The organism is Arcicella rosea, from assembly GCF_014204325.1.
Classification (GTDB): Bacteria; Bacteroidota; Bacteroidia; order Cytophagales; family Spirosomataceae; genus Arcicella; species Arcicella rosea_A.
The window spans coordinates 1-57,671 of the sequence record NZ_JACHKT010000010.1 but is presented as its reverse complement, the minus strand read 5'-3'; the positions used below and the strand labels follow the sequence as shown (position 1 = coordinate 57,671).

48 protein-coding genes (1 of these 48 running past the window's edge) are annotated in these 57,671 nt (G+C 34.1%); 19 read left to right on the top strand and 29 right to left on the bottom strand.

The genetic code is table 11. The features are described from left to right. Together HNP25_RS08685 and HNP25_RS08680 are read left to right on the top strand one after the other, a co-directional pair. Positions 1 to 724, top strand: partial view of an alpha/beta fold hydrolase gene (locus HNP25_RS08685; protein WP_184133354.1) — the 3' portion only. Its footprint begins 56 nt before the window's first position; the window shows 724 of its 780 coding nt (coding positions 57-780); the start codon falls outside the window, past its left edge; the stop codon is at positions 722 to 724. Positions 725 to 828: 104 nt separating this feature from the next. Then, a complete protein-coding gene (locus HNP25_RS08680; RefSeq protein WP_184133353.1) occupies positions 829 to 1,695 on the top strand; it encodes a bestrophin family protein in 867 nt (288 codons plus the stop codon). A 113-nt stretch (positions 1,696 to 1,808) separates the two neighbouring features. Here the strand turns inward: HNP25_RS08680 and HNP25_RS08675 are convergent, their stop codons facing one another. Continuing rightward, the gene (locus HNP25_RS08675; protein ID WP_184133352.1) at positions 1,809 to 2,684 is read right to left on the bottom strand and encodes a 1-aminocyclopropane-1-carboxylate deaminase/D-cysteine desulfhydrase; all 876 of its coding nucleotides are present in this window, start codon (positions 2,682 to 2,684) and stop codon (positions 1,809 to 1,811) included. A gap of 39 nt (positions 2,685 to 2,723) precedes the next feature. On the opposite strand from HNP25_RS08675, the gene HNP25_RS08670 reads away from it, so the two are divergent. The 3 genes from HNP25_RS08670 to HNP25_RS08660 all read left to right on the top strand — a co-directional run bounded on the left by HNP25_RS08670 (position 2,724) and on the right by HNP25_RS08660 (position 8,284). Then, positions 2,724 to 3,743 carry an RluA family pseudouridine synthase gene (locus HNP25_RS08670; protein WP_184133351.1) on the top strand — a complete coding sequence of 340 codons (1,020 nt, stop codon included), beginning with the start codon at positions 2,724 to 2,726 and terminating at the stop codon, positions 3,741 to 3,743. 24 nt (positions 3,744 to 3,767) lie between these two features. Next, on the top strand, positions 3,768 to 4,217 hold the full coding sequence (locus HNP25_RS08665; protein WP_184133350.1) for a GNAT family N-acetyltransferase: 450 nt from the start codon (positions 3,768 to 3,770) through the stop codon (positions 4,215 to 4,217). A gap of 293 nt (positions 4,218 to 4,510) precedes the next feature. Further along, positions 4,511 to 8,284: a hydantoinase B/oxoprolinase family protein gene (locus HNP25_RS08660; RefSeq protein ID WP_184133349.1), complete on the top strand. Its 3,774-nt coding sequence runs from the start codon at positions 4,511 to 4,513 to the stop codon at positions 8,282 to 8,284. Between the two features lie 164 nt (positions 8,285 to 8,448). On the opposite strand, the gene HNP25_RS08655 is transcribed toward HNP25_RS08660, so the two are convergent. Continuing rightward, positions 8,449 to 9,465 (bottom strand): GntR family transcriptional regulator, encoded by a 1,017-nt coding sequence (locus tag HNP25_RS08655; RefSeq protein WP_184133348.1) that lies wholly within the window; start codon positions 9,463 to 9,465, stop codon positions 8,449 to 8,451. Between the two features lie 570 nt (positions 9,466 to 10,035). Here HNP25_RS08655 and HNP25_RS08650 point away from each other — a divergent pair. The 8 genes from HNP25_RS08650 to can all read left to right on the top strand — a co-directional run bounded on the left by HNP25_RS08650 (position 10,036) and on the right by can (position 21,038). Further along, positions 10,036 to 10,386, top strand: coding sequence for a hypothetical protein (locus HNP25_RS08650; protein ID WP_184133347.1), 351 nt, complete (start codon positions 10,036 to 10,038; stop codon positions 10,384 to 10,386). Positions 10,387 to 10,673: 287 nt separating this feature from the next. Continuing rightward, positions 10,674 to 13,175 (top strand): YbcC family protein, encoded by a 2,502-nt coding sequence (locus HNP25_RS08645; protein WP_184133346.1) that lies wholly within the window; start codon positions 10,674 to 10,676, stop codon positions 13,173 to 13,175. 9 nt (positions 13,176 to 13,184) lie between these two features. After that, positions 13,185 to 15,053, top strand: a complete 1,869-nt coding sequence (locus tag HNP25_RS08640; protein ID WP_184133345.1) for a proton-conducting transporter transmembrane domain-containing protein — start codon at positions 13,185 to 13,187, stop codon at positions 15,051 to 15,053. A 77-nt stretch (positions 15,054 to 15,130) separates the two neighbouring features. Beyond that, on the top strand, positions 15,131 to 16,717 hold the full coding sequence (locus HNP25_RS08635; protein ID WP_184133344.1) for a SulP family inorganic anion transporter: 1,587 nt from the start codon (positions 15,131 to 15,133) through the stop codon (positions 16,715 to 16,717). Between the two features lie 82 nt (positions 16,718 to 16,799). Next, positions 16,800 to 18,119: a hypothetical protein gene (locus tag HNP25_RS08630; RefSeq protein ID WP_184133343.1), complete on the top strand. Its 1,320-nt coding sequence runs from the start codon at positions 16,800 to 16,802 to the stop codon at positions 18,117 to 18,119. Positions 18,120 to 18,273: 154 nt separating this feature from the next. Beyond that, positions 18,274 to 18,645 (top strand): hypothetical protein, encoded by a 372-nt coding sequence (locus tag HNP25_RS08625; RefSeq protein WP_184133342.1) that lies wholly within the window; start codon positions 18,274 to 18,276, stop codon positions 18,643 to 18,645. A gap of 123 nt (positions 18,646 to 18,768) precedes the next feature. Beyond that, positions 18,769 to 20,358, top strand: coding sequence for a SulP family inorganic anion transporter (locus tag HNP25_RS08620; protein ID WP_184133341.1), 1,590 nt, complete (start codon positions 18,769 to 18,771; stop codon positions 20,356 to 20,358). A 14-nt stretch (positions 20,359 to 20,372) separates the two neighbouring features. Then, positions 20,373 to 21,038, top strand: a complete 666-nt coding sequence (can, locus tag HNP25_RS08615; RefSeq protein ID WP_184133340.1) for a carbonate dehydratase — start codon at positions 20,373 to 20,375, stop codon at positions 21,036 to 21,038. 133 nt (positions 21,039 to 21,171) lie between these two features. On the opposite strand, the gene HNP25_RS08610 is transcribed toward can, so the two are convergent. From HNP25_RS08610 to HNP25_RS08595, 4 genes are all read right to left on the bottom strand, one after another. Continuing rightward, complete coding sequence (locus tag HNP25_RS08610) at positions 21,172 to 21,831, bottom strand: phosphoribosylanthranilate isomerase (protein WP_184133338.1); 660 nt, start codon at positions 21,829 to 21,831, stop codon at positions 21,172 to 21,174. Then, a complete protein-coding gene (locus tag HNP25_RS08605; RefSeq protein WP_184133336.1) occupies positions 21,828 to 22,310 on the bottom strand; it encodes an NUDIX domain-containing protein in 483 nt (160 codons plus the stop codon). Before HNP25_RS08605 ends, HNP25_RS08610 begins: the two co-directional genes overlap by 4 nt. Continuing rightward, the gene (locus tag HNP25_RS08600; RefSeq protein ID WP_184133334.1) at positions 22,311 to 23,465 is read right to left on the bottom strand and encodes an MFS transporter; all 1,155 of its coding nucleotides are present in this window, start codon (positions 23,463 to 23,465) and stop codon (positions 22,311 to 22,313) included. 62 nt (positions 23,466 to 23,527) lie between these two features. After that, positions 23,528 to 24,049: a 5' nucleotidase, NT5C type gene (locus HNP25_RS08595; protein WP_184133332.1), complete on the bottom strand. Its 522-nt coding sequence runs from the start codon at positions 24,047 to 24,049 to the stop codon at positions 23,528 to 23,530. A 119-nt stretch (positions 24,050 to 24,168) separates the two neighbouring features. Here HNP25_RS08595 and HNP25_RS08590 point away from each other — a divergent pair, with 119 nt between their 5' ends. Continuing rightward, positions 24,169 to 24,918: a DeoR/GlpR family DNA-binding transcription regulator gene (locus tag HNP25_RS08590; RefSeq protein ID WP_184133330.1), complete on the top strand. Its 750-nt coding sequence runs from the start codon at positions 24,169 to 24,171 to the stop codon at positions 24,916 to 24,918. Positions 24,919 to 24,980: 62 nt separating this feature from the next. On the opposite strand, the gene HNP25_RS08585 is transcribed toward HNP25_RS08590, so the two are convergent. From HNP25_RS08585 to HNP25_RS08535, 11 genes are all read right to left on the bottom strand, one after another. After that, entirely contained in the window at positions 24,981 to 25,457 is a 477-nt protein-coding gene (locus tag HNP25_RS08585) for a hypothetical protein (protein WP_184133328.1), read from the bottom strand. Positions 25,458 to 25,537: 80 nt separating this feature from the next. Beyond that, positions 25,538 to 25,996 carry a hypothetical protein gene (locus tag HNP25_RS08580; RefSeq protein ID WP_184133326.1) on the bottom strand — a complete coding sequence of 153 codons (459 nt, stop codon included), beginning with the start codon at positions 25,994 to 25,996 and terminating at the stop codon, positions 25,538 to 25,540. A gap of 86 nt (positions 25,997 to 26,082) precedes the next feature. Then, positions 26,083 to 26,628 carry an RNA polymerase sigma factor gene (locus HNP25_RS08575; RefSeq protein ID WP_184133325.1) on the bottom strand — a complete coding sequence of 182 codons (546 nt, stop codon included), beginning with the start codon at positions 26,626 to 26,628 and terminating at the stop codon, positions 26,083 to 26,085. A gap of 156 nt (positions 26,629 to 26,784) precedes the next feature. Next, positions 26,785 to 27,744 (bottom strand): transketolase family protein, encoded by a 960-nt coding sequence (locus HNP25_RS08570; RefSeq protein WP_184133322.1) that lies wholly within the window; start codon positions 27,742 to 27,744, stop codon positions 26,785 to 26,787. Between the two features lie 10 nt (positions 27,745 to 27,754). Continuing rightward, positions 27,755 to 28,339 carry a hypothetical protein gene (locus tag HNP25_RS08565; RefSeq protein ID WP_184133320.1) on the bottom strand — a complete coding sequence of 195 codons (585 nt, stop codon included), beginning with the start codon at positions 28,337 to 28,339 and terminating at the stop codon, positions 27,755 to 27,757. After that, a complete protein-coding gene (locus HNP25_RS08560; protein ID WP_184133319.1) occupies positions 28,333 to 29,337 on the bottom strand; it encodes an AAA family ATPase in 1,005 nt (334 codons plus the stop codon). The genes HNP25_RS08565 and HNP25_RS08560 overlap by 7 nt, the downstream gene beginning before the upstream one ends. Continuing rightward, positions 29,334 to 29,918, bottom strand: a complete 585-nt coding sequence (locus tag HNP25_RS08555) for a Uma2 family endonuclease (RefSeq protein ID WP_184133317.1) — start codon at positions 29,916 to 29,918, stop codon at positions 29,334 to 29,336. The genes HNP25_RS08560 and HNP25_RS08555 overlap by 4 nt, the downstream gene beginning before the upstream one ends. A 317-nt stretch (positions 29,919 to 30,235) precedes the next feature. After that, positions 30,236 to 31,093, bottom strand: coding sequence for a transketolase (locus HNP25_RS08550; protein WP_184133315.1), 858 nt, complete (start codon positions 31,091 to 31,093; stop codon positions 30,236 to 30,238). Positions 31,094 to 31,145: 52 nt separating this feature from the next. Then, on the bottom strand, positions 31,146 to 31,592 hold the full coding sequence (gene bcp, locus HNP25_RS08545) for a thioredoxin-dependent thiol peroxidase (RefSeq protein ID WP_184133313.1): 447 nt from the start codon (positions 31,590 to 31,592) through the stop codon (positions 31,146 to 31,148). A 48-nt stretch (positions 31,593 to 31,640) separates the two neighbouring features. Beyond that, entirely contained in the window at positions 31,641 to 33,671 is a 2,031-nt protein-coding gene (locus tag HNP25_RS08540) for a M23 family metallopeptidase (protein ID WP_184133311.1), read from the bottom strand. 33 nt (positions 33,672 to 33,704) lie between these two features. Continuing rightward, a complete protein-coding gene (locus HNP25_RS08535; protein WP_184133309.1) occupies positions 33,705 to 34,316 on the bottom strand; it encodes a fumarylacetoacetate hydrolase family protein in 612 nt (203 codons plus the stop codon). Between the two features lie 178 nt (positions 34,317 to 34,494). Here HNP25_RS08535 and HNP25_RS08530 point away from each other — a divergent pair, with 178 nt between their 5' ends. Then, positions 34,495 to 35,346: a M48 family metallopeptidase gene (locus HNP25_RS08530; protein ID WP_184133308.1), complete on the top strand. Its 852-nt coding sequence runs from the start codon at positions 34,495 to 34,497 to the stop codon at positions 35,344 to 35,346. 186 nt (positions 35,347 to 35,532) lie between these two features. On the opposite strand, the gene sucC is transcribed toward HNP25_RS08530, so the two are convergent. Beyond that, positions 35,533 to 36,729 (bottom strand): ADP-forming succinate--CoA ligase subunit beta, encoded by a 1,197-nt coding sequence (sucC, locus tag HNP25_RS08525; RefSeq protein WP_184133306.1) that lies wholly within the window; start codon positions 36,727 to 36,729, stop codon positions 35,533 to 35,535. Positions 36,730 to 36,930: 201 nt separating this feature from the next. Between sucC and HNP25_RS08520 the strand changes: the two genes are divergently transcribed. Further along, positions 36,931 to 37,581, top strand: coding sequence for an ABC transporter ATP-binding protein (locus HNP25_RS08520; protein WP_184133304.1), 651 nt, complete (start codon positions 36,931 to 36,933; stop codon positions 37,579 to 37,581). 140 nt (positions 37,582 to 37,721) lie between these two features. Here the strand turns inward: HNP25_RS08520 and HNP25_RS08515 are convergent, their stop codons facing one another. Beyond that, on the bottom strand, positions 37,722 to 38,555 hold the full coding sequence (locus HNP25_RS08515; protein ID WP_184133302.1) for a phytanoyl-CoA dioxygenase family protein: 834 nt from the start codon (positions 38,553 to 38,555) through the stop codon (positions 37,722 to 37,724). A 148-nt stretch (positions 38,556 to 38,703) separates the two neighbouring features. Here HNP25_RS08515 and HNP25_RS08510 point away from each other — a divergent pair, with 148 nt between their 5' ends. Beyond that, a complete protein-coding gene (locus tag HNP25_RS08510) occupies positions 38,704 to 39,567 on the top strand; it encodes an AraC family transcriptional regulator (RefSeq protein WP_184133300.1) in 864 nt (287 codons plus the stop codon). Between the two features lie 49 nt (positions 39,568 to 39,616). On the opposite strand, the gene HNP25_RS08505 is transcribed toward HNP25_RS08510, so the two are convergent. After that, positions 39,617 to 41,107, bottom strand: a complete 1,491-nt coding sequence (locus HNP25_RS08505; RefSeq protein WP_184133297.1) for a glutamate synthase subunit beta — start codon at positions 41,105 to 41,107, stop codon at positions 39,617 to 39,619. A gap of 126 nt (positions 41,108 to 41,233) precedes the next feature. Then, positions 41,234 to 45,805 carry a glutamate synthase large subunit gene (gltB, locus tag HNP25_RS08500; protein WP_184133294.1) on the bottom strand — a complete coding sequence of 1,524 codons (4,572 nt, stop codon included), beginning with the start codon at positions 45,803 to 45,805 and terminating at the stop codon, positions 41,234 to 41,236. Between the two features lie 879 nt (positions 45,806 to 46,684). On the opposite strand from gltB, the gene HNP25_RS08495 reads away from it, so the two are divergent. Beyond that, complete coding sequence (locus tag HNP25_RS08495; protein ID WP_184133291.1) at positions 46,685 to 48,907, top strand: T9SS type B sorting domain-containing protein; 2,223 nt, start codon at positions 46,685 to 46,687, stop codon at positions 48,905 to 48,907. 1 nt (position 48,908) lies between these two features. On the opposite strand, the gene HNP25_RS08490 is transcribed toward HNP25_RS08495, so the two are convergent. From HNP25_RS08490 to HNP25_RS08455, 8 genes are all read right to left on the bottom strand, one after another. Then, complete coding sequence (locus tag HNP25_RS08490; RefSeq protein ID WP_184133288.1) at positions 48,909 to 49,835, bottom strand: ribonuclease Z; 927 nt, start codon at positions 49,833 to 49,835, stop codon at positions 48,909 to 48,911. A gap of 104 nt (positions 49,836 to 49,939) precedes the next feature. Next, positions 49,940 to 50,365: an anti-anti-sigma factor gene (locus HNP25_RS08485; RefSeq protein ID WP_184133285.1), complete on the bottom strand. Its 426-nt coding sequence runs from the start codon at positions 50,363 to 50,365 to the stop codon at positions 49,940 to 49,942. 27 nt (positions 50,366 to 50,392) lie between these two features. After that, the gene (locus HNP25_RS08480; protein ID WP_184133282.1) at positions 50,393 to 51,334 is read right to left on the bottom strand and encodes a phosphoribosylaminoimidazolesuccinocarboxamide synthase; all 942 of its coding nucleotides are present in this window, start codon (positions 51,332 to 51,334) and stop codon (positions 50,393 to 50,395) included. An 82-nt stretch (positions 51,335 to 51,416) separates the two neighbouring features. Continuing rightward, entirely contained in the window at positions 51,417 to 52,598 is a 1,182-nt protein-coding gene (locus HNP25_RS08475; RefSeq protein ID WP_184133280.1) for an acetyl-CoA C-acyltransferase, read from the bottom strand. An 11-nt stretch (positions 52,599 to 52,609) separates the two neighbouring features. Beyond that, a complete protein-coding gene (locus HNP25_RS08470; RefSeq protein ID WP_184133277.1) occupies positions 52,610 to 53,299 on the bottom strand; it encodes a tetratricopeptide repeat protein in 690 nt (229 codons plus the stop codon). 101 nt (positions 53,300 to 53,400) lie between these two features. Further along, complete coding sequence (locus HNP25_RS08465) at positions 53,401 to 54,360, bottom strand: vWA domain-containing protein (RefSeq protein WP_184133274.1); 960 nt, start codon at positions 54,358 to 54,360, stop codon at positions 53,401 to 53,403. 26 nt (positions 54,361 to 54,386) lie between these two features. Beyond that, entirely contained in the window at positions 54,387 to 55,154 is a 768-nt protein-coding gene (locus HNP25_RS08460) for a CDP-alcohol phosphatidyltransferase family protein (protein WP_184133271.1), read from the bottom strand. 170 nt (positions 55,155 to 55,324) lie between these two features. Continuing rightward, the gene (locus HNP25_RS08455) at positions 55,325 to 55,984 is read right to left on the bottom strand and encodes a hypothetical protein (RefSeq protein WP_184133269.1); all 660 of its coding nucleotides are present in this window, start codon (positions 55,982 to 55,984) and stop codon (positions 55,325 to 55,327) included. Positions 55,985 to 56,164: 180 nt separating this feature from the next. On the opposite strand from HNP25_RS08455, the gene HNP25_RS08450 reads away from it, so the two are divergent. Next, positions 56,165 to 57,082 carry an RluA family pseudouridine synthase gene (locus tag HNP25_RS08450; protein WP_184133266.1) on the top strand — a complete coding sequence of 306 codons (918 nt, stop codon included), beginning with the start codon at positions 56,165 to 56,167 and terminating at the stop codon, positions 57,080 to 57,082. The last annotated feature ends 589 nt before the right edge of the window (positions 57,083 to 57,671 follow it).

The window sequence follows — 57,671 nt, the reverse complement described above, 5'->3', positions numbered from 1 at the left end:
AAAACCTTCTATTGCTCAATCCTCTCCATTAGTTTTTACGAGCTTTAAAGTTCTTGAAGATAGCCTTATGCTTTTTGATAAAACTAGGAATAGACAAATTCCTGTAGCTTTGTATTTTCCGCAAAGTACTAAAAAACTAAAGAATCAGCCATTGATAATTGTTAGTCATGGGTATTGGCAAAACAAGGGTGGCTCAAATAAAGCATATACTTCTATTGCAAAATACTTGGTTACTCATGGATATTTCGTAGCCAGTATTCAACACGAATTACCCAACGATGATTTAATACCAACAACTGGAATTCCACAAATAGTGAGGCGTCCATTTTGGGAAAGAGGGAGTGATAATATTCTCTTTGTGTTGAATGAATTAAAAAAGACTCAATCTCAGTTAGATTTCAAACATGTAATACTTATTGGGCATTCAAATGGGGGAGATATGTCAGTTTTGTTTGCTCATAAACATCCTGATTTGGTATATAAAGTAATTTCATTGGATAGTAGAAGAATGCCTTTTCCTAGAACTGCCCAACCAAAATTATACTCTTTGCGTTCGAGCGACCAAGTTGCAGATGAGGGTGTTTTACCAAGCCTTGAAGAACAAAAGAAATACGGAATTACCATCATTAAATTAAATAATACTATTCATAATGATATGGACGATAATGCCAATGAGGCTCAGCGAAAAGAAATCAATGAGTATATCATGCGTTTTTTAAAATGATTAGATTGAGCTTATTTCTACAAGGCTTCTACTTGAAAATAGAAGCCTTGTAGTATATTTGCTAAGGTCATCATTCCTAAATCTATTAAACCCATCAAACTAAAATGATTAATTATAACCCTAAAGAATGGTTTACCTTTATTTTCAGAGTTCATAAAAGTGATACTGTTCGTCAGTTGATGCCAATGATAATCAGTTTGTCGATTTATGTGGCTTTGGTTGCATTTTTAGAAATACAAGTGTTTAATTTAGGCGAAAATAGTCATCTCAAAAACATTACTATTCTGCATGGAATGTTGGGTTTTGTGATTTCGTTACTCTTGGTTTTTAGAACCAATACTGCTTATGAACGTTGGTGGGAAGGAAGAAAGCTATGGGGAAGTTTAACCAATACTTCCAGAAACTTAGCGATGAAAATCAATGCCGTGTTGCCTAAAGACGATGAGCTTAACAGAACATTTTTTAAAGAACATATTGTAGAATATGCTTTCGCCTTGAAAAGACATCTCAGGGGACATCAACGAGAAAGCGAAGTATTTCAGTCTAACGTTATTATCGACCATGAACTACATAAGCCCAATCATATTGCAGCTTTGATGTACACTCGTTTGAATGATTTGTACAATCAAAAAATCATTAGTGGGACACAATTACTTTTCTTGAATGAAGAGTTTCGTGCATTTACTGATATTTGTGGTGCTTGCGAACGCATCAAGAATACGCCGATTCCGTTCTCTTATTCTGTTTTTATCAAGAAGTTTATTTTCTTTTATGTGATGTCTTTGCCTTTTGGCTATGTATTTAGTTTGGGTTATATCGCTGTGCCAATTGTAGTTTTTGTGTTTTATGTATTGGCAAGTTTAGAAATTATTGCAGAAGAAATTGAAAATCCTTTTGGTGTAGATGATAACGATTTACCATTGACAATGATGTCGAAGAATATCCAGAAACATGTTGGTGAGATTTTGTAGGAGAGGATGGGTTTTATTTTTTAGCTTACGGATTTCGGCAATCAGATTTTAGCTTTATTTTTTATTAACAAAGAAACTTGATTGCTGAAATCCAAAAGCTGAAAGCTCACACCTTATTTCAACTCCTCGCTTCGTCCTTGCAAACCACCAGTATGAACAGCTACGATATTTGAGTTTTCTGGAAAATATCCTTGCTTGATTAAATCATAAATCCCAAACATCATTTTGCCTGTATAAACTTGTTCGAGTTGAATGCCATTATTTCTTTCTTCAAAGCCTTTGATAAATTCAATCAGTTCTGGAGTAGTTTTAGCATAGCCATCGAAATGATATTGTTCGTTGAGTTCAAACTCTTTTTCAAAAGGTAAAAGCTTTTCAATTTGTCCTTTCAATAAACCTTTCCCTTTTAATGAAGCAAAGCCAATGGCTTTTGTTGTACCTCTAACGCCACTCACTATACCTGCTAAAGTTCCACCAGTACCAACGGCAGAACAAATAAAGTCGGGGTCGATTACCTCATAAATTTCATCAACCATTTCATTTACTCCTTTTATTGCCAAATCGTTTGTGCCACCTTCTGGCAATACATAAAACTTTTCTCCGTATTGTCGGGTTAATCTATTCCTAAAATTATAATCAAGGCGAGTAACAAAAATTAATTCCATACCACAATCATGGGCATATCGTAAAGTATCATTTGAATCTGGCGTTAGTTCATCTCCACGAATAATTCCTACAGTTTTAAACCCAAATTCTTTGCCAGCGGCAGCCGTTGCATAAATGTGATTAGAATAAGCACCACCGAAAGTTAATAGTTGGTCAAATCCTTTTTCTTTCGCTTCTATTAGATTGAATTTTAGTTTTCTCCATTTATTTCCCGTTACAGTTGGGTGAATTAAATCATCTCTTTTAATGTATAATTTTATGTTGTAGGATGCTAACACAGCATCCTTTATTAACGTTAAAGGAGAATGAGGTAATTGAAACATGGCGGTATTTGATTAATTTTGATTTTTAATGCCAAATATATGCAAGAAATAGAAGACGAAGAAGAAGAATTGTATCAACACCACCGATTTGAGGTTGACAAAGGACAAAGTATCTTAAGGGTAGATAAGTATCTCATGTCAAGAATGCAAAATGCTTCTAGGAATAAAATTCAAGATGCTATTGAAACGGGTGCAGTCAGAGTAAATGAGGCAATCGTTAAAGCAAACTATAAAGTAAAACCATTAGATGTTATTACGATTTTGTTAGCAGAACCGCCTCGTAATACAGAGATTATCCCACAAAATATACCTTTAGATATTGTTTATGAAGACGATGAATTGCTAGTTGTAAACAAACCTGCGGGTATGGTTGTACATCCAGCACATGGCAATTGGGAAGGTACTTTAGTGAATGCTTTGGTGTATCACTTCCAAAATTTACCGACACATCGCAATGGAGAAATTCGTCCGGGTTTAGTACATCGAATAGATAAAGATACTTCTGGTTTATTAGTAATTGCCAAAACAGAAACAGCGATGACACATTTGGCAAAGCAATTCTTTGATCATAGTATTGAACGTACTTATAATGCTTTAGTTTGGGGAGAACCTAAAGCTGATGAAGGAACAATTACGGGTCATGTTGGAAGAAGTTTAAAAGACCGTAAGATTATGACTGTCTTCCCAGATGGTTCAATGGGAAAAGATGCTACAACACATTATAAAGTATTGAAGAAATTACGCTATGTTTCTGTAGTTCAATGTAATTTAGAAACTGGAAGAACGCATCAAATTAGAGTACATTTCAAACATATTGGTCATCCATTGTTCAACGATACTACTTATGGTGGCGATAGAATTTTGAGAGGAACGGTATTTTCTAAATACGAACAATTTGTAGGTAATTGTTTTAAGATGTGTCCGAGACAAGCATTACATGCAAAGTCATTAGGATTTATTCATCCAAAAACAGGAGAGTTTTTACAATTTGATACAGAACTCCCAGAAGAAATGCAACAAGTAATCCAGAAATGGGATACTTATGTGAATAACGAATAAAACCATTAACCTAAAAATATTCCAATGTCAGTTATTATCAGAAAAGGTATTCGTGAAGATGTACCTGTGATGTTTGAGTTAATCAAAGAATTAGCACTTTACGAAAAAGCTCCAGAACAAGTAACCAATACAGTGGAACAAATGTATGTGGATGGTTTTGGCGATAATCCAATCTTTGGAAGCATTGTTGCAGAAGTAGCAGGTGAAGTACTAGGATTAGCCTTGTATTATTACCGATATTCTACTTGGAAAGGAAAGCGTTTGTATTTGGAAGATTTAATCGTTTCTGAAAAAATGCGAGGAAAAGGGTTAGGTGAAAAATTATTAGAAGCAACGATTCAGCAAGCCAAAGATGATGCTTGTACTGGAGTGATGTGGCAAGTATTAGATTGGAACGAACCAGCCATTAATTTCTACAAAAAATTCGGAACAAGAATGGATGGAGAATGGATTAATGTGCATTTGGATTTTTAGTTTTTGGAGACTGTAGGATTTTAGGACTAGAGGATTTTAAGACTTTAAGACTTTTGGATTTTGGGACTGCAAGAATAAGGAGATTGTAGATTTTCCAATTAGCGGGTGAATTAATTCACCCGCTAATTGGAAAATAGGGAATGTTTAAACAGCTTTCATCAATATTACAATTTAAAATTCTATCCTTTAATTAATTGATTCTTTTAATCTATAGCGTTATCCTAAATCATCTTGTCTCAAAATCCTCAAATCCTTTAGTCCTCCAGTCTTCAAGTCTTCAAATCTAAAAAAAAATGCAAAAAACCTACTACATTTCAATAGATACTGGTGGCACATTCACCGATTGTGTTGCCTCTGATAGTGATGGGAAACAATATCGCTACAAAATACTCTCTAACAGTTCACTTCGTGGCGAAATTGTATCGCAAATTAATCCACAACTTTTCACAGTAAAAGCTTCTTGGTTTTTGAAAAGAGATATTCTTGAAGGATATACTTTTACTTTATTGAATCATGATTTTGAAGCAAAAGTTGTAAGTTTTGATGTAGCCAATAATACTCTAACATTAGACCAAGCTTTACCTATATCATTGCAAAATAGAGTAATGAGTTTTGCATTAACAGCTTTTGAAGAAGCTCCTGTTCTAGGAGCGAGACTAATTACCCAAACAGGATTAAAAGAAGAATTTCCAGCGATTCAAATTAGAATTGGTTCTACCAAAGGAACAAATGCACTTTTAGAAATGAAAGGAGCGAAGACAGCTTTTTTCGTAACAGCAGGATTTAAAGATTTGTTAGTGATTGGTAATCAGTCACGTACAGATATTTTTGCCTTGAATATTGTTCGTCCAGAACCACTTTATAGTGAAGTAATTGAAGTAAAAGAGCAAATTGATAAAGATGGCAATATCATTGATGAAATAGATATTTCAGCGATAGAAATAGTAGCCAAAAGATTAAAAGAAGCAGGAATTTCAGCAATAGCCATCTGTTTGAAAAATGCTTATCGCAACAATATTCACGAAAAAACATTGAAAGAAATATTACTAAAACACTTTCAATACGTGAATATTTCTACAGAATTAAGTAAGCAAATCAAGTTTTTGAATCGAGCAGAAACAACTGTTGTGAATGCCTATCTTGCTCCAATTATTCATACTTATATCAATAATATCAGTTCACAAATTCCAGATAAGCATTTTAAAGTAATGACAAGTGCAGGAAGTTTAGTGAATGCTCATCATTTTCATCCCAAAGATAGTTTACTTTCAGGCCCAGCAGGAGGCGTAGTTGGTGCGGCATATATTGCCAAAGCTTCTGGTTTTCAGAAAATTGTAACTTTCGATATGGGTGGAACAAGTACCGATGTAGCACGTTATGATGGAAATTTTGATTATCAATTCTCACAGAAAATTGGCAGCGGACAAATCTTTAGTCCTTCATTAGCCATAGAAACTGTAGCAGCAGGCGGAGGTTCAATCTGTTCATTTGATGGTTTTAAACTAAGTGTTGGCCCCGAAAGTGCAGGTTCAATGCCAGGCCCTGCTTGTTATGGTGCAGGTGGAGATTTAACCATTACGGATGTCAACTTATTATTAGGTCGCTTAGATATTCAACAATTTAGCATTCCTGTTTTTCCAGAAAAAGCAGCAGCTAAACTGCAAGAATTATTACAAAATATTGCCCAAAAGACAGGTAAAGAACCTGTAAAAGAAGAGATTTTAGAAGGATTTAGAGCTATTGCCAATGAAAAAATGGCAGATACAGTTCGCAAAATATCTATTTCAAAAGGGTATTCAATCCATGATTACGCATTGGTCGCTTTTGGTGGTGCAGGCGGTTTACACGCTTGTGGAATTGCTAATTTATTAAATATCAATACGATTCTTTTACCAAAAGATGCTGGATTACTTTCAGCTTTTGGCATTGATAAAGCACAAGTAGAACGCTTTTCAGAACGCTCAGTATTATCAATTTTTGATGAGAAATTAGAGATACAACTAAAAGAATTGTTCACACAAGCAGAAGATGAAGTTATCAAGACTTTAGAAAACGATGGAGTAGCCAATGAAAATATTCGTTTCAAAAGTCATACTTTATATCTTCGTTTCAAAGGACAAGATTCAACGATAGAAGTAACATGGCAAAGTTTCGATGAAATGTTAGCTACATTCAAAGAAAAATACAATGCTATTTTTGGTCATTGGATAGAAAACAGAGCGATTGAATTAGAAAGTATCAGAGTAAATGCTTTTGAGTTTTCGGAAAAAGAAGTGACTCCAGAAGCTGAAATTGCAAACGAAAACTTCCCCAAAGCAAATCATACTGTAAAGGCTTTTTTCAATAAAAAATGGCAAAATATTCCAGTATATTTCAGAAATCAGTTGGAAAATGGTGCTGTCATCAATGGATTTGCTTTGTTATTAGACCCTTTTAGTACAACCGTTATAGAACAAGGTTGGACTTTGAAAATTGATAGTCAAGGAACAGCCATTATACAAAAAGTATCGGAGGAAATTCTTGATAATGAAGTACATAATCAAGAAACTCAATTAGAACTTTTCACCAATCGTTTTATGACGATTGCCGAGAATATGGGTTTACTACTTCAAAGAACAGCATTGTCAGTGAACGTAAAGGAGCGACTAGATTTTTCTTGTGCTTTACTGGATGCAGAAGGAGAATTAATCGCCAATGCGCCACATATTCCAGTTCATTTAGGTAGTTTGGGCGTTTGTGTAAGAAGTGTGTTGAAGCATATTTCAATTGGAAAAGGCGATGTGGTTGTAACAAATCATCCAAAATTTGGTGGTTCGCATTTACCAGATATTACTTTGATTTCTTCGGTATATTCCTTTGAAGATGAATTGATTGGTTACGTAGTAAATCGTTGTCACCATTCTGAAATTGGTGGAGTTCGTCCTGCTTCAATGCCACCGTATTCAAAGAATTTAGCAGAAGAAGGTGTTGTGATTCCTCCGATGTATTTGGTGAAAAATGGTGAAATACGTTGGGATGAAATTAAACATTTACTGCTATCAGCAGCGTATCCAACAAGAGCGATTGATGAGAATTTAGCAGACTTAAATGCAGCTTTAGCGGCAAATCGAAATGGCGAAGAAGCTTTACAAACCTTGGTTCAGGAACATGGATTAGCGAAAGTTCATTTTTACATGAAGCGTTTGAAGACTTATTCTGAAAGTAGAATGAGAGAAAAACTTCAAGCATTTGGACAAGGAATTTATCAAGCAGAAGAGTTTTTAGATAATGGTGAGCCTTTAAAAGTAGCAATAACAATTACAGAAAATCATTGCACCATTGATTTTACTGGAAGTACAAAAACTGATTCAGGAAACTTGAATGCCAATATTGCGATTGTCAATTCTGTCGTGATTTATGTGTTAAGATTATTATTGAACGAAAAAATACCATTGAACGATGGCATTTTAAAAGCGGTTGAATTAATCATTCCAGAAAAGTCAATTTTGAATCCTGATTATCCTGAAAACCCAGCAGATTGTCCTGCTGTTGTAGGTGGTAATGTTGAATTAAGTCAAAGACTAACAGATACTTTACTGAAAGCTTTTGGCATTGTGGCTTCATCGCAAGGAACGATGAATAACTTTTTATTTGGTAACAAAAACTTTGGTTATTACGAAACAATTTGCGGAGGAAGTGGAGCAGGAAATGGTTTCGACGGTACCTCTGGCATACATACGCACATGACGAATACTAGAATCACAGATGCTGAGATTATGGAGTTACGTTATCCTGTTTATCTAAATCGTTTTGAAATTCGTCATGATTCTGCGGGTGCTGGAAAATATAAAGGAGGAGAAGGAATTGTGCGTGAAGTAACCTTTTTAGAAGAAGTAGAAGTTTCATTACTTCGTCAACATATTAGCACACAACCTTATGGTTTGACGGGAGGAAAAGCTGGAAAATCAGGAAAACATTTATTAACCAGAACAAATGGAACATCTACGACAAACAATGAGATAACGGCTCATAAAGGAGATAAATTAACCATTTGGACACCAGGGGGCGGAGGTTTTGGGGATGAATAAGTTCAAAGCTAGGACAAAATAAATTGAGGATGAAAACCTATAAGGATTTTAGTTTAAGTATTTTATTACTAGGTTTTATCTAAATCCTTATAGGTTTAATGGAATTGTATCTTGTACTTTTAAAAGTAAAATATATTCACAAATCACCAATTCTAAATTAAACTTTACAAAGATTTTCGCTTGATAAAGTAACTTTTATTGACAAATCTTCCTTTTTGACGAGTTAAAATCATTTCAGCAGCTCTTTTCCCCATCAACGCAAAGTCGTTTGAAATTACTGAAACACCTTCAGCCAAGATTTCTTTAATTGGCGTATCGTCATAAGACATTAAGCCGATGTCTGTACCTAATTTCCAACCTTTTTTATTCGACCAGTTGATAAATCTAACCAAATCATTTTCACGGAAAACCAAATAAGCATGGTCTTTTTGGAGGTGTTCCTCTTCTTCTAAATCAGAAATAATTTCAAAAGAAACATTATTTTCAAGACAAAAACGTTCAAAACCCTGAATGATTCCAACAGGAGTATATTGAAAACTTTTACTGCTTAAAACCAAGGAAAAAGTCTGATATTTTTTAATTAAATCCTTGGCTTCAATCAGACCGGTATAAGTATTTTTCTGAAAATCTTGGTATAAAATAGCATAGTCTGTTCCAAAAGTGGGTACATCAATGTCTAGTATCAAGAGTTTCTCTTTTGGTATTTTTTGAAGTACATCCCTTACATCTTGATTGAAATGAGGCATTACAATATAAAAATTATAAGAGCCAAGATGGTTGATAATAGTATTTTCAAATACTTTAAGATTGTGATGATGAAAGAAAATATTTAAAGTAACATTTTCGCCTAACTCAGCTACCAGACTATCATATAAAATTTCTTTGTAAGGTGTGAGGGCATCAAAAAGCACAAAAATATTTAACTGACTTCTTGTATCAGTATTAGAAACATAAAAACCTTTTCCGTGATGAGAAGTAATGATTCCTTTTTCTCGAAGTTCATCATAGGCTTTGGCTACAGTCATTCTTGCCATTCCAAAGTTCTGTGAAACCTCATTAATAGAAGGCAATTGCTGACCTCTCGTTAATTCGCCTTCTTCAATGGCGTTAAGGATATATTCTATTAGTTGTTGGAATTTAGGCTTACTTGAGCTCGCATCAATTTGAATGCTATTTTTCATTGGAAGTATTTCTAATTTGAGGTAATTAAGGCAAATTAATATTTTTTTTGCTCCTGTATTAATAAAATATTGTCTTTTTCCAATTTTAACTCAAATTGTGTTTGAAAAATTTTGAATCGCTAATTTTTTTTTTAAATTTGTACTGAAATTTACTAGCATAGTATAGCATTGTTTTGATTTTCACTTAACTCAAAATAAGCTTTAACATATAATGTTCCATCTCTCTTTTTGAGATGCTACTTTTACAAGTTTTGTTTATAAAAATGGTTAATGGTGTACAGTGTCTGTCGGAGGCATGATTTTGTCTCCGCAGGCAATTGTCTTCTAAACAAGCTTGATGATTTTGCCTCCTATCTCTGAATATTTAATTATAGAACTACTTGTTTACAAGTAGTTTTTTCTTTTTTCAGGAATTTAATATTGATTTTTAGTTAAAAAATTAAACTTTATAATGATTTTTAAGTTGAACGTAAAATAATTATGTGTTATTGATGTTAATTTGAAGTGAAAGGCATAAATTGCCACCATCATCTGTAATGCACTTTCTTGTCAACAAAGAATTCCGGCAATATGAAATTTTTGAAAATACTTTTATTGTTGTTGCTCGTAAGCTTCAAATTCATTGCTTCGCCAATGAATCTTGATAGTGATGTGCATCATCAACACATTAAAAGACATTTTCTCAAATCTTCAGATGATACCTCCAGAACACAATTCTGTGACACTGAAATTAATGAAACTGAAGAAAATTCTGAAAATGGTAAAGATTTTGATTTAGCAAAAATCAACTTTACAATTAGTCAGTATTTCACCTTCAAAGCTTTTGTACTAAAGCAAACTTACCTTTCTTCTTCGATTTTTAAAGCGAAAGACTATACTTGTCATCATCTTTTCGTGCTGTTCCTCAATTTTCGTATTTGATATTTTTCTAAAGTATCATCCTTGATGCTTGCATTGTTTACCGTTTCAAGGTAAATCAACCCTTTATTTCAACGTATTTTTTATTAAAGTTGCTTCAAATTATTAGTCTAACGCTGATAATGTTGGCTAAAACTTGTATTGAACTTGATTGTATTGTTTGGTTTTTCAATTGGTAAAAATCAAATTTTATAGGCTAGTTTGTTGTACTTCATTTTTACTTTCCAGTAAAATATAAGTATCACTGCACAATCAACTGTACAAGTCTTGGTTAAATCTTAACTACTCGTATGAAAGCACACAATTTATCCTTTGATGAACATGAAATTCTTCATGAACTCAAGCATTATTTGCCTGCCCAAGCTCCTTTGAAGGACTTTGTTCATCACAATACGCTTCATGCTTTTCAACATCTTAAGTTTTATAAAGCTATCAGAAATGCTTCAAAAATATTTGGGTATAAAGTATTTTTGAGTTTGGATGAATTCAGAACACTTTATTATTCAAAAAGAATTAGTCCAGCTATTCTTGATAAAGTGATTGTTGAAAGAATGGGAGAGGAGCATCTGGAAGATTGGAAAGAAAAAGTGCTCCATAAAGAGTATGACACGTTAATTTCTCCGAGAGTTGGTAATTTAAGAGCAAACTGGAAATTAGTTCACCATATTGATATGGATTTGCTAGTTCATCCAATTTTGTTCAGAATTCTTTGTAGTTTCCTTGATCAAGGCATTTCAATTTGGAGCTTTCCTAATATTCACAAAGGATTTTTGGCTTCGATTAGAGAAATGGAACGCAATACTTTTACCAGTTTTTTCAAAACAGAAAGAGCGAGGAAGTTATTATTGGAAGGAAATTGTAAAATCGAAGATTTGTTAAAAATCCTTGTGGGCGATGCTTCATTTTATAAGCAATACCTTTACGATCAGCAGTTTGCCCATCAAGGTTGGTCGGGAATGGTTTCAGTCGTTGAAGATTTACCACAAACATTATTGGATCATAAGAAAATCTCTACGCATGATTTAATCGTTTTTGAATTGCTATTGGAAATTGATGCACTTGACTTCAAATTTGGAGAAAATTGGGTAACACTTGGAAGTACTGTTAAAGAAAACGCAAAAGATGTTTTTGCAGAAGTGCCTGAAACTGAATTGAATCAAGTACTTATAATTTGGCAAGATGCTTTTGAATGGACTTATTATGACCAAGTATTGGCAGGTATTCAACTTGAAAAAGGTACAAAAAGAGAAATTCAAGAAAAGAGTTTTCAAGCAATGTTTTGTATTGACGACCGTGAATGTTCGATTCGTAGATACCTTGAAAAATTTGATAATGCTTGCGAAACATTTGGTACACCAGGATTTTTTGGTGTTGAGTTTTATTATCAGCCCGAACATGCCAATTCATACACAAAGCAATGTCCATCACCAGTTAATCCTAAATTCTTGATAAAAGAGCTGGGCTCAAAAAAGAAAGAGGGGAAAGATGCTCATTTTACTAAACAAACCCATTCTTTATTGAGTGGCTGGTTGTTTTCTCAGACTTTGGGCTTTTGGTCTATATTTCGTTTGTTCTTGAATATTTTCAGACCATCAATGAGTGCCGCTTCGGTTTCTTCATTCAAACACATGGATAAAGAATCGACCCTAACGATTGAACATGGTCATCATCACAGTCATCCAAGAAAAGATGAACTCCAGATTGGTTTTACTGTTGATGAAATGGCTCAACGTATGGAAGGATTGCTAAAGAGTATTGGTTTAGTGAAAGATTTTGCTCCTATCGTATATATAGTAGGGCATGGAGCGAGTAGCGTAAATAATACTCATTATGCAGGTTATGATTGCGGTGCTTGTTGTGGAAGACCAGGTTCGGTGAATGCGAGAGTAGCGAGTTATATGTTGAATCATATTGAAGTAAGAAAAATATTGGCTTCAAAAGGAATTGACATTCCAGAAACGACTCAATTTGTAGGTGCTTTGCATGATACAACTCGTGATGAAATTTTGTTTTTTGATGAAAATATACTTTCTGAAAAAAATAAAGTTGGTCATGAAAAGAATGAACCACTTTTTGTGAAAGCTCTTGATTTTAATGCGAAAGAACGGTCAAGAAGATTTGAATCAATTGATACTAAACTGACAGTTGAGGATATTCATGAAAAAATACGAATTAGGTCGGTTTCGCTCTTTGAGCCTAGACCAGAGCTTAACCACGCAACCAATGCGATTTGTATTGTTGGAAGAAGAGAGCTATCGAAAGATTTATTTTTAGATAGACGTGCTTTTATGAATTCTTACAATTACAAAGTTGATTTAGATGGCAAGTATCTTTTTAATATTTTGAAAGCAGCCGCACCAGTTTGCGGTGGGATTAATCTGGAATATTATTTTTCAAGGGTTGATAATCAGAAATTAGGTGCTGGTTCAAAATTACCACATAATGTAATGGGGCTTTTTGGAGTTGCCAACGGTATTGATGGAGATTTAAGACCCGGTCTGCCTAGTCAGATGATTGAAGTTCATGACCCAATTCGGATGCTTTTTATTGTTGAACATTTTCCTGATGTGGTGTTGAATACAATCAAAACAGCACCAGAAACTTACGAATGGTTCAATAATGAATGGGTGCATTTGGTTGTGGTGAATCCTGAAAGTAGAAAAGTATTTAGATTTGAGAATGGTCATTTTGTGCCTTATCAGGCTGTTCATGAACAGTTAGATTCAGTTGCTGATATTGAAACCTTGCTTGAATCAAATCAAGAAAATTTTCCAGTTTATTTAATTAAATAAGAATACAAAATGACTTCAATACTTCAAATTTTTATTCTTATACCTATCATTGGGTTTATAGTAAGTTTATTAATTCCTCGAAAAATGGAAGGTGTTCTGTCATGGACTGCTTTTTCAACGGTAGGAGTACACTTAATTAGCTTTATTGTTTTTTTAGTTTATTGGCTTTTACATGGTCATGAAACGCTTAATTTAAAGGAAATTGTACTTTTTAAATCCAAAGAGTATGAGTTTCTGATTGATTTTTGTTTTGATAAAATCACGGTTGTATATCTGTTGGTTGGTGCATTTTTAACGTTTCTCGTAACGATTTACAGTCGTTATTATCTTCATAGAGAACAAGGATATAAACGTTTTTTTAATACGATTTTATTTTTCTATGTAGGTTACAATGTAGCTATACTTTCTGGAAACTTTGAAACGCTTTTTATAGGTTGGGAAATTCTTGGAATTTCATCATTTCTATTAATTGCCTTTTATCGTGATAGATATTTACCCGTAAAAAATGCCATTAAAGTATTTTCAGTTTATAGAATTGGCGACATTGGTTTAATCCTAGCTATGTGGGCGAGCCATCATTTATGGCATGAAAATATTACTTTTTTGAAGTTGAGTAACTATGAATTAGTACATGAGCATCTGCAAAGTCATAGTTTTACGGGCGTATTTATTTCGATTATGATATTAGTTGCAGCAGCGGTTAAGTCTGCACAATTACCATTTTCGTCTTGGTTACCAAGAGCAATGGAAGGGCCAACGCCTTCAAGTGCTATTTTTTATGGTTCGCTTTCGGTGCATTTAGGCGTTTTTCTTTTGGTAAGAACTTTCCCTTTTTGGGAACATCAAATTTCTGTAAGAATCCTCATTGCTTTACTTGGGTTTTCAACAAGTCTCATTGCTTCTTTAATTGCAAGAGTACAATCGTCGGTGAAAAGCCAAATTGCTTATGCTTCGATAGCACAAATTGGTTTAATTTTCATAGAAGTAGCAGCAGGTTTTGAGAATTTGGCATTATTTCACTTTGCAGGAAATGCTTTCTTGAGAACGTATCAATTACTTGTTTCGCCATCTATTGTAAGTTATATGATTCGTGAACAGTTTTACAATTTCGTCCCACGTCACCATACTATTGAAGATTCTTTCCCTAAAAAAGTAGAGTACTCTATTTATATGATGAGTTTGAAAGAATGGAATTTAGATTTATTCATGGATTATATTGTTTGGAAACCCTTGAAAAATGTAGGGAGAAAATTAGACTTTTTAACAGTAAAAAAGCTGTTGTTTCTTTTCGTTCCTACGTATTTTATTGGATTGCTATTACTGTATAATGAGGAAAATCTAGCGGTAGAATTACATGAGTATTTACCAGGTTTGTTTTCATTAATTGGGTTTATTATGGTGTTGAAATCTTATTCAGAAAGGAAAAATCCAAGAATGAGCTGGCTATTAATCATCATGAATCATTTCTGGATTGCCTTAGCGATTTCATTCAACGAGCATTTCAAAGTTGAAGAAGCAGTTTTTTACCTGAGTGGTATCGTAATCATGGGAACGTTGGGATACTTCACTTTGAGCAAACTTACTGCTATCGAAAAAGTACTTGATTTGAATCGTTTCAATGGACATGTCTATGAACATCCAAGATTTGCGATGATGTTTTTAGTTTCCTGTTTAGGCTTAACAGGCTTCCCGATTACTTCAACTTTTATTGGTGAAGATTTAATTTTTAGCCACATTCACGAAGACCAAGTATTCTTAGCATTTTTGATTTCTTCAAGTTTCATTATCGGTGGAATTTCTGTAGTTAGACTTTACGCAAGAATTTTTCTTGGACCACACATCAAAACATATCATGAAGTAGCTTATAAGTCTTCGTAAAAAATATATTATCTGAGTTCAAACTCAAATTAAGCATAGAGTAACGTCCCTAACATATTTAAAAATATAATTTCAAAATGGAAGTAAAAACAAAATTGACTGCTCCGCTTGATGGCCTCGCAGGATTAAAAGAAAACTTTTCTACAGATGCTATATCTGGATTTATAGTTTTTTTACTTGCACTTCCACTTAGTTTAGGAATTGCAAAAGCTTCAGAATTTCCACCGATTATGGGTTTAGTTTCCGCTATTATTGGTGGAATAGTTGTTAGTTTTATCATGGGCTCAAGGCTTACTATCAAAGGTCCAGCGGCTGGTTTGATTGTAATCGTGGCAGGAGCGGTGAATGAATTTGGTGGAGGCGAAACAGGCTGGCATTTAGCACTTGGTGCTATGGTAATTGCGGGTCTTGTTCAAATACTTTTTGGCGTATTCAAGCTAGGTAAATTAGCAGATTTTTTCCCCTTGTCAGCTATTCATGGAATGCTTGCTGCCATTGGTTTGATTATTATTGCAAAACAAATTCCTGTTTTGTTAGATGTAGCACCAGCACTTACTAAAGGAAAAGGCCCAATTGCATTGATAGGAGCAATTCCTACATTTATTGCTCATCTTGACCCAAAAGCAAGTTTGATAGGCGTGGTTTGTTTGGCTATTATGTTAGGCTGGCCTTTTATAAAGCATCCTATTTTCAAGAAGATTCCTGCTCCTTTGGTTGTACTAATTGTAGCAATTCCAGCTGAATTAGCAATGGATTTCCAAACTACTGAACCAGCTTATGCTTTAGTTCATATTGGAAACTTAATGGAAAATATAAAAGTAAATGTAGATTTTTCTGGTTTTGCTCAGACAGGAATGTTTATCAAATATGTAGTAATGTTTGCTTTGGTAGGAACTTTAGAGTCACTGCTGACGGTAAAAGCAATTGATATGTTGGATCCGTATCGTCGTAAATCAGATGCTAATAAAGATTTAATTGCCGTAGGAATAGGAAATACTTTAGCCGCAATTTTAGGTGGTTTACCAATGATTTCAGAGGTAGCACGTAGTTCTTCCAATGTTAATAATGGTGCAAAAACTCGTTGGGCAAATTTCTTTCATGGCTTTTTTATCCTAGGTTTTGTTTTACTGGCTTCACATTTAATCGAACTGATTCCTAACACAGCTTTAGCAGCGATGTTAATTACTGTTGGTATTAAATTGGCTCATCCTAAAGAGTTTATTCATACTTTCAAAATTGGCAAAGAACAATTGTCTATTTTCTTGATTACTATTTTCTTTACCTTATACGAAGATTTACTGGTAGGTATTGCTGCTGGTATTGGCTTAAAAATCATCATTCACTTGGTGAATGGTTTGCCAATTACTTCTCTTTTCAAAGCACCTACATTGGTTTCTTTTGAAGGAGATGATTATTTGGTAGAAATTGATAAATCGGCTGTATTTACTAACTATTTGGGGATTAAATCTAAATTAGATGCGATTCCTGCTGGCTTCAATGTAACGATTGATTTGAAAAACACGAAAATTGTTGACCACTCCGTAATGGAGAATTTACACCATTTTGAACATGATTATGTTGAAAATGGCGGTACAGTTAAAATTATCGGACTCGACGAACATAAGCCTGTTTCAGCTCATAAATTGGCAGCAAGAAAAATTTAAGCTTGATTCTTTTTTTGTAATAATTATACAGAGTAGCTAATTGGTTACTCTGTATCTCCAAAATTTTCAGCATTTAATTTCCATGAAAAAAATACTTTTTCTAGTGGCTGGTCTAATGTTATCATCTATCAGCTTTTCTCAAACCTATAAAGAAGGAAAATTATATTTGAATCAAGATGGTTCTCAATTTCTAAAAATGACTTTGTTGAACCAAACTTGGTTACGATATAATGATAATAACCCGGGTTCAACCACTAACGGTTTTGATAAATCTTCTACGACAGATATTGGTATTCGACGTTTGAGATTACAACTATTTGGACAAATTACCGACCGTACTTATATCTATTTACAAGTAGGAGAGAATAATTTTAATGCTTTATCGGATCGTAAACAAGGTTTTTTTATCCACGATGCACTTGGCGAATACGCTGTTGTGAAAAATAAATTGTCACTTGGTGGAGGCTTAACAGGCTGGAGTGGATTATCTCGTTTTGCAGCGGCGGCGGTTGGAGGACAATTGGGAGTAGATGCTCCACTGTACCAACAAGCAACGAATGATGTAACTGACCAATTCCTAAGAAAACTAAGCGTATATGCTAAAGGGAAATTGGGAGGTTTTGATTATCGTTTGGCACTTTCAGACCCAATGGCAATTCAAAAATCAGCAGGTTTTAATGCTGCTACCGCTTTGACGAAGAATTCAAATTTTTCAACGATGCCACCTAAATTCCAGACCCAAGGATATTTTCAATATCAATTTTGGGATAAGGAATCAAACATGAATCCTTATATGGTAGGTACTTATTTGGGAACAAAAAAAGTATTTAACATTGGTGCAGGTTTTATTTATCAGCCTGATGCCATGTGGCATTTAGCTGATAATGGAAAAGATACTTTGAAAACAGCCATGACTTTATTGGCAGTAGATGTATTTTATGATGCACCCATCAATAAAGAAAAAGGAACAGCTTTGAGTGCTTATGCTGCTTTTTCTGATTATAATTTCGGGAAAAATTATATCCGAGAAAGTGGACCATTGAACCCTGCAACGGGTAATGCAAATAGTACAGTATTAAATGGTGCTGGAAACAATGCCCCATTGTATGGTACAGGACAAACTTTGTATGGACAAGTAGGCTATAAAATGGCGAATAATATGTTGGGTAAAGCAGGTACTTTGATGCCTTACGTAAGTGTTCAATATTCTGACTATGAAAAATTAGCTGACCCAATGGTATTTTATGATGCAGGGATTAATTGGCTTTTCTCAGGTCATACTTCTAAGCTGACATTGGCTTATCAAAGTCGTCCAGTTTATACAAGTAATACTTCGGGAGAATATAATGCAACAGATAGAAAAGGCGGTATCATTATGCAATATCAAGTCTTTTTCAATTAAAGATTACAATATTTTAGTTTGTATGTGGTTTAATGTTAGATTGGGTTATCGGCTTCGATAACCCAATTTTGTTTTATTTTTAATCTTTTATAGCTTTTAGTATAAAATTTAGAACAAAAATGTTATAATTTTGCTAACATAATTAAACCTAACCATGAGAGCAAAAAGTAAATTTTATATTACTTTTCAGATTTTTTGCTTGGTTTCAACCTTGCATTTTGTCGCATTGAGCGTAGGTGGAATTCATTATTTAAGTTTTTTTTTACCGAAAGAAAAAATTGTAAGTGTTCAAAACAAAACTGAAACAGAAAAGAAAACATCTTCAAATGCTACCGATGATGTTCCAGAATCTGAAGATATTGATGCTTACAAAGTAGTTTGTATTTTACATAATTACTCAGTTTTTGATAAAGACATTACCTTAAGCGAAAGCTTTTATCATTCAGCCCTCACATTGTTTTCTTCTTATTCTTCCCGAATCCTTCGTGGTCATTTTGATGTAATTATTCAACCACCTCGTGTTTAAATCATTTTAAAGAACGTGTATTTGTGCCTTTCAAATTTTATTTGAAAGATTCAATCTTGCACTAAATTTTAGGGAATACTCCCTTTTAAAATTTGATTTAAAGCTACTACGTTATTAAATATTATGTCAAAAATTAAATATTATCAAAAGTCACTACTAGAAACTGACTGGAAATCTGGACTTTCTGTTTTTTTAGTAGCACTTCCGCTCTGTTTAGGCATTGCACTTGCCTCAGGAGCACCCCTCTTTGCTGGTTTGCTTTCTGGAATTGTAGCCGGAATTGTGGTATCAATTTTATCAGGTTCTGAAATTTCGGTAAGTGGTCCTGCCGCTGGATTAACTGTAATTGTAGCTACGGCTATTAAAGATTTAGGCTCTTATCCAGGTTTTCTTGTTGCAGTTATTTTAGCAGGTTTAATTCAAATTGTTTTAGGTTATCTAAAAGCAGGGAAATTTAGTGCATATTTCCCCGAAAGTGTTATCAAAGGAATGTTGGTTGCCATTGGTATCGTAATTATTCTTAAACAAATACCTCATGCTTTAGGAGATGACCAAGACTATGAAGGCGAATTTGAATTTGAACAAGTAGCCGACCATCAAAATACAATTACTGAATTAATTCGTTCTTTTGTCGATTTCAATTATGGTGCTGTCATTATTTCGTTTTCCTGTTTAGCACTTTTGATTTTCTGGGATTATGCGGCAAAGAGAAATATTAGCTTTTTCAAAGTATTTCCCTCTGCTTTGGCTGCTGTGCTTTTGGGTGTTTCAATCAATGAAATATATGCCATTGCTAAACCAGAGTACTTTTTAGGGAATTCGCCAATTCACATGGTGGCAATGCCTATTTTTAATAATTTTCAAGATTTTAAAAACGTTTTAATCTTTCCAGATTTCTCATTTTTAAGTAATCCACATGTTTATACTGTTGCGATAACGTTGGCAATTGTGGGAAGTTTAGAATCGCTTTTAAGTTTGGAGGCAGGCGATAGTATCGACCCTCTAAAACGTATATCTTCATCAGATAAAGAACTTGTAGCTCAAGGAATAGGAAACACCATTGCTGGTTTTTTGGGTGGTCTTCCTGTTACTTCTGTGGTTGTTAGAACTTCAGCAAACGTTTATGCAGGTGGAAAAACTAGAATGTCCTCAATCGTTCATGGAGTATTATTATTGGCTTCGGTAGTTTTTATTCCGATGTTGATGAATAGGATTCCTTTATCTGCTTTGGCTGCAATTTTATTAATGATAGGTTATAAATTAGCTAATCCAGCTGTATTTAAAAGAGTTTATAAAGAAGGGTACGATCAGTATATTCCTTTTGCAAGTACTATCGCCATTATTATTTTCAAAGATTTACTTTTTGGCATTTTTATCGGCACCTTTATCGGGCTTTTATTTGTTGTTTTTACCAATTTTCGTTCTGTGATTTCTGTAATTCGTGAAGGCAACAATGTATTGGTTAAATTTAATAAAGATGTATCTTTCTTGAATAAACCAAGAATCAAAAATATTTTAATGAGTTTGAAGGAAGGTGACGAAGTATTATTCGATGGGACAAGAGCCAATTTTATCGACCATGATATTTTTACACTACTTTATACTTTTAAGAACAGTTCTAAAAGTAAAGGAATTGACGTGATTTTCAAGAAAGTGAATCGTAAAATACAAGGTGATATCAATCACTATCAAGCAAAAATAGAATCACATTAATAAAAATTAAAGAGATGAAAGATTATAAGCAATTACTGTTAGCCAATAAAGCATGGGCAAAAGAACGTCTGGAATTAGATGAAGATTATTTTGAGACACTTTCTAAAGACCAACAGCCAAAATTTTTGTGGATAGGTTGTGCCGATAGTAGAGTCCCCGCTGAAGAAATTACTCATGCACAGCCGGGAGAGGTGTTTGTTCATAGAAATGTAGCAAATTTAGTTGTTCATACGGATATTAATTTGCTTTCGGTGCTTCAATATGCGGTAGAAGTACTTCATGTAAAACACATAATTGTTTGTGGACATTACGGTTGTGGTGGTGTAAAGGCAGCGATGGGTTCAAGTGATTTAGGTCTTATCAATAAGTGGTTGAGAAATATTAAGGAAGTTTATGATAAACATAATTATGAACTGAAAAACATTTCAGATGAAGATGCAAGGTTTAGACGTTTGGTCGAATTGAATGTTGAAGAGCAAGTAAAGAACCTCTCAAAGACAACAATCATCCAACGTTCTTGGAAGTACTTCCAAATGCCTCATATCCATGGTTGGGTTTTTGATATGAAAACAGGTTTGATTAATGAAGTGATGGAAATAGTAGCTTGTTCTGAGATTGATCCTATTTTTAAATATGATTTTCATACGGATGAAGTAATTACTAACAGCTCAATTTATTAAGAATACTTTCTTGAGTAGTGATATTTCTTTTTTAAGTAAGTATATCCTCCAACATCAAAAAGGCATTAATTTATTGAATAATATAGGCATTAAAAAAGCGGTTAACATTACCTTTTGACCGCTTTTTTAATGATTACTTATCCTTCATTTTATCTTGAATGGCATTGATTAAACGAGATAATTTTTCGGAATCTAATTTTCCATTGCTTCTCACACCACTACAAATATCTAAACCATAAGGATTTACGGCTTCAATAGCTTCACAAACATTGTCAGGATTGAGTCCGCCTGCCAAGAAAACTGGAATTGAAACACTTTCAACGATTTTTCTGCTAATTTCCCAATCGTGTTTTCTACCTGTTCCTCCTAATTCTTTAATGGCTAAATTCGGGTTTCCGGAATCTAGTAAAATCATATCGGCAAGCTTATCATACTTCTTTGCTTCTTGAATCGACTCTTCGCCCGTCACATGTATTACTTGAATAAGTTTTACATTGGGTAAATGCGTTCTCAGCATAGGATAATCTTCAATTGCAACAGTATCTACTAATTGAACACAACTTGCTCCAGTAAAACGCTGATGTTCAATGATTTCATAAGGATTGGTTTTAGGCGTAAGTAAATAACTATCAATGTTTTTTGGTATAATGCTTACAATATCTCGAATTAAAATATCATCAATTGTACCAGGTCCGCTCGGCATTTTGGCGACTAATCCTAACACATCAGCTCCTGATGATATGGCTATTTGTGCTTCTTCCTGAGAAGAAATACAGCAGATTTTAATTTTCATTGTTCAAAAACTACTTTGTTTTCCATTTCTTCATTCATAAAAAGTAATTTTACTTCCTTGTCATAAATGGCATTAAAGGCAAAATATTTTTTCTGTAAAATATAGTCGTAGATAAAAAAGTCAGTTTTGGGAGTCGGGAAGCTTTCGAGATGCTCGAAATTATGCCATTCTAAAATGCCTTCATTACAAATGGGTGGTTCAAATACTTCAATTTCTGCTTCGTAAATAAAGCTCATCCAATTGTATTTTACGGGTGAAGTTTCAACCAAAGTACCGCAAAATCGCATAGCAGGCAGTTTTATTCCTGCTTCTTCCCACACTTCACGAATGGCAGCATCATAAGGATTCTCAAAAGCATCTACTTTTCCTCCAACAGGTACGTAAGTATCTTTGTTGGGTTCTTTAAAACGTTTGAGTAGTAAGAAATTTGAACCATTTCTGAGGACACAGATAACCGCTACTCTTTTTAAACCTTCCATTTATTGATTTGAAATTTTTGTCGTTAAAAAGGCTCCTAATAAGCCTAAAAAAATCAAGGAAGAAAGTGCTATTTTCAATGAAAGGAATTCAGAAAGATAGCCTATCATGACTGGGCCAATCAAAAAACCTGCAATTCCTAAGGTTGAAATTGCTGCCAATGCCACCCCAGCAGCCATTGTTTTTGAATGCCCTGCTTCGCTATAAATAAGTGGAACAATGGTTGAAAGTCCTAAACCAGTAATCCCAAAACCAATCACAACTGCTACAGGATTGCCGATTAAAATGGCAATAGTCATTCCCACAAAAACTAATAAACAGTTGATTAAAAGCGTTTTTCTTAGCCCAAAATTTTGTAAAATTCTATCGCCAAAAATTCTACCTACTACCATCAAAACAGAAAAAGCCGTGAACCCTGCTGTAGCGAAACCGTTAGGATTATCCATGATTTGCTTGTAATAAAGTACACTCCAATCTGCCATTGCACCTTCGCAAAGCATTCCACAAAAACAAATTACACCCAGAATAATCAATGATTTATCAGGAATAGCAAAAAGAGGTTGGTTCTCATCCGACTTATGGTCGTGTTGTAATAAGTATGAAAAAGAAGCAATGCCAATCAGTAAATCTATGCTACCAATCGCCACTAAATGATGAAAAGTAGAAATACCTTGTTTAGCAATAACACCACCTAAGGCTGCCCCAAGCATAAACCCAATGCTAAATACTGCATGAAAAGAAGACATGATAGAACGCTTTTGGATTTTTTCTACACCAACTGCTTGAACGTTCATCGCTATATTCAATAAATCACTTCCGAACCCAAAAATGAATAAGGAAATGGCTAAAGTAACTGGACTAGTCGAAAGCCCTAATAAAGGCAAGGCAATAAAATACACTAATACGGCTAGAAAAGTAATTCTTTTACTGCCAAATTTGTGAATAATTACTCCAGCAATGGGAAGAGCCGTTAAACTACCAATTGGCATGGCGAATAAAACAGTTCCCAAGGCAGCGTCACTTAGTTGCAGTAATTCTTTCATATCTGGAATTCTTGAAGCCCACGAGGCAAAACTAATTCCACATAAAAAGAATAAAGCATTGGTAGCAATGCGTGCATTTTTTCCAATATTTGTTTGAATAATAGTAGTTTCCAAAATAGTTTACGATTATTGAAATCGAATTTAATGAACTTTTGAGCTAGAAACTGATTGAGCACTTACAATAATATCGTTTCAATTTCTTTCCAAGAATGTACTCTTGTAAATTCTTTTACGTGTTGATTATGAGTAGCATTAAATAATAAGCCTTTGCCTTCAAAGTTGATAAGGTTTTTTTCGTGGTCATCAATGATATAATCTGCTTTAATCATCCATTTATGTCCACAAAAAACGGTGTGCGACCAACCAATATATGGGAAGTATTTATCAAGCCATTCTAATTTTTCATCCATAGATAATGGAAATTCAGTTGCCGCAGAAACAATAAAAATTTCATGTTTTGCATGAAGTTTTTGAACTACTTCTTGAGCATCTTGAATCAAAGGAATATCTGCAAAAAAACCTTTTTCCCAAAGCATTCCTCTAACGGTTGAATACTTTTCATAATATTCTTTGTAAATTTCTGGACTAGTATTTAGTTGCTCACGAGTAAAGTTTGTACCAAGTCTTTTATTGGTTTCATTTAATATTTTCAAACTTGTGTCTGCCAAGACATCATCCATATCGATTAAGATTCTCATACGTTTTTCTGCGGTTTTTAATTATTTTTGACAAACTTACCGCAATAAACCGAATAAATCAAAATAAAATTTATTAAATTTGTGTTATATTCCGAAATAAACCGAATTAAACCGCAAATATGCTCAGGGAAGAAAGATTACAAATTATCTTGAAAATGTTGGAAACCAACCAAAGAGTTTCCTCTGTTCAATTAGCAGAAATACTGAATGTTTCTGATGATACCATTCGTCGGGATTTGAATGAATTAGCCGAAGATGGTTTGCTAAAAAAAGTACATGGCGGGGCTGTTCCCAAAGCTGCTAGTCCATACAAGCTTAAAGAAAGGATTCATATCGCACATGAAGAAAAATTAATTTTGGCTAAAAAAGCACAAAGTTTTTTTGAAGATGGTCAAGTAATAATACTTGATAATGGCTCTACAAATATGGAAGTAGCCAAAATGATGTCGCCAAACTTAAAAGCTACCGTGTTTACTACAAGTATTGCCATTGCTCAAATTCTATGCGAACATCCTAATATTGAATTGTTTATGTTAGGTGGAAAAGTGTTCAAAGATGCACAAAATACTTATGGAACCGAAGTAATAGATTTGCTGACAAAAATTAGAGCCGATGTTTTATTGATAGGTGTTTGTGGAATTCATCCAGAAATTGGTGTGACGATTCCAGATTGGGGAGAGTGCGTTGTGAAGAAAAAAATGGTAGAAGTTTCTGCAAAAGTAATTGCTTTAATTACTGCTGAAAAACTAAATACTGCTGATAGTTTTGTAGTATGTCCTTACACTGATATTGATGTGATGATTACTGATGATGTGATTACTGAAGAGCAATTGGTTGATTATAAACGATTTGGTACAGAAATTCAGTAGGATTTTGAATTGGGTTGTATAAAAAATCCCTCAAATTGTTTATCAAATTGAGGGATTTTAAATTATGGTCTTTCCATTCTCATCTTTTCATCTTTGCCTTTGCCATCCTTTTTGTTAAGTCTATTAAAGAGCATAGCATTAAAAAGCTGTTCCGTTTTATACAATTCAGAAACCTGACGAACATTGATAACTTTCAGGAATTTTGACATATATTCTTTTTCTAAGTCAACATCTTTTTGTTTTAGGTTTAAAATTTCTTTTAAATCAGATAAAATTTTATCCTCAGAGCTAGTGGTATTTCTACTTTCTGCGGTAATTTGTCTGATACTTTTTCTGATTTCCCAGCGTTTGGTATCAAAATCGTTATAAACTACCCAAAAGCCTTTAGCTTGGTCTTCTGTTAGATTTAAGCGATTAGTGATTAACCCAACTTTAGCGGCTTTTATTTTTTCTTTGCCCTTTAATGGCTCGTCTTGTGCTTTCACATTAATTGAGAAGACAAAGAAAATTAAGCTGATAATAATGACTGACTTTTTCATATTTTGTTTTATTAAGTCGTTACAAAAACGATATTTATTTGGTTAATTCTTACTTAGATAAAGAATTTTCACTTTTTGATTCAAATATTCTCTTCTAAATCATCTAAATCGATACTTTGTAAAATATCTTGTCTATTTATTTTTAAATTATCTAATAATTCCGAATCATTACTAGTTTCTTCAACCTCAACTTTGTTATTCGTTTGAACGCTTTCAAATTGCTCTGCAAGGTCGGTTTGGTTAATGTTTTGTTGAATTAGATAATTAATGATTTCTTGATTTTGTACTTCAGAAAGAGCTTCATTACCTAACGCATCTTGCTTAGGCATCCAAGTAAAGTATCCCAAAATTGCAATAGCAGCACAAGCGGCTACACTTGCCCAAGTTCTTTTCATCGACCAAGTAACTAAGGGAATGGTTTTAGGTTTGGCAGAAGTTTGCGACTGTATGAGCATCGGAAGTTCTTCAAAGTAATTCTCAGGTACTTTGAAAATATTCTCACGTGGTAGTTTTTCTAAATCAAACTTATTATTTTCCATTGTTTTAATGATTATGCTACTTTGACTGTCTTGGTCTGTAATGGTTTAAAATGATTTTATTTTTTTTAAATATTAAAATCATTTAGCTATGGTATCGAATTTTTAAGATGCTCTTCTACTTTTTTGACGGCTAAATGATATGATGCCTTTAATGCACCAACTGAAGTTCCCGTAATTTCGGCAATCTCTTCATATTTCAACTCATCATAATATTTCATATTGAACACCAAACGTTGTTTGTCGGGCAAGGTTAACAAAGCTTTCTGAAGTTTCAATTGTATTTCATCTCCAGAAATCAAATCGCTGTCTTCTAGTTTATTGGATAATTCTTCGGTTATATCATTAATAGGTAAAAAGAAGCGTCTTTTTTTCTTGCTAAGATGATTCAAACACTCATTTGTTGCAATTCTATATAACCAAGTAAATAATTGTGAATCACCTTTGAAATTTTCAAGACCTTTCCATGCTTTGATAAAAGTATCTTGGGTAAGGTCATTGGCATCGTCATGGTCGATTACCATTTTACGGATATGCCAATATACTTTCTGCTGATATTGGCGTACCAGTAAATTGAAAGCATAGTTACTACTTTCAGGGTTAGCAAATTTTTCTAATAATTCTTTATCTGTCATTGTTGGGCATTTGGCTTAGAATGCTAAATGCAAAATAGGCACAAGTCACAAAATAAAAAAGGCAAAAGCCGAAAAGAATAGCAATCAGAGTGTTTATTTACTCTAATTACTGATACTTGTTCGCCTTTTGCCTGATAAAATGATAAATTGTAAAAATTACGCTTGTTTACGAGCTATCGCTTTCAAAGCTTTCTCAACGATTGCTGCTGCATTCAAACCATATTTTTCCATTAATTGAGCAGGAGTACCAGATTCACCGAATGAATCTTCAACGCCAACGTATTCTAATGGAGCAAGATGATTTTTAATTAATACTTGTGCGATAGAATCTCCTAAACCACCAGCAATTTGGTGTTCTTCGGCAGAAACTGCACAACCAGTTTTGCGAACTGAAGCTAAGACAGCTTCTTCGTCTAAAGGTTTAATCGTGTGGATATTGATAATTTCAGCGTCGATACCTTTTTCAGCCAAAATTTCACCTGCTAAAATAGCTTCCCAAACCAAATGTCCTGTTGCGAAGATACTTACGTCTGCACCTTCGTTCACCATCCAAGCTTTACCAATGATAAATTCTTGATCTGGAGCGGTGAAAATTGGCACAACTGGACGACCGAAACGTAAATAAACTGGACCTTCGTGTTCAGCTACAGCGATAGTAGCAGCTTTTGTTTGGTTATAGTCACAAGGGTTGATGACCGTCATGCCTGGAAGCATTTTCATCATTCCTAAATCTTCTAAGATTTGGTGAGTAGCACCATCTTCACCCAACGTTAAACCAGCATGTGAACAAGCGATTTTAACATTTTTGTTTGAATACGCTACTGACTGACGGATTTGGTCATAGACACGTCCAGTACCGAAGTTAGCAAAAGTAGTAGCAAAAGGAATTTTTCCACCGATTGTCAAACCAGCAGCGATACAAATCATATTTGCTTCAGCAATACCCGTTTGGAAAAAACGTTCTGGATTTTCTTTGATAAAAGCATCCAATTTCAATGAGCCGATAAGGTCAGCACAAAGAGCTACAACATTTGGGTTGGTTTGTCCCAACACTTGCATTCCAGCACCGAAGCCAGAACGAGTATCTTTTTTTTCTGTGAAAGTATATTTTTTCATTTTTCTATTTTTACTCGACAGTTTCAGTCGAGGCACATTGCTTTAATTTTGTTAAAAAATAATTGGCACTCGGGCAATTAGGATGATTTGCTGCATTTTGAATTGAGAAACCTGAGTTAAGCATTTTTTGAGCTAATCTTTTCTTTTCATTTCTGCCTACAAGTCCTCTTCTAAACTTTTCAAAATATTTGGTTCGAATAGTTTCAAATGGGACATCTTCGTTTTCGGGAAATTCAAAAGCGTAATCACCTTGAAAAATCGTATTCATTGAAGTATAGTCTGATAGAAACCAAGACTCAATCTGCTTAACAGCAACGATAATAATTTGATTTTCAGATTCTGTAATCCTCAATCGGGTTTTGGTAATACATTGGTCTTGATCAAGGTCTGTAAAAATAAAAATAACTGAAGCCCCTTTGGTGAAAAGATTTTCTCTATGACTTTTAAGATTATGGGGTAATAAATTACCATTTCCTTCAACATTAATTATTCCAACAGAATTAAGTTGGAGTTGATTTAGAATATTCTTAAAAGCTTGAGATTCTAAAATAAAAAGCTCAGTATAACCTTCACAAATAAAACCAATATTTACCATGGCAACCCACCTCCAAGGGTATTAGTTAGCCATGCTTCATCCATACTTAATCCATGAAAATCTTCTCCTTTGAACTGCTTTATTTTTGTTTCACCCTTGATTTTATTTACAGTGATTATTTCATCAGGAGTAAGCTGAGATACTAATGATTGCGAATGTGTATTTAGCCATATATAATGCCCTTTTTCTTCACAAGCATTTCTGAAAAAAGTAACCATCTCTTTAATGACATCAGGAGTAAGCCCATTTTCAGGTTCTTCAATACACAAAAATTGCGGTTCATCAGACTGAAAAACGGCAGTTAAAAGAGCGAGAATATTGTATGTTCCGTCTGAGATAAGTTCTTTAGTAAAATATTTGTCAGAATATTTTTCCTTGATTACTATAGTATCAGTTCCACTCAATTCAGAAGATTCTATAAACACATCATCAAACTCAGGAATAAACAATCGCAACCAATCAAGTATTTCCTCTTTTTTACCTTCTTCGTTTAAAATTCTTTTTAGAACCTTTTCAAGATTATTTGTAACCAAATTTAATCGATTTCCATCCTGAAAGTTAAGCTTATTCCCTTTAGGAGAATTTATAAAAAAACGAGAAAAATTATCAGATAATTGAGGATAAAAACTTGATTTTGCTATATCCATTATTTGGTCTTCATTATCTGTCAATCGATTTGTTAGAATAATATAGTCATAATAATGGTCTTTATCACTTCTCATTCTAACTGTGTGGATAGACTCATGATTATCACCATCAATGAAAATGTTGGTATCTCCTGTTGCTTTGTGATGTACAAAACTATTTTCCCCTCCAAATAAGCCATCAATATTTCTTCTCAGTCTTTTTACACATAAATTCAGAAACTCCAAAGCCTCAAAAATATTACTTTTCCCAGACCCATTTGGCCCAACAAAGACCGTAAATGGATTTGGTTCAATGATTTCTAAATCTGCAATAGATTTAAAATTTTTGATATGTAATTTCTTGATTTTCAAATGAATACTTTGTTTAAGTCGATACTTAATTCAGGGAATGTAAATGAGTTCATGATTTCATCTTCTACATAAGGACGCTGACCGATGTATTTGCCTGCTTCATTGAGTGTGTAAATCAACACGTTTTTATCAAGCGTGTTTACAATCCAGTACTCTTTTACACCAGCTTCCTCATAGACTTCAAATTTTTCTCGCATTTCTTTTTTACTATTGCCGGGCGATAAAATTTCAACAATTAAGTCTGGAGCACCAATACAGCCTCTTTTATCCAATTTCAATTCATCACAAATCACACAAATATCTGGCTGAACCACTGTGATGACTTCCTTTTCAATTTTTTTATCAAACCGTGGAATCCGTACATCAAAAGGAGCAGAGTACCATTCACATTTACGAGCATAAAAGTATGCGTCAATTTGCCTACCCAAATTTCGAGAGATAGCTTGATGCTCTCTTGAAGGAGCAGACATTTGACGAATATATCCTTTTATCAATTCCAAACGTTCAACTATTTGCCATTTTAAATAATCGGCATAAGTATATTGTTTGGTTAAATCGAGTTGTTCTATGCTGGTAATCATTTATTTAGCTATGAGATATTAGTTATGAATTATGAAATTTTTAACCCTTCTTTCTTCTTTTTTGAGTGATAATGATTGATTTAACAATTTTCAAAAGTGATATTGAATCATTATAAATCGAATCATTTTTTATTTCTGATTATTAATCAGGTTCATTTAAAAGTCCAAGACAGTATTTTGTTTAGTCACCTTTTTGTGCTATTCCTAATTTATGAAAAAATCTAAACCTGATGAATATGTTAAAGTTTATCGCAACGAATTTATCAAATTAACAAATTTTTACTTTTCATAATTCATACCTCATAATTCATATCTAATCAATAGTCTCCCAAAGTTTCAGGTAACTGAGCTAAAGCTGCGGCTAATTGCTCGTCGTTTGGAGCTACGCCATGCCATTTGTGTGAACCCATCATGAAATCAACACCAGCACCCATTTCAGTGGTCATCAAAATCATTGTTGGCTGTCCGTTTCCAGAAAAAGCACGAGCTTCTGCTAATACTTTCACTACATCTGCCATATCGTTACCATTCATTTTCATTACATTCCAACCGAAAGCTGCATATTTAGCTCCTAAATCACGGTTGTTCATTACCTTGTCCGTTGGCCCGTCGATTTGCTGACCGTTGTAGTCGATAACAGCTACCAAGTTATCAACTTTGTGGTGTGGAGCATACATTGCCGCTTCCCAAACTTGACCTTCGTTTTGCTCGCCATCACCCATTAAAACAAATACCAAAGAATTGTCTTTGTTCAATTTTTTCGCTTGAGCTGCACCAATGGCTACCGACATTCCTTGTCCTAAAGAACCAGAAGCGATACGAATACCTTCAAGGTGTTCATGCGTAGTTGGGTGACCTTGAAGACGAGAATTTAATTTACGGAAAGTTGCTAATTCAGCCGCTGGGAAGTAGCCAGCACGAGCTAATACTGAATAGAAAACTGGAGAAATATGTCCATTTGATAAGAAGAAAAGGTCTTCGCCGATACCGTCCATATCAAAGATTTTGTTTCCAGCTTCGTCTGATTTTAAAGTCATTTGGTCGAAGTAAAGACCAACCAATAAATCAGCACAGCCTAATGAACCGCCTGGGTGACCAGACTGACAAGCATGTACTTGACGTACGATGTCACGACGTACTTGCGAAGCAACTTTTTGTAATTCAGTAATTTCCATTTGTTCTTGATTAATTTTTTATATGCTTTTGTTATTTTTATAGTTTACTAGCCTAAATTATTTGAGAGGTATGCTCTTTAGTTTTTACTTTTTCGATAATATCGGTGATAATTCCAGTTTCATCTATGATAAATGTGGTTCTGGCTGTGCCCATGTAAGTTTTACCATACATAGATTTTTCTACCCAAACGCCATAAGCTTCTACTAATTGATGGTCTTCATCCGAAAGTAAAGTAAACTTTAAATCATATTTCTTGATGAATTTTTGATGAGCCTTTTGTCCATCTACACTTACACCGATAATCTCAAAACCTTTTGCTTGCAAGACTGGTAGATTCTCATTCAAATTACAAGCTTGAGCAGTACAACCAGGAGTATCATCTTTTGGATAAAAGTATAAAATTACTTTTTTACCTTCAAAATCCGAGAGCCTAACCAAATTTCCGTGTTGGTCTTTTTGCTCAAAATTTGGTGCTTTTTCTCCGACTGTTAATTTCATGTTCGTATATTTTTATAAAGACAATTTTCAATCATTTGACTATACTTTTCAATGCTTTTTCTTTTTCTTGGTTACTTTTCTCTCTTTTTTGGCTTTGCGTTCAGGTTTATGTTTTGCTTTCTTTTGTTTTTCACTCTTGGTTGCTACAACCTTTGTCTGTTCATCGACTTCAGTTTCAAATGAGCTTTTATTGCCTTGGTTATCCTCTAAATCTAAACGAAGCTTACCAATAAAATTTTGACTAGAATCTGATTTTACAGTCCATAGCAATGCTCTTTTGGCATCGTAATCTGATAAAATATACTTGTCATTTAGATAAGTTTTAAAGCTTTTGATACCTGCTAAATTATCATAGATTCTGATTGCGACATAATTGGGACTCTTCGTTACAAAACTTGCCTTAGGTGGAATAGTATCCGTTAAAAGTGTAAACTGACCAAGTAGCCCAGATTTAAAGACAATTCTATCTGAGTTCCATTTACCACCTAAAAACCTTCTTTGATTTCGGGACGTATAGTACACAGATGTCTTTTGAGGTAAATTTACTTTTATGTCAGGTTGGAAACTTACACTAATAGGATTCCTAAGCGGTATTGTTGTTTGTCCAATTTCTATACGATTAGCAAGCGTGTTTGTTTCTAAATAAAGGGTATCATATAATGTTTTAGCATCAAAAATGATTGAAAGTTTATCTGAAACAAAGCTATTTGCTAGGTTGGGGAAAATAGCTTTTTGAATGTTTAGAGACTTTTCTACACTATCAATCTGGATAGATTTTGGTAAACCTTTCTTCAAGTCCCAAAGATACACAGCTTCATTGTTTTTTACGTAATTTATGGGCAAATCAGCAGATGATTTTTCGAAATTTAAAATTGCTATCGAATTGATTGTCTTTAAGTTGTGTGCTTTTATGACTAAAGTGTTATCATCAATATGATAGTTGATTATTAAAGGTAACTTACTTGGACTAGCCGTTACTGAATTTTGAGGTTTTTCTCCTTTAATTGTAAAATTTAAAGTACTTCCATTTTCATAAGCATCCCAAATTTTAATGCTTATTTGATGGGTTTTACCATCTTGAAAATTAAGTTTCCCTTTTTGTGAAATGGTTTTATAAACTGGCAATTCATCATTTCCATCATCCTGAAAAAGCTTCTGGATTCTTTGTCCAACAGTTTTTTCGTAAGCATAATCTGTATGTACATTAATATCGTGCGAAACAGCATTAGGAAATTGTTCTAAATGAAAATAATGTTCTTCTTTGCCATCAACGAATAATTCCGTACAACTTAACCCATTTGAATTATGAGTATCATTCATTTTATCAACTGCCATCAATTCTAAACCAATTTCACCAATGGCAGAAATTTCTGTATTGATGCTATATGTACCGTCTGGTTTTTTGATTGGTTGAAAAGTCTTTCTACCAAATTCACCATTTACTCTAGCATCTGTATTAAGCGTTTTGATAAATAATTGTTGGAAAATAGGAGGGACATTATCTTTAATTTCAGTAAAACCAAAATTCAGAGGATTCAGAATATTGTTATTAGTATCTCTGATTTCAAAATGTAAATGTGGACCAGCCGAACCGCCAGTATTGCCAGAGTAACCAATGATTTGTCCTTTTTTTACAACAAATTCATTTGGAGCAGGTTTTAATTGAATTTCAAAAGTCTGACTTTCTAATCTTTTTTTCTTTACATAAGTAGCCAATGGTTCTGCAAATTCTTTTAAATGTCCATAAACAGTAACATAGCCATTTGGATGAGTCAAAAAAACAACGTTTCCATAACCAGAGGTTTGCACTCTAATTTCAGAAACATAAGCATCAGCCGAGGCTTGAACTATTAAACCTTCTCTTCCTTGGGTTTTAATATCAATACCAGCATGGAAATGATCTGCACGCAAATCACCCATTCCACCAGCCAAATAGTTTTGTTGTTTTGGATTAATTGGAAAGAGAAAGTAATCTTTCGGATAAAGAAGTCTTGTTTTTTGTGCTAGATTCTGGAATGAAAGAAGGCTACAAAAAAGAAAGAGTTTTAATTTCATAGAATATTGTAAAATGGTTTTCATGAAAATTGTTTATTATGAAGACCAAATCACGATTTACTTAATGTCAAATGAAAGCATTTCTTTACCTTCAACAAATGCACTTAACTTATCACCAATTTTTACTTTGCCAACGCCAGCAGGAGTTCCTGTGAAGATTAAATCGCCAGTTTTTAATGTGAAGTATTTTGATATTTCAGCGATAATTTCATCAAAATCCCAAAGCATCATGGAAGTATTTCCTGTTTGGCGAGTTTCTCCGTTGATTTCTAAATGGAAATTTAAGTTTTTCAAATCGGCAAATTCAGATTTTAGAACGAAACCAGAAATAGGAGCAGAGCCATTAAAAGCTTTGGCTTTTTCCCAAGGTAATCCCTTTTCTTTCAATTTAGATTGGACATCTCTAGCCGTAAAGTCAATCCCAATACCTATTTCCTCATAATATTTATGTGCAAATTTAGCTTCGATATTTTTACCCATCTTATTGATTTTCAAGACGATTTCTACCTCATGGTGAATGTCGTTTGAAAAGTCAGGATGATAAAAAGCTTCATTATCTTTAAGTATCGCCGTATCTGGTTTCATAAAAATAACAGGTTCAGACGGACGCTCATTGTTTAATTCAGCAATATGTTCAGCGTAATTTCTACCGATGCACAAAATTTTCATATTTCTTCGTTTTATGAATTATTTTACAAAAATACCGTTTAAATATAGAAATTTAGAACCTTTTTTAGATTTTTACGTCTAAAATCTAAATTGGTAGATTATTACTAAGGTGTTGGTATGATTATTTAATATTAATTTTACCGTTAAAATTTAATGTGTCTTAATCCTTTTAAGAAAAATGAAAAAAATCGTTTTATATGGAGCAATTCTCCTAACGTCAATTTGGGCTTGTACAAAAGTACCTATATCAGGTCGCAGTCAATTATTATTAGTTTCTGATGATGAAATGAATGCCATGTCATTCACTAGCTATAAGCAATTTTTAGATACTAATAAAGTAGTAGCGGCTAGTTCTCAACAAGCAGCGATGGTAAAAAGAGTTGGCGATAAAATTGCTAAGGCTGCACAAACATATTTTGAACAGAACGGTTCACCAAACTATTTGAATGGATACCAATGGCAAACCGAACTAGTTCAAAACAGCCAAGTAAATGCTTGGTGTATGCCAGGAGGTAAAATGGTTGTTTATACAGGTATTTTGCCAATTACTCAGAGCGAAACAGGCTTAGCTGTAGTTATGGGTCATGAAGTATCACATGCGATTGCAAAACATGGTAGCGAAAGAATGAGCCAAGGAATGGTCGCTCAAGGTTTATTAACTGCTGGACAAGTAGGTTTAGGAATTGCCATGCAAAGTAAACCAAGTGCAACCCAAAATTTATGGAATTCAGTGTTTAGTGTTGCTGCTCCAGCGGGTGCTCAAATAGGAATGCTTGCTTTCGGACGTAACCAAGAATCAGAAGCTGACCATTTGGGTTTAATTTTTATGGCGATGGCTGGATATAATCCTAATGAAGCTGTAGCTTTTTGGGGAAGAATGGCAGCACAATCGGGAAATGGTTCTAAGCCACCTGTATTCTTGTCAACTCACCCATCAGATGCACAGCGTATTGCTGATATAAAAAGACTTTTACCAGAAGCAACTCAGTATTTCAACGGTGCAAAGTCTGGTGCTGTTAAGAAAAACTAGATTTTATTAATGCAAAATATTTAAAGTCAATAAAAAAGGCGAAAGATTTTTAAATCCTTCGCCTTTTTTATTGACCTATGATATAAGCACTCTATCTAAAAATAAACAACGTTGGTATATGAATTAAAGTATCTTATTTCAAGGTTTTAAACTCAAAACTCATCACTCACAATTCACAACTCTTGCTTACATCGCTGCTAATACTTCTTCTACTTTAGTCGCTGCATCTTTCAATAAAACAGCCGAGAATACCTTCAAGCCTGATTCGTCAATGATTTTAGCTCCTTCAGCAGCATTAGTTCCTTGTAAACGAACGATAATTGGTACAGGAATATCACCGATAGCTTTATAAGCTTCAACAACACCCGTAGCAACACGGTCACAACGTACGATACCACCAAAAATATTGATTAAGATAGCCTTAACGTTTGGATCTTTCAAGATGATACGGAAACCAGCTTCAACCGTTTTAGCGTTAGCTCCTCCCCCAACATCAAGGAAATTAGCGGGTTCACCACCAGACAATTTGATGATGTCCATCGTAGCCATTGCTAAACCAGCACCATTCACCATACATCCAACGTTACCATCTAATTTTACGTAGTTCAAGTCGTTTTTAGATGCCTCTACTTCTAATGGATCTTCTTCTGTAACATCACGCAATGGAATAAAGTCAGCATGACGATACAATGCGTTGTCATCCAAATTTACTTTAGCATCTACTGCCAAGATTTTGTTGTCAGAAGTTTTCAACACAGGGTTGATTTCAAACATCGAAGAATCAGTTTCAACATAAGCTTTATAAAGAGAGTTGATGAATTTCACCATTTCTTTGAAAGCATCACCTGATAAACCTAAAGCGAAAGCAATTTTACGAGCTTGGAATGCTTGTAAACCTACTCTTGGATCAATCCATTCTTTAATGATTTTTTCAGGAGTATGTTCTGCAACTTCCTCAATGTCCATACCACCTTCTGTTGATGCCATGATAACATTACAAGCACGACCTCTATCTAACAAAATAGAAATGTAATACTCTTTCGGTTCAGATGGGCCTGGATAATAAACGTCTTCAGCAATCAAGACTTTATTAACTTTTTTACCTTCTGGGCCAGTTTGGTGCGTAATTAATTGCATTCCTAAAATCTGTTCTGATTTAAGGCGAACTTCATCTAAATTTTTAGCAATTTTTACTCCACCGCCTTTACCACGTCCACCGGCATGAATTTGGGCTTTAATTACGTGCCACTGTGTACCAGTTTTTGCCGACAACTCTCTAGCAGCTTCTACTGCCAATGCTGGTGTATCGACTACGATGCCTTCTTGAATGCGGACACCGTAACTTTTCAAAATGTCTTTACCTTGATACTCGTGAATGTTCATTTGATACAGTTTTATATGTCGAAATTAATTCGTTTGCTAAATTACTTACAAACAATTTAATTAATCGCTTTTATTTGGTAAATATTTATAGTTTATCAACTTTTTTGAACGAACAATAAAGTATTTATTCATGACAAATATAGTAATTCCACCTTTTTTATCGTTGTTTTGTTTCAGCGAATATTCATTGAAAAAGAAAAAATGTTAATAGTAAAAAATATCACAAAGACCTATGGAAACTTAAATGTTTTGAAAGGTATTGATTTACAGATTAATCAAGGTGAAGTAGCTTCAATTGTTGGGGCTTCTGGTGCTGGGAAAAGTACGTTGTTACATATTGCTGGAACGCTCGATAAACCTGATACTGGAAAAGTATTTATTGCAGGACAAGAGATTACTAACTTGAAAGATACAGCTTTAGCTAAATTTAGAAATGAAAAATTGGGTTTTATTTTTCAATTTCATAATCTCTTGGGTGAGTTTACAGCTTTAGAAAATGTTTGTATGCCAGCTTATATTGGCGGAAAAAATAAAAAGGTAGAAGAGAAAGCTGAGGAACTTTTAGTATTACTTGGACTAAAAGATAGAATTCATAATTTGCCTTCACAAATGTCTGGTGGTGAACAGCAAAGAACAGCTGTAGCACGGGCTTTAATTAATTCACCATCCATCATTTTTGCTGACGAACCTTCTGGAAATTTAGATTCAAAGAATGCACATGAATTGCATGAACTCTTTTTTAATTTAAGAGACCAGTTTAATCAGACTTTCGTCATCGTTACGCATAATGAAGAATTAGCCAACATGGCTGATAGAAAGTTAGTAATGCAAGATGGACTTTTACTGAGCTAAAAAGGGTTGTGTCTTCATCAAGGCACAACCCTAAAAAGATTCATTTTTCTTAACGTTTAATCAACGCTAATTTTGGTTTAATTCTGAGTGATTTTCATCACTAGTTTGTCTGTTTTGTTATTAATTTCTTTTTGCTAATTTTAGGATGTCTTCTCGTACAAAATAGGATTGATTGGCGTGTTGATAACTTTCCCGATTTTCGCACCTTGGCACCAAGTTTCCCAGTCAGCTTGTTGATTTACATTTTCTGGCTGTTTCAATTTCATATTTTTATCCATGTAAATCATCGTCATAACTTGGCGCATTTTATCGGTTTTATTAGCACCAGCTCTATGGAAAACCCATCCAGAATGAAAACTTACTTCACCTAATTCAAACGCTTCATTTACTTGTTGGAAATCTCCCAATCTTAATTTTTTCTGAATTTCAACTTCACTATCGTCACTGATTTTGAGATTACGTCCTTCTTTCATTAAATGACTTTTGGCACTAAATTCAAGTGGCCCCATTTCTAAGGGCGTTTCTTGTAATGGAATCCAAGCCGTAACTGTTTTATCACTTTCCAGCGGCCAATAATATTGGTCAGCGTGCCAAGGAGTGAAGCCTCCGCCTGGCTCTTTGAAAAGTGCTTGGTCATGATATAGCCGAACACCCTCTACTTGCATCAAATCACTAGCAATTTTTGCAATTCGTTTACTGAATACAAATTCTTTAATGGTATCACTATGAGTCCAAATGTTCATGATTTGTAAGAAAGCTTTGTTATAAACATCTCTTTCTTCAAGCGGGATATTCATGGTATTTAGCTCTTGTACTTTCTCTCTTATTAAGAGATTGTATCGTTCTATGACATCTTTATTTAATACATTTTTGAGTTTAATGTAGCGGTTTTCTTGATAAAACTCAATTTGTTCTGGGCTTAATTCGTAAGGCTCTTTGAGGGCTTCCAAAATTGATTTGGCGATTTCAGACATAACATTAAGAATTTGATATTCAGTAAAGAATTGACATGCAAAACTATCTATTAAATAAAAGTATATTTTACACTAAAGATTCAATATATAGCACTATATTGAATCTTTTTAATTTGCATTTTAGTTTTTAAATAAAAATAGTGTTTAAATGAAGGCAATTCTTGAGGATTTAAGTGCTGATAATCATATCAACTCTTTTAGAATTAATCAATACACAACTTCAAGTTTTGAATATAAATGGCATTATCATCCTGAATTTGAACTAACACTTATTGAAAGTGGAGTAGGAGATAGGTTCATAGGAGATTCATTTGAGAGTTTTCAAAAAGGAGATTTGGTCTTGATAGGGCCGGATTTACCACATACTTGGATGAGTGATAAGGAGAAAAACGTTGTTTCGGCAGCTGTTGTAATACAATTTTCCAACCATTTTATTGAGCGTTTTTTAGTATTAAACGAATTTATTAAGCTCAAAAAAATATTGGAGATGAGTACTCAAGGTTTATATTTTCCTAGTCCTCCTTTGGAAATTATAAGCAAAATGGAAACAATCAACCAAAAAGAAGGTATTGCAAGGATTAGTATTTTACTTGAAATATTTACAATTCTTACCGAATTGCCTTATGAAGTATTAGCGTCTCCTTTTTTTCAACCAATTAAAAATGAAGAGAATGAATTACGAATCAATACAGTTTGCCAGTACATGTTGAAGAATTCATCAACCGATATTTCATTGAAAAGTGTAGCTGAATTAATTCATTTATCTGAAAGTGCTTTTTGTAAATTCTTCAAAAAAATGACAGGAAAGACGTATTCAGATTATTTGAATGAAATTAGAATTGGAAAGGCTTGCACTTTATTAACATCATCTGATAAAACGATTGCGGAGATTGGCTTTCAAACAGGTTTTGAGAGTATTACTTATTTTAATAGAATATTTTTAAGAAAAAAGAAAAGAACGCCCAATGAGTTTAGGAAAATGAGTAGAAATAATCATGATAAAAGTGCATAAAAAAAGCCGTCATTTCTGTAGAACTGACGGCTTTTGTATATCAATTTAATTATGCAACTGCGAAACTTGAAACATTTTTAGCTTCTAAAACAGATTCTCCCATCAAGTAAATATCTGCTGCACGTGCTGCTTCTCTACCTTCTGAAATCGCCCAAACGACTAATGACTGTCCTCTGCGCATATCCCCAGCGGCAAATACTTTGTCGATTGCTGTTTGATAATTATGAGCTTTTACATTACCTCTTTCATCAAATTCCAAGCCTTTTTCTTCCAATTGAGCAAGGATTCCTTCACGTTGTGGATGTAAGAAACCTGCTGCAATTAAAGCTAATTCAACAGGAATTTCACGTTCGTTAACATGAACTTGTTGTGCTTTTCCATCAACAACTTCCATTACGATGTCAGCAAGTTTAAGTCCTTTTAAATTTCCATCAGCATCGCCAATAAATTCTTTTACCGCAATTGACCAGTGACGATCAGCTCCTTCTTCATGTGAAGTTGAAGTACGCAACATCATCGGCCAGTTTGGCCAAGGAGTTTGAGATGCTCTTTCCATTGGAGGCATTGGCATTACTTCAACTTGCGTAATAGACTTTGCTTTATGACGGTTAGAAGTACCCACACAATCAGAACCAGTATCACCACCACCAATTACTACAACATTTTTATCAGTTGCATAAAGTTCGCCCATTGGATAAGGCTTACCAGCATGATTTACTTCACGTTCGATGCCTGATACTCTTTTATTTTGCTGAGATAAGAATTCCATTGCTGGATAAATTCCTTTCAAGTCCGACCCCGGAATACCTAAAGTTCTTGGAACAGTTGAACCACCTGAAAGAATTACTAAATCAAAATCTTCTAACAAATCATCTGCTTTGATGTCAACGCCGATATTAGTATTTGTTTTGAAGATGATTCCTTCTTGTTCCATTACTTCAACTCTACGTTGAACAACCCATTTTTCTAATTTGAAATCTGGAATACCATAACGTAATAATCCACCAATTTTATCTGCACGTTCAAATACTGTAACTGTATGACCAGCTTTGTTTAATTGAGCAGCAGAAGCCATACCAGCAGGCCCAGAACCTACAACGGCTACTTTTTTACCAGTACGTTTTGTTGGAATATTTGGCTTTACTAAACCGTTACCAAAAGCGTATTCGATGATTGATTTTTCGATGTACTCAATCGTAACGGGTGGTTTATTGATACCTAGTACACAAGCAGATTCGCAAGGTGCTGGACAAATACGACCAGTAAATTCAGGGAAATTATTCGTTGAAGAAAGAATCTCATACGCATAAGCCCAGTTTTGATCATACACTGCATCGTTGAATTCTGGAATAATATTACCCAGTGGACAACCACTGTGGCAAAAAGGTACGCCACAATCCATACAACGACTTGCTTGAGATTTTACTTTATCAGCAGTAAAATCAATATCTATTTCTTTGAAGTCTTCGACACGTTCTGCTACGGGTCTTTTCTTTGGAGTTTCTCTAGTAACCTCTAAAAATCCTGTTGGTTTTCCCATTTCTTTAATTTGAAAATTTGAGGATTTGAAAATTTGAAATCAATCTTTTATTTTTTAGCGATTGATGTTGAGATGAGTCAATTCAACATATTTTGAATTGACTCATCTTCAAGTTTTCAAATGATATTAATGTGCAATTTCTACTTGAATATCTTTGTAAACAACATCCTTGTTCTCTAAAACCTCTGCTACGCTAATGTTACGTGAAGCAAGGGCTTTTTTGAAATCTTGAGGCATTACCTTTAAAAACTGTGGTAAAACAGTAGCCCAATTATCAAGAACAGCTTTGGCAGTGTCCGAATCTGTATATTGTAAATGTTGTTCTACATACATTTTTAATATATTTTGATCTTCAACCGTCAACTCTTCAATGGCAACCATTTCTCCGTTCAATTTAGGAGCAAAGTCACCTTTTTTGTCCCAGATATAAGCCACACCACCCGACATACCCGCACCGAAGTTTCTACCAGTTTCACCTAAGATGACAACTAAACCACCTGTCATATATTCACAACCGTGGTCGCCAATACCTTCTACGACAACTTTCGCACCAGAGTTTCTTACACAGAAACGTTCGCCTGCCATACCTCTCAAATATGCTTCGCCTGATGTTGCACCGTAGAAGGATACGTTACCAACTACCGCATTTTCAGATGGATTGAATGTTGCTTTTTTACTTGGATATACAATTAGTTTAGCACCACAAAGTCCTTTTCCAATATAATCGTTAGAGTCACCTTCTAATTCAAATGTGATACCATTTACTGAGAACGCACCGAAAGATTGACCAGCAGTTCCTTTGAATTTCACATGAATAGTATCATTTGGCAAACCTTTTGCACCATATTTCTTCGTGATTTCGTTCGATAACATTGTTCCGATAGTACGATTCACGTTAATTACTTCTAATTCACCTGTTACTTTTTCTCCGCTTTCAAGGGCTGGTTTTGCAATTTCTAACAATTTCCAGTCAATTTGGTCTTGTAAACCATGATCTTGATCTTCTTGTTTGTATAAAGCCACATCCAATGCCATTGGTTGTTTATACAAGATTGGAGATAAATCTAAATGTTTCAATTTCCAGTTGCTAAGAGCTTCTTTCATCTCTAATCTATCAGCCTGACCAACCATTTCGTTAACTGTTCTGAAACCTAATTCAGCCATGATTTCACGCAATTCAGTTGCCAAGAAAGTAAATAGATTCACAACATGTTCTGGTTGACCAGTATATAAAGCTCTTAAACGTGGGTCTTGTGTTGCTACACCAACTGGACAAGTATTCACATGACATTTACGCATCATGATACAACCAGCCGTAACAAGAGCCGCCGTTGCTACACCAAACTCTTCAGCACCCAATAAAGCCGCTACTGCTAAGTCTTTACCAGTTCTGATTTGTCCATCTGTTTGAACAGTAACACGACCACGCAATTTGTTTCTTACTAAAGTTTGATGTGCTTCTGCCAAACCAAGTTCCCAAGGCAAACCAGCGTGACGGATTGATGAAAGTGGAGAAGCTCCAGTACCACCATCATGTCCAGCAATTAAAATATGGTCAGCATGTGCTTTCGCAACACCCGCAGCAATAGTTCCTACGCCTGCTTCAGAAACTAATTTTACTGAAATTCTAGCTGCACGATTGGCATTTTTCAAATCGAAAATTAATTGAGCTAAGTCTTCGATAGAATAAATGTCGTGGTGAGGAGGAGGAGAAATTAGACCAACTCCTGGCGTAGAGTGACGAGTTTTTCCAATCCAGTCATCTACTTTGTGTCCTGGTAATTGTCCACCTTCACCTGGTTTTGCACCCTGAGCCATTTTGATTTGTAACTCAGTAGCATTTGTCAAGTAATGAGCTGTTACTCCAAAACGTCCAGACGCTACTTGTTTAATTGCAGAGTTCATAGAATCTCCGTTAGCAAGTGGAGTAAAACGGATTGGGTCTTCACCACCTTCTCCAGAATTTGACTTACCGCCAATTCTGTTCATCGCAATGGCTAAAGTAGTATGTGCTTCGTAAGAAATTGAACCGAATGACATCGCACCAGTGGCAAAACGTTTGAAAATATTTTCAATTGGTTCAACTTCACTAATATCAATTGATTTACCTTTTTTGAATTTAAGCAAACCACGTAGCGTCATTGCTTTTTCAGATTGGTCGTCAATCAATTTAGAATATTTTTTATATTGCTGATAGCTGTTATTCTTAGTTGATTGTTGTAAAAGGTGAATTGTTTCTGGATTGAACAAATGGGCTTCACCACGTTGTTTCCATTGATAAATTCCTCCAACTTCCAACTTAGGATTAACCACTGGCAATTCAGGGTAACCATTTCTATGCTTAATTAACGCTTCTTTAGCGATTCCTTCTAAATCAATACCACCAATTCTTGAAATAGCACGAGAGAAATAAGTATCTACTACTTCTTTACCTAAACCAACAATTTCAAAAATTTGGGCACCTTGATATGATTGAAGTGTTGAAATTCCCATTTTAGAGAATATCTTCAACAATTCACCATTAACGGCTTTGATGTAATTTGCTTGAAGTTTTTCATAAGGATAATCTACTTGTAGAATACCTTTTTCCTTCATGCCATATATTGTTTCAAAAGCCATGTAAGGGTTTACTGCAGATGCTCCGAAGCCAATTAATGTAGCAAAATGATGTGTTTCCCAAACATCTCCTGCTTCAACAATTAAACCAGTTTGAGCTCTTTTCCCTTGACGTATTAAGTGATGATGTACTGCACTTACAGCCAATAAAGATGGAATTGGAGCATGGGATGAATCTACACCACGGTCAGTTAATAAAATGATAGCATATCCATCATCTACAGCATCTTCAGCATATTGACAAATTCTATCTAAAGCTCTTTTTAATTGACCTTTCTCACCCGTAGCACGGAAAGTAGTATGAATAGATTTCGTTTGGAAGTTTTTATGGTCTATCCAACGAATTTTTTCAATTTCACTATTTGTTAAAACTGGTTGACGAATTTCAATCTGACGACAATGCTCAGGAGATTCTTTCAACAAGTTTTTCAAACCACCAATGTCAGATAAAAGCGACATTACAGTACGCTCACGGATTGAGTCAATCGGTGGGTTTGTTACTTGAGCAAATAATTGTTTGAAGTAATACGATAAATGTTGTGCTTGGTCAGAAAGAATAGCCAAAGGAGTATCAACACCCATTGAACCTAGTGCTTCTTTACCAGTTTCAACCATTTGAGAAAGAATTACTCTTAAATCTTCTGTTGTGAAACCAAATACTTGTTGACGTAACAATAACTCACGTTCAAATGGAGTACGGTATTCAGCACCAGCCGCTGGTAAATCTTCAACTTTAATTTTATTTGTTTTCAACCATTCTCCATAAGGATTTTGTTGACAAATTTTTTCTTTTAATTCTTCATCAGGAATAATACGACCAGCTTCCATGTCCACAACGAACATTTTACCAGGTTGTAAACGTCCTTTTGACACAATTTTGGCTGGGTCAATATCTAAAACACCTGCTTCTGATGCCATGATTACGAAATCATCATCAGTAACCCAATAACGAGATGGACGTAAACCATTTCTATCTAAAGTTGCACCAATCATTTTTCCATCCGTGAATGAAATTGAAGCTGGACCATCCCAAGGCTCCATCATGGCAGCGTGATATTCATAGAAATCCTTTTTGTATTGCTCCATTTGCTCATTTCCGTCCCAAGCTTCAGGAATCAACATCATCATTACATGTGGAAGCGAACGCCCACTCATGTATAATAATTCGATAGCGTTATCCAAAATGGCAGAGTCTGACTGACCTAACTGACAAACAGGTAAAATCATGTCCATTTCTTCTTTCGTGAAGAATTCAGATTCAAACAAAGCAGACTGAGCCTGCATCCAAGCAGCATTACCTTTTACAGTATTAATCTCACCATTGTGACCAATAAAACGGAAAGGTTGTGCTAGTTTCCATTCTGGGAAAGTATTTGTAGAGAAACGAGAGTGTACAATTGCTAAAGCAGAAGTAAATTCTTCACGTTTTAAATCATCAAAATACCCAGGAACTTGCATCGTCGTTAACATCCCTTTGTAAATAATGGTATGAGCAGACAATGAAGCAAAGTAAAATTTATTATCTAAACCTTTGACTGTTTCATTGATAATACGGGCTGTATATTGACGGAAAACGTACAATTTTCTTTCAAACGCCATTTCATCTGTGATGCTGGCTGGACGTTTGATGAATAATTGTTCCATTTGTGGTTCTGTGTTTCCAGATTCTGCACCTAAAATTTCAGAATTATCACATGGAACTACACGATACCCCAAAATTTCTAAGCCTAGGCGTTTGGCCTTTCGGGTAATAATATCCTTACATTCTTCACGAATTGTTTTGTCTTTTGGAAAGAAAGTCATCCCTACTCCGTATTCCTGAGCAGCGGGTAAGTCAATACCCAAGTTGGTACATTCTTCCAAAAAGAATTCGTGAGGAATTTGTAATAAAATTCCTGCACCGTCACCTGAATTAGGGTCACAGCCGCACGCACCACGGTGATCCATACGAATGAGCATCTGAATTGCATCAGCAACTACTTTGTGAGACTTACGTCCTTTCATGTTCGCTACGAAGCCGATTCCACAAGCATCATGCTCGAATTCTTTACGATACAAACCTTTATTGTCGAAATTAGTCATGGTAATGGGTCTGTTTTTAAATTTACTAACAGAGAACTTAATATTATGTTAGTGGCAATTGTTTTACTATAATATTGGAAAATTGTCAGAGAAATACAGTATAAAATGTAAATAATAAAATTGAAGTAGCTTTTTTATTTTACTCAAACTTTATGAAAAATGAAGAATGTATTGCTGTCTGTTTTGTTATTACAAAGATATACAAGAAATTCTTTGGAAAAAATAGCGTTTTGCCGAAGAATCATCTGAATGATACAATTTCAAGAATTCGTAAAATTTTATCTTAGTTAGATGCAATTTTATAATATATTCCCCCAAAACATTATTTGCTGAATATGAATATTTTTTTTGCGAAAAACTACTTTTTTTTAACCTGTTTTTAATGATTTTGCAGTTTTATAATAATTGTCAATTAAAATTAATAGTAAAATATTGAAAATTTCAATTTTATTTAATTTATAAGTTTTTTATGAAAAAAATCTCATTTTTCTTCATTTAGCTGTAAAAAACGCCAAAAGCTATCGTTAATTAGCTTATTACTTGTATTTATGTGATGTTAAATACTTGTATATTAGCCCATTAAGTCTATAGTATAATGGCTATTTTGTTTGATAGTTAACTGTAAAGATATTCAAATTTTCAGACTACATTTATAACACATTTAACTCATTATAAACCTTTTACTTATTTGATGTTTTAAATACATTTCTGTCAATAAATTTCGTTTTAAGAACTGTTATGGAAATAAAATTTTGAAAGACCTCAGAATTTCAATTTTTGAGTAAAATTGAAAACAACCTTTATTACTTTTATTTTGTCAATAGACTAGTAAAGTAAGTATATGAATCAATAATTTGTAAAAACTCCTGTTTTAGCTGTATGAAAAAAACTTTACTCTCATTGTTATTATTGCTGTTTTCAATACTCCAAGCTAATGCTACGCATATTGTTGGGGGTGAGATTGAATTACAAGTAGTTAAAAACCTACCTAATGCTACTCATCGTTTAAGCCTTAATTTGTATTTTGATGATATTAATGGTAATGTTGGTGCAAAAGATCCCACAGTCTCTTTGGTGGTGTATAGAAAAAGGGATAACGCATATCAAGGTGTAGCCACTTTACCCATTATCAGTGATAGTTTGATAGGTTTTTCTAATCCGAATTGTGTTCAGAATAATTCAGTAAGAACTAGATTGATTCGCTACAGTGGTTATATATACTTACTTCCAGAGAACTTTAATGATCCAGATGGTTATTATTTTGTATGGGAACGCTGCTGTAGAAATAATACAATTACCAATATTCAGAGTCCAGAAGCAGCTGGGTCTGTATTTTATTTGGCATTTCCAGCCTTAATAAAAGATGGAAAAACATTCGAAAATTCTTCTCCATTATTTGGTAAACTCACTGGCGATTATATTTGTCGTGGTCGTCCATTTGTATTTGATTTTGGTGCAACTGATGCCGATAAAGATAGTTTGGTTTATAGTTTAGTTACTCCATTAAATGGCTTTTCTAACACACAAAACCCAAAACCAGATTTTCCAGTTGCCAGTAGTAATTATCCCCTTGTTCGCTGGCAAGCGGGTTATGGTGTGAATAATGTGATTCCAGGCCCACAACCATTAAGAGTAAATCCTAGAACTGGACAACTTTCTGTAACAACAGACCTTTTAGGTTTGTATGTTTTTTGTGTTTTAACCGAAGAATTTAGAAATGGAAAGAAAATAGGAGAGGTGAGAAGGGATTTTCAGTTGAAAGTAATTGATTGTCCTACCAATAATGCACCGCTAAGTTTTCTGAGAGAAAAAGGTAAAACAGACTTTTATGACATCAATCAAACCATAACAATTAAGGCTAACCAACAAAAATGTTTAAGTATTTTAGAGACAGATTTAGACCCTAATCAAGAGCTAAACTTAAAAATTATTCCCAATAATTTTTCAGGTTCTTATACACTTTCTCCTACTTCAATTCGTACAAATACTTATAAAGATACACTTAGAGCTGAATTATGCTTTGATGCCTGTACAGCTAGTTTTGATGGGAAACCATTGATATTTGATTTGATTGCTTGGGATAATGGCTGTCCGCAACCTTTGGTAAGTACTTTAAGAGTAAAGGTAATTGTTGAACCCGATTTGAATAATCGACCAAATATTTCAACTGATTTACAAAATAGAAAAGGAGAGGTTGTCATTAATCAGCAATTAAAATTTAATTTGTTCGGGAAAGATATAGACAATGATAATATTACAATCACAGCCAAAGGAAGAGGATTCAATCTTGCTGATATTGGAATGAATTTTGGCTCTGTAACAGGATTAGGAACTGTTAGTTCTCCTTTTACTTGGACTCCCAATTGTAATGCCGTTAGGAGTAATGATTATATCGTAGATTTTTTTATTGTTGATAACCGTTGTAACAGAAATCTGAAAGATAGTATTTCGGTAAATTTAAAGGCCTTGCCCATTCCTAGCCTCGCACCAAATGTACTGACTTCTTTGGCGAAAAATGAAATAGAAATTATCCTAGATGGCACGGATGCTCAGCCAATTAATTTTGATGTTACTGCACAAGACCCAGACGCAGACCCAATAAAATTATATGCTGTAGGAAAAGGTTTTGATTTGACTAAAGTAGGGGCAGTTTGGACTAATAAAAATGGTATTGCTAAAATCATCAATCCTTTTTCATGGAAAGTTGATTGTAGTTTACTTGAAGGAAAAGACCAAGCAAATTATGTAATTGATTTTATTACAGAAGATAATTCTTGTAATCCGAATCGATTTGATACTGTTTCGGTAAATGTTGTGCTAAAAAGTAAATTGGTAGGTTATGATAACTTTAAGCCTGTGAATGTTTTTACGCCTAATGGTGATGGAAAGAACGAGTACTTTTCACTAACAGATTTGCCAGAAAATAACTGTTTTGAAAAATTTGAGTTTATCCAAATTTTCGACCGTTGGGGTGGAATGGTTTATGAATCGAAAGATAGAAATTTTAGATGGACTGGCGGGGAGTATGCTTCTGCGGAATATTATTACTTATTAAAATTTACCAAACGGGAATTCAAAGGTTGGGTCAACCTCATTAGATGACTTAGGCTTTTATGTCACGAACCTTATGTATTTCGCCTTCGATGGCTAAATAAGAATTCATAAATACTTCACGAGCTTCGGCCAAATGTGTTTCTAGTTCCTTATATCTTGAAGAATAATGCCCAATAATAAGCTTGCCTACTTTTGCTTTCTTGGCAATTAAGGCAGCTTGTTTGGTGGTAGAATGATTGGTCTGCGTAGCTCTTGGTAATAATTCATCTAAAAAAGTTGCCTCATGATATAGCATATCAACATTTTTAACAATGTCAATAATTGATTCATTGAAAAGCGTATCCGAACAAAAAGCATAACTGGAACTTTTTAGAGAAGGAGTAGTATAGTCTTCGTTTTTATATTTCACTGAACCATCAAGATGAAAGATGTCCTCACCGTCTTTTAACATTTTGATTTCTTCAAAAGTCAAATCCGCAGGTTTTGTATTTTTTACGATTTTCCTTTTCTTCCTTTTTTCTCTGAACAAAAAGCCACAACATGGTACTCTGTGAATCAGTGGAATGGTCGTGATTGTAACATTGTCATTCTCAAAAAGAAGGTAACTTTTTTCTGTTTGAGTTTCAGTAAAATGTATTTTAAAGTTCAGTCGAGTATCAGAATATTTTAATTGAATTGTGATGATTTCTGCCAGTCCTTTTGGTGCGAAAATCCATAAATCTTCAATTCTTCGGTGCATATTTAAAGTAGATAAAAGCCCGATTAAACCAAAGAAATGATCACCGTGAAGATGTGTAATGAAAATATATTTGAGTTTTGTTGTTCTGATTTTATAGTGAAGTAATTGGTTTTGTGTACCTTCTCCACAATCTATCAGATAGCCTTCTTGCTCAATCTGTAGGTGATGAGCCGTTGGGTTTCTCGTTAAAACGGGTGTGGCAGAACCCGTACCTAGGATAGTTAGTTGAAAACTCAAGATTGTTTATGGATTGTAAAGTTGTTAAATCAATATTAGTTTAACAACTCAAAATATTGATTTGTTATAAAAGAGGTCAGTTTTTAGACTGACCTCTTCTTTTATTAATAATCTTCCTCAGCACCACCTTCGCCGTATTCGCCGTGGTCGTATTCATCGTCTTCGTCTGATTGGAAATCGTTTTCCAATTCATTCAAATAAACAGCATCAATTGCTTCTTGAACAGTTGGCATTACTGTTAAATCTTCAATTTTTGCAGCATCTAACTGGTCAATAATTTCTTGATTTTTTGTAACGATAATCAATAATCCTAATTCATTCAAGCAAATTTTATTGGCTTTACGAATGATAGAAATACCATGTCCATCTAATTCAGTAATACTATCAAATCCAATGATAATATTACCATAGCCTTCTCTGAAAAGCTGTCGAACCACTTTTTCTAAATCAGCGTAATTTTCCTGCGTTAAGGCAGTTTCTTTAAGTTCAATAAGAGCGTACTGCTCGTTTTTTTCTACCTTAAATTCCATAAATTGTTGTAATTTCTTGTTTACTTCCTACAAAGACTTTAAATAACTGTTTACGTTTTCTTCGACTCTGGTTAAAATGTCTTCGGAATTATTTTTTACAAATTTTTTGCCTGTTACTTGTTCAAAAAGCTCGATGTAACGTTCAGAAACTTGATTAACCCATTCGTCAGTCATTTCAGGAATAACTTGTCCGTCTTTACCTTGAAAACCATTTGCAATTAACCATTCACGTACAAATTCTTTTGAAAGTTGTTTTTGTGATTCGTTATTGTTTTGGCGTTCTTGGTATCCATCAGCATAAAAATAGCGAGAAGAATCTGGCGTATGGATTTCATCGATTAAAGTGATTTGTCCGTCTTTATTCCCAAATTCATATTTAGTATCTACTAAAATCAAGCCTTGTTCAGCAGCCATTTCAGTACCTTTTGCAAAAAGTGCTAATGTATATTGTTCAAGTTGGATGTATTCTGCTTCAGAAACTAATCCATTTGCTAGAATTTCTTCTCTTGAAATATCTTCATCGTGTCCTTCATGAGCTTTGGTAGTTGGCGTAATAATTGGCGTAGGTAATTTGTCATTTTCCTTCAAACCTTCTGGTAAAGTTACTCCGCACAAAGTACGCAAGCCTGATTTGTAAGTACGCCAAGCATGACCAGCCAAATAGCCTCTAACAACCATTTCTACAGGATATGTTTCGCATTTCAAACCAACACTTACATTTGGGTCTGGCGTTGCAACAAGCCAGTTTGGAACTACTTCTCTGGTGGCATTCAGAAAATGTTCCGCAATTTGATTTAAAACTTGTCCTTTAAATGGAATTGCTCTAGGTAAAACTACATCAAATGCTGAAATTCTGTCAGAGGCAACCATCACCAAAAGATTATCAAAAGAATATACATCACGTACTTTTCCTTTGTAAAAATTTGTTTGATTCGGAAAATTAAAATTTGTGTTTTTAATTACGTTCATTATGTTTTTTTGCGATTTTAATCCGCTTATTTATGCTATTTTCTGAAATAATTTCTGCAAAATTACCATCAACTTTCAGAGATTACATCCTTTCAATGACAATAGCAGATGCTCCTCCGCCACCGTTGCAAATACCAGCGGCTCCGTATCTTGCTCCTTTTTGTTTTAAGATGTAAATCAAAGAAGTTACAATTCTAGCACCAGATGCACCCAGTGGATGTCCTAAAGCTACTGCACCGCCATGTACATTTACTTTTTTGTGCGGAATATCCAAGATTTTCTCAAAAGCCAAAGGTACAACAGCAAAAGCTTCGTTTACTTCATAATAATCAATTTCTTCTTTGATTAAATTTGCCATTTTGATGGCTTTTGGTAAAGCTACAGTTGGCGTAGTTGTAAAGAATTCAGGTTCTTGTTCGGCATCTGCCATACCAATAATTTTGGCGATTGGTAATAACCCCAATTTATCAGCTTTCTTTTTCGACATCAATACTAAAGCCGAAGCACCATCACTTAGGTTGGATGAACTTGCAGCAGTAACAGTTCCTCTTTTTTCAAATGCTGGTTTTAAATCTGGAATTTTCTCAAATTTTACTTTTTTGAATTCCTCATCTTCAGTAACAAGAATACTTCCTTGTTTTGTTTTTACTTCAACAGGAACAATTTCGCCAGCAAAAGAACCACTCTCAGCTGCAGCAGCTGCACGTTTGTAAGAATCAATGGTGTAATTGTCTTGTGCTTCACGGCTAATTCCATATTTACGAGCGGTTCTATCGGCAAAAAATCCCATTGAACAGTTTTCATAAACATCAGTCAAACCATCTTTTTCTAGTCCGTCGATAAAACTTGATGAGCCAAATTTATAACCGAATCTTGCGTTTGGAACATAGAATGGTGCATTCGACATACTTTCCATTCCACCAGCTACTACAATATCCGAAATACCAAGCATGATACTTTGTGCAGCCAACATAATTGATTTTGTACCCGAAGCACATACTTTATTGATGGTTGTACATCTAGCCTGTACTGAAAGACCAGCACCTAAAGCTGCTTGGCGAGCAGGAGCTTGCCCCAAGTTGGCAGAGACAACATTGCCCATTATTACTTCTTCTACACTTTCAGGCTTGATTTTTGCCTTTTCAACAGCCGCTTTGATAGCGATACTTCCTAATTGAGTAGCCGATAGGCTAGATAATACTCCTCCGAAACTTCCAATTGGCGTTCTAACGGCCGAAATGATATAAACTTCCTGTGTATTCATAAATGCGGTTCTTACCAGTTTTGCTTTGTTATTGTTTTATTAGGGTTTTTGGTAGCTTTTTGACGTTGCTGTATATATTGGATTTCACTATTTTTCATGGCATCCAATATGGTTTTTGCTTTGTCCACTGTTAAGCCATAGTTTTTCAATGTTCTAAGTAACTCTTGTTGGTTTTCATTTTTTGCTACTTCAGCATTTTCCTGAGGAGGAGGTTTAGGAGGCGTTTTTTGACTGCTGGGCGGCGGCGGTTTAGGTGGCTCTTGCTTAGGTTTGAATTTCCTTTTCAATAATTCATAGTTAAACCTAGCGATATTATTTTCGGGCATCATCACTAAAGCTTGCTTGAAAAGTGTCAATGCTTTAGCAGTGTCTTGCTGATTACAAAATATTAAACCCAATTGAACTAAAGTAGTTGATGTTAGTTTGGCTTCTTTTAGTCCACTTAATCGAGCATATATTTGGCGGGCAGCAAGCGTATCTTTGGCCTCAAAAAGAGCGTGTGCATAATTTAAAGATACTTCTGGAGGTGTAAAAATAGATTGTTTTGATAAAATAAGATACTGGTTTGCCGCTTCACGATAATTACCTTTCCTAAATGCAATTGTTGCCTCAATTTTGGCTCTATTTCTATTGTTTACTTTTGAAAAAGAGCCGTTATCAAGTATCCAAAGAAAAATGTATAAGACGAATTGATTTAACAAAGTTGAATAATATTTAGTGATTTTTAAAATTTGACAAATTAAAATTAATCAATAATATCATTTTTTTCGTTATTTAATTTTCAAAACGTGCTATTCCAACACTATAATTGAAAGGTTCGCACCGTGAAGAAAACATCAATTCCGAGCAAAAATAATGCAATGATTAGAAAATAAAAATATTTATTTACAGCAACATTGATTTGTTGGTTACTTGAAATTGTACTTGTGATTAGATTTATTTCGGTAATTAGCTCTGTTAAACTATTCGATATATTGCTAATTTCTAGGTATTTACCTTTAGCTTCGTTTGTGATTTTTTTCAATAAACTGTTATCTAATTTGGTGATAACAATATTTCCATCACTGTCTTTTTTAAAGGTATTTTCTTCTTTAATGGCTGAACCTTCACTCGTTCCAATGCCTACTGAGAAGAAATTAATACGATTTTGCTTGATTTGCCCTATGATATTTCTGTCATATTCATCCGAAAATTCACCATCACTTATTAATACGATTACTTTTGATTTATTTTTTGATTTAGATTTTTGGAAACGATTATACGCTAATTCAAGTGCAGGATTTATCTGTGAACCTCCGCCAGTTAACAAATTTGTATTAATTTTCGGGACAAACAAGCTGATGGCATTTCTATCAAAAGTAAGTGGTGATAGTAAAATCGCTTCATCTGAAAAGACAATAATGCCAATTCTATCATTCGGAAATTGATTGATTACTCTATTAATCTCAAATTTCGCTTTTTCAATTCTGCTGGGCTGAATATCTGTAGCATCCATTGATTTTGAAACATCTACCAGAAAAAATATTTCTCTACTTACTGCTTTTGTTGCTTCATTCAATTCACCAAATGATGGATTTAACAATGCTAACAACATTAAGCCAAAATAGATGGTTCTTAAAAAGAATTTCAAAATACTTGAGCGTGCTGTGGTTTTTAGCCTTCTTGCTATCCAAAAAACTCGTCCTAAATAAATTAAGTACAAAATAAAAAATATAGCGATAAACCAATATTCAGTTTTACCTAACTCTGAGGTTAAATTCATCTTTTGAGGAAATAAAGGTATTACATTTACTTCACTAGTAATTTTCTGATTAAAATCACAAATAAACCGAAAATACTGTACCAAGCAAAGAAAGGCAGTATCATTTCAGTTAACCCTAAGCAAAGTAAACTACAAATGATGAGTAACTGAAAGCCCAAACCCAAGAAAGAGAGTAAACTCATAAACCATTTTGGGTATTGCTTTACAAAAAGAGCAGGCTTGTCTAAAACTAATACCAGTGCATCGAAGACGACATATAAACACAAAAATGTGGCATGTAAAACATTGGCTATTTTCTGATTTTCGTAATGATAGCTGATTGGCTTTCTAAATTCAAGAATACGACTTGTCTCATCATTGTTCAAGCGTCTCCTCAAAATTACATAATAATAGTTATAAATAGAACATTGGAATTCAATCCCGAAAAAGGCAAGTAAAAAAGTAAGCTTTGATGAACTTTCGATGCTGAGAATACTCCAGAGAATCAGCAGGTTAATGATAAAATCAAAAATAGAATCTAAATATCTACCAATAATCGAAGGATGTTTCGTGATTCTAGCGATTTCGCCATCCACGGCATCCAAAATGTTTTTGAGCATTAAAAACAAAGCAGCCAATACAAAATGATGTGTTTGAATACAATAAACACAAGCGATACCAGCCAAAAAGAAAGTAAAAGTTACTTGGATAGCATTGACGTTCAACCTTGATAAATGAAGGGCAAGAAAACTAGCAATAGGTCGTCCGTAATCAGAGAAATCAATAAATTTATCGTTAATAGAAAGTTTTGGCATTATGGAGTTGAAAATGTTGAATAGATAATTTAATAAGCAGGTAGAAATTAATCGTCTTTGTATAACTCCTTTTCATACTCTTTGTTATCAAATTATTGTATTAAATAAGAAATGCCTCTATTTTCGAGCAAATAGAGGCATTTTACAACGATTTATTTTAAATACTCATGCTATAATTTTTCATAATAAGCCAACACATTTGCAACATCACTCCATTCTTTGATTTTGATATTTTCTTTTTTGAAATACTCTTCCAATTGGCTTGACTTATCACTCAAAATAGCAAGAATAGCCTTTTTGTCTTTTTTGACTTTTACCATCGTGCCATCAGTTTTATAAACATAATAATAAGTATTGTATAAAAATTTCTTGATTTTTGTTGCCGAATTATAAGGCTTTTCCTCATACATCACCGCATTTTTGAAACACAATAATTTTAATTTGCCATCATATAAAACTTCGTAAAAACTATTATTACTTTGTCCGTCGATACTAGAAAAGCCTTTTCTAAACGTTGCGTTGATGAGCGTAAACTCATCAAAAAGATTAGTTAACACAAAAGCTTGGTCGTTTCTTTGAAATTCGAGTTCGCCCGATGCCATATTATATCTTAAAGCATTATAATTAATGATGCCACCATTTTTCAACTTAATACTTCCAACTGTCCACTGTTCGGGTAAATATGGGTTTCCTTCTACTTCTACATAATTATTTGAAAGAATAGGCTTTCCGTTAACGTCTTGAAGTATTGTCCCAGCGTTGCTCATTCCTTGAGCATAACCAGTCATTACTTTGATAGATAGTAAGAGGATAAAAAATATTTTTTTCATATTGTTGTTGATTTTTTCATTGAACGAATAAACATAGTAAAATATTCAATTGGATACAAGTTCTAACATTGGCTTTCAAACTGTGCTTGGATGAGATTATTGAAAATAAACTTCTATTTTTTGTACCTTTGCAAAACCAAATGAGATTAACTTTTGGAAAACAGTAAACAGTGTTGAAAGATGAAAGAAACGGATAGAAGAGTTAGTGAACGAAATCCAAAAGATACAAAAAAAGCAGAAGTGTATTTTGAAGTAAGCGAACCTGCTGAATTAATGACTTTTTTATTGGATAAAATGCCACATAAAAGCCGTCATAATATAAAGTCGTATTTAAGAGACAAACAAGTATTGGTTGACAACAAAGCTGAAACCCAGTATAATTATAAGTTGAGAGTAGGGCAGAGCGTGAATATTAAAAGCTCTAAAGCTCCAGAAATTCAGAAGTACAAAGGACTGACGATTATTTATGAAGACCAATATTTAATCATTATTGAAAAACAAGAAGGCTTCCTTTCTATCGCTACCGAAAAACAAAAACTGTACAATGCTTACAGTACTTTGAGTGACCACGTAAAGAAACAAGACCCCGCCAACAGAATTTTTGTGGTACATCGCCTCGACCGTGAAACTTCGGGTTTGATGATGTTTGCCAAAAGCGAAAGAATACAAAAACTTTTGCAGGAATCTTGGAATGAAACCATTCAACAACGTACATATTTGGCAGTGGTGGAAGGAAATGTCGAATATCCACTTGGAACGGTTCGTTCTTATTTAGTAGAAAGTAAGGCTTTAACAGTGTATTCTACTTCAAATCCAGCTTTAGGAAAAGAAGCCATTACGCATTACGATACCATTAATGCGACGGAATTTAATACTTTGCTAAAAGTGAATTTGGAGACAGGACGCAAAAACCAAATCAGAGTACACATGAAAGACATTGGTCATCCGATTGTGGGCGATGAAAAGTACGGTGCTAAAACCGACCCAATTGGTCGTTTAGGGTTACATGCTTGGGTACTTTCTTTTGTTCATCCAATTACAGATGAAGAAATGTACTTTGAAACAATAGTTCCTAAAAAGTTTTTGAGTCTGTTTTAACCCTTGACTGTTATCGGTTATCAGAAAACCATTAACTATTCAGTATAAAATTTGAACATAATCCTTTTCTCATTCAGAGAAAGGGATTTTTTTTGTGAAATAAATAATCCTCTTCTTTTTTTATTTCAAGTATTACTTTATGTTTGTGAAAAGCTAATTATGGTTGTGCACCAGCGATATAACACCGAAAAAACCACTCCTTAGCTTCCTGATTTGTAATCCTCTTTATTAACATTAATTAGATTTTATAAAAACCATTAATCACAATTGATGTCATCAGAGACTTATTTTATGATTCCTGAGAGATATTTTGTGTCATCGAAGAGATGTAAAGTGATTCCTGAGAAATGTTTTATCTCATCGAAGAGATAAAAAGTGATTCCCGAGAGATATTTTATGTCATCAAAGAGATGTAAAGTGATTCCTGAGAGATATTTTGTGTCATCGAAGAGATGTATAGTGATTCCTGAGAGATATTTTGTGTCATCAATTGAGAGTCTGTTCATCAAACTGTGTCAGTTTAAATTTAAGTTTATTTTTTTATTTTTACAGTCACAATTTATTTATGGAGACTCCTGACAATTTTGAT

Coding starts and splice junctions, on each gene's coding strand:
- HNP25_RS08680 (WP_184133353.1), top strand. CDS start 829: ATGATTAATTATAACCCTAAAGAATGGTTTACCTTTATTTTCAGAGTT.
- HNP25_RS08675 (WP_184133352.1), bottom strand. CDS start 2,684: ATGTTTCAATTACCTCATTCTCCTTTAACGTTAATAAAGGATGCTGTG.
- HNP25_RS08670 (WP_184133351.1), top strand. CDS start 2,724: ATGCAAGAAATAGAAGACGAAGAAGAAGAATTGTATCAACACCACCGA.
- HNP25_RS08665 (WP_184133350.1), top strand. CDS start 3,768: ATGTCAGTTATTATCAGAAAAGGTATTCGTGAAGATGTACCTGTGATG.
- HNP25_RS08660 (WP_184133349.1), top strand. CDS start 4,511: ATGCAAAAAACCTACTACATTTCAATAGATACTGGTGGCACATTCACC.
- HNP25_RS08655 (WP_184133348.1), bottom strand. CDS start 9,465: ATGAAAAATAGCATTCAAATTGATGCGAGCTCAAGTAAGCCTAAATTC.
- HNP25_RS08650 (WP_184133347.1), top strand. CDS start 10,036: ATGAAATTTTTGAAAATACTTTTATTGTTGTTGCTCGTAAGCTTCAAA.
- HNP25_RS08645 (WP_184133346.1), top strand. CDS start 10,674: ATGAAAGCACACAATTTATCCTTTGATGAACATGAAATTCTTCATGAA.
- HNP25_RS08640 (WP_184133345.1), top strand. CDS start 13,185: ATGACTTCAATACTTCAAATTTTTATTCTTATACCTATCATTGGGTTT.
- HNP25_RS08635 (WP_184133344.1), top strand. CDS start 15,131: ATGGAAGTAAAAACAAAATTGACTGCTCCGCTTGATGGCCTCGCAGGA.
- HNP25_RS08630 (WP_184133343.1), top strand. CDS start 16,800: ATGAAAAAAATACTTTTTCTAGTGGCTGGTCTAATGTTATCATCTATC.
- HNP25_RS08625 (WP_184133342.1), top strand. CDS start 18,274: ATGAGAGCAAAAAGTAAATTTTATATTACTTTTCAGATTTTTTGCTTG.
- HNP25_RS08620 (WP_184133341.1), top strand. CDS start 18,769: ATGTCAAAAATTAAATATTATCAAAAGTCACTACTAGAAACTGACTGG.
- can (WP_184133340.1), top strand. CDS start 20,373: ATGAAAGATTATAAGCAATTACTGTTAGCCAATAAAGCATGGGCAAAA.
- HNP25_RS08610 (WP_184133338.1), bottom strand. CDS start 21,831: ATGAAAATTAAAATCTGCTGTATTTCTTCTCAGGAAGAAGCACAAATA.
- HNP25_RS08605 (WP_184133336.1), bottom strand. CDS start 22,310: ATGGAAGGTTTAAAAAGAGTAGCGGTTATCTGTGTCCTCAGAAATGGT.
- HNP25_RS08595 (WP_184133332.1), bottom strand. CDS start 24,049: ATGAGAATCTTAATCGATATGGATGATGTCTTGGCAGACACAAGTTTG.
- HNP25_RS08590 (WP_184133330.1), top strand. CDS start 24,169: ATGCTCAGGGAAGAAAGATTACAAATTATCTTGAAAATGTTGGAAACC.
- HNP25_RS08585 (WP_184133328.1), bottom strand. CDS start 25,457: ATGAAAAAGTCAGTCATTATTATCAGCTTAATTTTCTTTGTCTTCTCA.
- HNP25_RS08580 (WP_184133326.1), bottom strand. CDS start 25,996: ATGGAAAATAATAAGTTTGATTTAGAAAAACTACCACGTGAGAATATT.
- HNP25_RS08575 (WP_184133325.1), bottom strand. CDS start 26,628: ATGACAGATAAAGAATTATTAGAAAAATTTGCTAACCCTGAAAGTAGT.
- HNP25_RS08570 (WP_184133322.1), bottom strand. CDS start 27,744: ATGAAAAAATATACTTTCACAGAAAAAAAAGATACTCGTTCTGGCTTC.
- HNP25_RS08565 (WP_184133320.1), bottom strand. CDS start 28,339: ATGGTAAATATTGGTTTTATTTGTGAAGGTTATACTGAGCTTTTTATT.
- HNP25_RS08555 (WP_184133317.1), bottom strand. CDS start 29,918: ATGATTACCAGCATAGAACAACTCGATTTAACCAAACAATATACTTAT.
- HNP25_RS08550 (WP_184133315.1), bottom strand. CDS start 31,093: ATGGAAATTACTGAATTACAAAAAGTTGCTTCGCAAGTACGTCGTGAC.
- bcp (WP_184133313.1), bottom strand. CDS start 31,592: ATGAAATTAACAGTCGGAGAAAAAGCACCAAATTTTGAGCAAAAAGAC.
- HNP25_RS08540 (WP_184133311.1), bottom strand. CDS start 33,671: ATGAAAACCATTTTACAATATTCTATGAAATTAAAACTCTTTCTTTTT.
- HNP25_RS08535 (WP_184133309.1), bottom strand. CDS start 34,316: ATGAAAATTTTGTGCATCGGTAGAAATTACGCTGAACATATTGCTGAA.
- HNP25_RS08530 (WP_184133308.1), top strand. CDS start 34,495: ATGAAAAAAATCGTTTTATATGGAGCAATTCTCCTAACGTCAATTTGG.
- sucC (WP_184133306.1), bottom strand. CDS start 36,729: ATGAACATTCACGAGTATCAAGGTAAAGACATTTTGAAAAGTTACGGT.
- HNP25_RS08520 (WP_184133304.1), top strand. CDS start 36,931: ATGTTAATAGTAAAAAATATCACAAAGACCTATGGAAACTTAAATGTT.
- HNP25_RS08515 (WP_184133302.1), bottom strand. CDS start 38,555: ATGTCTGAAATCGCCAAATCAATTTTGGAAGCCCTCAAAGAGCCTTAC.
- HNP25_RS08510 (WP_184133300.1), top strand. CDS start 38,704: ATGAAGGCAATTCTTGAGGATTTAAGTGCTGATAATCATATCAACTCT.
- HNP25_RS08505 (WP_184133297.1), bottom strand. CDS start 41,107: ATGGGAAAACCAACAGGATTTTTAGAGGTTACTAGAGAAACTCCAAAG.
- gltB (WP_184133294.1), bottom strand. CDS start 45,805: ATGACTAATTTCGACAATAAAGGTTTGTATCGTAAAGAATTCGAGCAT.
- HNP25_RS08495 (WP_184133291.1), top strand. CDS start 46,685: ATGAAAAAAACTTTACTCTCATTGTTATTATTGCTGTTTTCAATACTC.
- HNP25_RS08485 (WP_184133285.1), bottom strand. CDS start 50,365: ATGGAATTTAAGGTAGAAAAAAACGAGCAGTACGCTCTTATTGAACTT.
- HNP25_RS08480 (WP_184133282.1), bottom strand. CDS start 51,334: ATGAACGTAATTAAAAACACAAATTTTAATTTTCCGAATCAAACAAAT.
- HNP25_RS08475 (WP_184133280.1), bottom strand. CDS start 52,598: ATGAATACACAGGAAGTTTATATCATTTCGGCCGTTAGAACGCCAATT.
- HNP25_RS08465 (WP_184133274.1), bottom strand. CDS start 54,360: ATGAATTTAACCTCAGAGTTAGGTAAAACTGAATATTGGTTTATCGCT.
- HNP25_RS08460 (WP_184133271.1), bottom strand. CDS start 55,154: ATGCCAAAACTTTCTATTAACGATAAATTTATTGATTTCTCTGATTAC.
- HNP25_RS08455 (WP_184133269.1), bottom strand. CDS start 55,984: ATGAAAAAAATATTTTTTATCCTCTTACTATCTATCAAAGTAATGACT.
- HNP25_RS08450 (WP_184133266.1), top strand. CDS start 56,165: ATGAAAGAAACGGATAGAAGAGTTAGTGAACGAAATCCAAAAGATACA.